The 57,671-nt window shown below is 75.2% G+C and carries 45 protein-coding genes (2 of these 45 running past the window's edge); 30 read left to right on the plus strand and 15 right to left on the minus strand.

Annotation, left to right across the window (positions count from 1 at the left end; all coding sequences use genetic code 11):
* The 13 genes in view from ACVMYR_RS23965 to ACVMYR_RS24025 are tightly spaced (at most 46 nt apart) and all read left to right on the plus strand, a layout consistent with a single transcriptional unit that may run on beyond the window.
* Window positions 1-237: the 3' portion of an ABC transporter substrate-binding protein gene (locus ACVMYR_RS23965; protein WP_077939772.1), read on the plus strand. It extends 876 nt beyond the left edge of the window; 237 of the gene's 1,113 nt are visible here — the last part of the coding sequence; its start codon lies beyond the left edge, outside the window; it ends in the stop codon at window positions 235-237.
* A gap of 26 nt (window positions 238-263) precedes the next feature.
* Window positions 264-1,088 (plus strand): ABC transporter ATP-binding protein, encoded by an 825-nt coding sequence (locus ACVMYR_RS23970; RefSeq protein ID WP_176734254.1) that lies wholly within the window; start codon window positions 264-266, stop codon window positions 1,086-1,088.
* 12 nt (window positions 1,089-1,100) lie between these two features.
* Window positions 1,101-1,949: an ABC transporter permease gene (locus ACVMYR_RS23975; protein WP_077939773.1), complete on the plus strand. Its 849-nt coding sequence runs from the start codon at window positions 1,101-1,103 to the stop codon at window positions 1,947-1,949.
* Window positions 1,946-2,686, plus strand: coding sequence for an SDR family NAD(P)-dependent oxidoreductase (locus ACVMYR_RS23980; protein ID WP_363631049.1), 741 nt, complete (start codon window positions 1,946-1,948; stop codon window positions 2,684-2,686). Before ACVMYR_RS23975 ends, ACVMYR_RS23980 begins: the two co-directional genes overlap by 4 nt.
* Window positions 2,687-2,703: 17 nt before the next feature.
* On the plus strand, window positions 2,704-4,068 hold the full coding sequence (locus ACVMYR_RS23985) for a M20/M25/M40 family metallo-hydrolase (RefSeq protein WP_077939775.1): 1,365 nt from the start codon (window positions 2,704-2,706) through the stop codon (window positions 4,066-4,068).
* On the plus strand, window positions 4,065-4,889 hold the full coding sequence (locus tag ACVMYR_RS23990; protein ID WP_043968498.1) for an alpha/beta fold hydrolase: 825 nt from the start codon (window positions 4,065-4,067) through the stop codon (window positions 4,887-4,889). Before ACVMYR_RS23985 ends, ACVMYR_RS23990 begins: the two co-directional genes overlap by 4 nt.
* 9 nt (window positions 4,890-4,898) lie before the next feature.
* Complete coding sequence (locus ACVMYR_RS23995) at window positions 4,899-5,879, plus strand: EamA family transporter (RefSeq protein WP_457122806.1); 981 nt, start codon at window positions 4,899-4,901, stop codon at window positions 5,877-5,879.
* A gap of 46 nt (window positions 5,880-5,925) precedes the next feature.
* Window positions 5,926-6,738 carry an IclR family transcriptional regulator gene (locus ACVMYR_RS24000; protein WP_077939778.1) on the plus strand — a complete coding sequence of 271 codons (813 nt, stop codon included), beginning with the start codon at window positions 5,926-5,928 and terminating at the stop codon, window positions 6,736-6,738.
* 5 nt (window positions 6,739-6,743) lie between these two features.
* Window positions 6,744-7,958 carry a CaiB/BaiF CoA transferase family protein gene (locus tag ACVMYR_RS24005; protein ID WP_091281574.1) on the plus strand — a complete coding sequence of 405 codons (1,215 nt, stop codon included), beginning with the start codon at window positions 6,744-6,746 and terminating at the stop codon, window positions 7,956-7,958.
* A gap of 33 nt (window positions 7,959-7,991) precedes the next feature.
* Window positions 7,992-8,831, plus strand: coding sequence for a cyclase family protein (locus ACVMYR_RS24010; RefSeq protein ID WP_077939782.1), 840 nt, complete (start codon window positions 7,992-7,994; stop codon window positions 8,829-8,831).
* The gene (locus ACVMYR_RS24015; RefSeq protein ID WP_457122807.1) at window positions 8,824-10,260 is read left to right on the plus strand and encodes an MmgE/PrpD family protein; all 1,437 of its coding nucleotides are present in this window, start codon (window positions 8,824-8,826) and stop codon (window positions 10,258-10,260) included. The genes ACVMYR_RS24010 and ACVMYR_RS24015 overlap by 8 nt, the downstream gene beginning before the upstream one ends.
* 4 nt (window positions 10,261-10,264) lie before the next feature.
* Entirely contained in the window at window positions 10,265-11,728 is a 1,464-nt protein-coding gene (locus ACVMYR_RS24020; RefSeq protein ID WP_077939783.1) for a dihydroorotase, read from the plus strand.
* Window positions 11,729-11,732: 4 nt separating this feature from the next.
* On the plus strand, window positions 11,733-12,587 hold the full coding sequence (locus ACVMYR_RS24025; RefSeq protein ID WP_457122808.1) for an HpcH/HpaI aldolase/citrate lyase family protein: 855 nt from the start codon (window positions 11,733-11,735) through the stop codon (window positions 12,585-12,587).
* A gap of 13 nt (window positions 12,588-12,600) precedes the next feature.
* Here ACVMYR_RS24025 and ACVMYR_RS24030 read toward each other — a convergent pair whose 3' ends face one another.
* The gene (locus ACVMYR_RS24030) at window positions 12,601-14,925 is read right to left on the minus strand and encodes an exo-beta-d-1,3/1,6-glucosidase (protein WP_228986570.1); all 2,325 of its coding nucleotides are present in this window, start codon (window positions 14,923-14,925) and stop codon (window positions 12,601-12,603) included.
* Window positions 14,926-15,067: 142 nt separating this feature from the next.
* Here ACVMYR_RS24030 and ACVMYR_RS24035 point away from each other — a divergent pair, with 142 nt between their 5' ends.
* From ACVMYR_RS24035 to ACVMYR_RS24045, 3 genes are all read left to right on the plus strand, one after another.
* The gene (locus ACVMYR_RS24035) at window positions 15,068-15,667 is read left to right on the plus strand and encodes a DUF5134 domain-containing protein (protein ID WP_457122809.1); all 600 of its coding nucleotides are present in this window, start codon (window positions 15,068-15,070) and stop codon (window positions 15,665-15,667) included.
* Between the two features lie 129 nt (window positions 15,668-15,796).
* Complete coding sequence (locus ACVMYR_RS24040) at window positions 15,797-16,630, plus strand: alpha/beta fold hydrolase (protein WP_457122810.1); 834 nt, start codon at window positions 15,797-15,799, stop codon at window positions 16,628-16,630.
* A 75-nt stretch (window positions 16,631-16,705) separates the two neighbouring features.
* Window positions 16,706-17,173, plus strand: a complete 468-nt coding sequence (locus ACVMYR_RS24045; protein ID WP_396788574.1) for a Dps family protein — start codon at window positions 16,706-16,708, stop codon at window positions 17,171-17,173.
* Window positions 17,174-17,325: 152 nt separating this feature from the next.
* Here the strand turns inward: ACVMYR_RS24045 and ACVMYR_RS24050 are convergent, their stop codons facing one another.
* Window positions 17,326-18,048: a hypothetical protein gene (locus ACVMYR_RS24050; RefSeq protein ID WP_396788573.1), complete on the minus strand. Its 723-nt coding sequence runs from the start codon at window positions 18,046-18,048 to the stop codon at window positions 17,326-17,328.
* 345 nt (window positions 18,049-18,393) lie between these two features.
* Here ACVMYR_RS24050 and ACVMYR_RS24055 point away from each other — a divergent pair, with 345 nt between their 5' ends.
* From ACVMYR_RS24055 to ACVMYR_RS24075, 5 genes are all read left to right on the plus strand, one after another.
* On the plus strand, window positions 18,394-19,248 hold the full coding sequence (locus ACVMYR_RS24055) for an ABC transporter permease (protein WP_198956743.1): 855 nt from the start codon (window positions 18,394-18,396) through the stop codon (window positions 19,246-19,248).
* Window positions 19,245-19,967 carry an ABC transporter ATP-binding protein gene (locus ACVMYR_RS24060; protein ID WP_457122811.1) on the plus strand — a complete coding sequence of 241 codons (723 nt, stop codon included), beginning with the start codon at window positions 19,245-19,247 and terminating at the stop codon, window positions 19,965-19,967. Before ACVMYR_RS24055 ends, ACVMYR_RS24060 begins: the two co-directional genes overlap by 4 nt.
* Window positions 19,968-20,055: 88 nt before the next feature.
* Window positions 20,056-21,078: an ABC transporter substrate-binding protein gene (locus ACVMYR_RS24065; RefSeq protein ID WP_158229494.1), complete on the plus strand. Its 1,023-nt coding sequence runs from the start codon at window positions 20,056-20,058 to the stop codon at window positions 21,076-21,078.
* A gap of 7 nt (window positions 21,079-21,085) precedes the next feature.
* Window positions 21,086-22,573: an MFS transporter gene (locus ACVMYR_RS24070; protein ID WP_077939791.1), complete on the plus strand. Its 1,488-nt coding sequence runs from the start codon at window positions 21,086-21,088 to the stop codon at window positions 22,571-22,573.
* Window positions 22,574-22,609: 36 nt separating this feature from the next.
* On the plus strand, window positions 22,610-23,512 hold the full coding sequence (locus ACVMYR_RS24075; RefSeq protein ID WP_457122812.1) for an ABC transporter substrate-binding protein: 903 nt from the start codon (window positions 22,610-22,612) through the stop codon (window positions 23,510-23,512).
* A gap of 91 nt (window positions 23,513-23,603) precedes the next feature.
* Here the strand turns inward: ACVMYR_RS24075 and ACVMYR_RS24080 are convergent, their stop codons facing one another.
* From ACVMYR_RS24080 to ACVMYR_RS24135, 12 genes are all read right to left on the minus strand, one after another.
* Window positions 23,604-25,661 (minus strand): hypothetical protein, encoded by a 2,058-nt coding sequence (locus ACVMYR_RS24080; RefSeq protein WP_457122813.1) that lies wholly within the window; start codon window positions 25,659-25,661, stop codon window positions 23,604-23,606.
* A 35-nt stretch (window positions 25,662-25,696) separates the two neighbouring features.
* Window positions 25,697-26,767: a glycoside hydrolase family 130 protein gene (locus tag ACVMYR_RS24085; protein ID WP_457122814.1), complete on the minus strand. Its 1,071-nt coding sequence runs from the start codon at window positions 26,765-26,767 to the stop codon at window positions 25,697-25,699.
* Window positions 26,768-26,769: 2 nt separating this feature from the next.
* Complete coding sequence (locus ACVMYR_RS24090; protein WP_218107011.1) at window positions 26,770-27,630, minus strand: carbohydrate ABC transporter permease; 861 nt, start codon at window positions 27,628-27,630, stop codon at window positions 26,770-26,772.
* Between the two features lies 1 nt (window position 27,631).
* The gene (locus ACVMYR_RS24095; RefSeq protein ID WP_077939795.1) at window positions 27,632-28,594 is read right to left on the minus strand and encodes a carbohydrate ABC transporter permease; all 963 of its coding nucleotides are present in this window, start codon (window positions 28,592-28,594) and stop codon (window positions 27,632-27,634) included.
* Complete coding sequence (locus ACVMYR_RS24100; protein ID WP_457122815.1) at window positions 28,594-29,877, minus strand: extracellular solute-binding protein; 1,284 nt, start codon at window positions 29,875-29,877, stop codon at window positions 28,594-28,596. Before ACVMYR_RS24100 ends, ACVMYR_RS24095 begins: the two co-directional genes overlap by 1 nt.
* Before the next feature lie 104 nt (window positions 29,878-29,981).
* Window positions 29,982-31,013: a LacI family DNA-binding transcriptional regulator gene (locus ACVMYR_RS24105; protein ID WP_228986571.1), complete on the minus strand. Its 1,032-nt coding sequence runs from the start codon at window positions 31,011-31,013 to the stop codon at window positions 29,982-29,984.
* A 281-nt stretch (window positions 31,014-31,294) separates the two neighbouring features.
* Window positions 31,295-31,618, minus strand: a complete 324-nt coding sequence (locus tag ACVMYR_RS24110; RefSeq protein WP_077939801.1) for a CU044_2847 family protein — start codon at window positions 31,616-31,618, stop codon at window positions 31,295-31,297.
* A gap of 20 nt (window positions 31,619-31,638) precedes the next feature.
* Window positions 31,639-33,009: an ABC transporter substrate-binding protein gene (locus ACVMYR_RS24115; protein ID WP_457122816.1), complete on the minus strand. Its 1,371-nt coding sequence runs from the start codon at window positions 33,007-33,009 to the stop codon at window positions 31,639-31,641.
* Entirely contained in the window at window positions 33,006-34,121 is a 1,116-nt protein-coding gene (locus ACVMYR_RS24120) for a hypothetical protein (protein WP_077939803.1), read from the minus strand. The genes ACVMYR_RS24115 and ACVMYR_RS24120 overlap by 4 nt, the downstream gene beginning before the upstream one ends.
* Window positions 34,118-35,551: a vWA domain-containing protein gene (locus tag ACVMYR_RS24125; protein ID WP_077939804.1), complete on the minus strand. Its 1,434-nt coding sequence runs from the start codon at window positions 35,549-35,551 to the stop codon at window positions 34,118-34,120. Before ACVMYR_RS24125 ends, ACVMYR_RS24120 begins: the two co-directional genes overlap by 4 nt.
* A gap of 11 nt (window positions 35,552-35,562) precedes the next feature.
* Window positions 35,563-37,779: a tetratricopeptide repeat protein gene (locus tag ACVMYR_RS24130; RefSeq protein WP_457122817.1), complete on the minus strand. Its 2,217-nt coding sequence runs from the start codon at window positions 37,777-37,779 to the stop codon at window positions 35,563-35,565.
* On the minus strand, window positions 37,779-39,440 hold the full coding sequence (locus ACVMYR_RS24135; RefSeq protein WP_457122818.1) for a trypsin-like peptidase domain-containing protein: 1,662 nt from the start codon (window positions 39,438-39,440) through the stop codon (window positions 37,779-37,781). The genes ACVMYR_RS24130 and ACVMYR_RS24135 overlap by 1 nt, the downstream gene beginning before the upstream one ends.
* A 174-nt stretch (window positions 39,441-39,614) precedes the next feature.
* Between ACVMYR_RS24135 and ACVMYR_RS24140 the strand changes: the two genes are divergently transcribed.
* The 6 genes from ACVMYR_RS24140 (at window position 39,615) to ACVMYR_RS24165 (ending at window position 48,693) form a co-directional block, all read left to right on the plus strand.
* Window positions 39,615-40,856: an MFS transporter gene (locus ACVMYR_RS24140; RefSeq protein WP_396788563.1), complete on the plus strand. Its 1,242-nt coding sequence runs from the start codon at window positions 39,615-39,617 to the stop codon at window positions 40,854-40,856.
* Window positions 40,857-40,961: 105 nt separating this feature from the next.
* Window positions 40,962-44,927 carry a non-ribosomal peptide synthetase gene (locus ACVMYR_RS24145; RefSeq protein ID WP_457122819.1) on the plus strand — a complete coding sequence of 1,322 codons (3,966 nt, stop codon included), beginning with the start codon at window positions 40,962-40,964 and terminating at the stop codon, window positions 44,925-44,927.
* A gap of 2 nt (window positions 44,928-44,929) precedes the next feature.
* Window positions 44,930-46,309: a serine hydroxymethyltransferase gene (locus ACVMYR_RS24150; RefSeq protein WP_082106724.1), complete on the plus strand. Its 1,380-nt coding sequence runs from the start codon at window positions 44,930-44,932 to the stop codon at window positions 46,307-46,309.
* 84 nt (window positions 46,310-46,393) lie between these two features.
* On the plus strand, window positions 46,394-47,077 hold the full coding sequence (locus ACVMYR_RS24155; protein WP_396788560.1) for a flavodoxin family protein: 684 nt from the start codon (window positions 46,394-46,396) through the stop codon (window positions 47,075-47,077).
* Between the two features lie 5 nt (window positions 47,078-47,082).
* A complete protein-coding gene (locus ACVMYR_RS24160; protein ID WP_457122859.1) occupies window positions 47,083-47,847 on the plus strand; it encodes a thioesterase II family protein in 765 nt (254 codons plus the stop codon).
* 300 nt (window positions 47,848-48,147) lie between these two features.
* Window positions 48,148-48,693, plus strand: a complete 546-nt coding sequence (locus tag ACVMYR_RS24165) for a peptidase inhibitor family I36 protein (protein WP_457122820.1) — start codon at window positions 48,148-48,150, stop codon at window positions 48,691-48,693.
* Window positions 48,694-48,804: 111 nt separating this feature from the next.
* Here the strand turns inward: ACVMYR_RS24165 and ACVMYR_RS24170 are convergent, their stop codons facing one another.
* Window positions 48,805-49,650 (minus strand): alpha/beta fold hydrolase, encoded by an 846-nt coding sequence (locus ACVMYR_RS24170; protein ID WP_431897111.1) that lies wholly within the window; start codon window positions 49,648-49,650, stop codon window positions 48,805-48,807.
* Window positions 49,651-49,966: 316 nt separating this feature from the next.
* Here ACVMYR_RS24170 and ACVMYR_RS24175 point away from each other — a divergent pair, with 316 nt between their 5' ends.
* From ACVMYR_RS24175 to ACVMYR_RS24185, 3 genes are all read left to right on the plus strand, one after another.
* Window positions 49,967-55,834, plus strand: coding sequence for an amino acid adenylation domain-containing protein (locus tag ACVMYR_RS24175; protein ID WP_457122821.1), 5,868 nt, complete (start codon window positions 49,967-49,969; stop codon window positions 55,832-55,834).
* A gap of 100 nt (window positions 55,835-55,934) precedes the next feature.
* Window positions 55,935-56,861: a VOC family protein gene (locus ACVMYR_RS24180; protein WP_457122822.1), complete on the plus strand. Its 927-nt coding sequence runs from the start codon at window positions 55,935-55,937 to the stop codon at window positions 56,859-56,861.
* Window positions 56,858-57,671: the 5' end (the start) of a prolyl oligopeptidase family serine peptidase gene (locus tag ACVMYR_RS24185; protein WP_457122823.1), read on the plus strand. Its footprint extends 1,253 nt past the window's final position; 814 of the gene's 2,067 nt are visible here — the first part of the coding sequence; it begins with the start codon at window positions 56,858-56,860; its stop codon lies off the right edge, out of view. The genes ACVMYR_RS24180 and ACVMYR_RS24185 overlap by 4 nt, the downstream gene beginning before the upstream one ends.

Below are 57,671 nucleotides of genomic sequence, written 5' to 3' on the forward strand. Positions count from 1 at the left end.
CTCACCGCCTGGCTGAAGACCGCCACCCCGGCGTCGGGCACGCCCGACCAGTTCGGCGACTGGGGCGCGATCAGCGACCAGGAGTGGACCAAGACCCAGGCGTACACCAAGGAGGCCGGCCAGATCACCGGGGACGTGCAGCTCGGCGACGTGTGGGAGCCGGGCCTGCTCGCCGGGGCCAACGACTTCGACAAGGCCGCGGTGCTCGACAAGGCCGCCAACTACCCCGCCAAGTAGCGGCAGCGGACGCGGAAGGGAATTCGATGGCCATCAAGGCGATGGGTCGCCGGACGCAGCAGCCGGCAACGGTGTCGGAGGACTCCTGGATCGAGGTCGCCGGGCTGGACAAGCAGTACCGGCCGCGCCGGTCGGCACCGACCCAGGCCCTGCACGACATCAACCTGACCGTACGCCGCGGCGAGTTCATCTCGGTCGTTGGCCCGTCGGGTTGCGGCAAGACCACCCTGCTCAAGATCCTCGCCGGGTTGAGCCCGAAGACGGCCGGCACGGTGCGGATCGCCGGCACCGAGGTGGTCCGCCCCCTCCGCGAGGTCGGGATGGTGTTCCAGGCCCCCACGCTGCTGCCCTGGCGCACCATCTTCGACAACGTCATGGTGCCGGCGGAGATCCAGAAGCTGGATCCCGCCCGGCACCGGGCCCGCGCCCAGGAACTGCTGGACATGGTGGGCCTGACCGGCTTCGAGCGGAAGTACCCGCACGAGCTCAGCGGCGGCATGCAGCAGCGCGCCGGCATCTGCCGGGCGCTGGTGCACGACCCCGCCGTCCTGCTGATGGACGAGCCGTTCGGCGCGCTCGACGCGATGACCCGCGAGTACATGAACGTCGAGCTGCTGCGCATCTGGCGGGAGAGCGGACAGACCGCGGTGCTGGTCACCCACTCCATCCCGGAGGCGGTCTTCCTCTCCGACCGGGTGGTGGTGCTCAGCCCTCGCCCCGGCCGGATCGCCGAGATCCTCACCATCGACCTGGACCGGCCCCGCGACCTGGGCGTCATGTCCTCCGACCGGGCCGGCGTCTACGTCGACCGCATCCGCCGCCACTTCAACGCCGCCGGCGTCATCGACTGAGGAGGTGCCGCCATGACAGACACCGAGGTAGTGGACACCACCGCCCCGGCCCCCGGGCCGACGGCCACCCGGCGACGCCGGGTCGACCTGCGCGAACGCCCCCAGCTCTGGCTCGTCCCCACGGTCTTCGTCGTGGTCGTGCTCGCCTGGGAGTACGGCACCCGGCTGCTGGACGTCGACGAGTACGTGCTGCCCCGCCCCTCCCAGATCGTCGAGGCGCTGCACCGGCAGCTCACCGACGAGCAGTTCTGGGGCCACTTCTGGGTCACCACCCAGGAGGCGCTGCTCGGGTTCGCCATCGGCGTCGGCGCGGCCGTGCTGCTGGGCACCTTCATCTCCCAGATCAAGGTGGTCGAGGCCACCCTGATGCCGTACATCGTGGCGTTCCAGACCGTGCCGAAGGTCGCCCTCGCGCCGCTGTTCGTGCTCTGGTTCGGCTTCGGGCTCACCAGCAAGGTGGTCATGGCCGCCGTCATCTCGTTCTTCCCGATGCTGGTCAACGTCATCGAGGGGCTGCGGGCCGCCGACGCCGACCGGATCCAGATGCTCACCGTCTTCGGGGCCAGCCGGGCGCAGATCTTCCGGATGGTGCGGCTGCCCAGCGCGCTGCCGTTCATCTTCGCCGGCCTGGACATCGGCATCGTCTTCGCCATCCTCGGCGCGGTCGTCGGCGAGTTCATCGGCGCGAAGGAGGGCCTGGGCTACCTGCTGCTGCAGACCAACTACAACTTCGACATCGCCGGCATGTTCGCCGTGCTGGTGGTGCTGTCGGTGATGGGGCTGGTCGCGCACTTCGTCATCCGGCTGTTGCAGCGTCGGCTCGCCTTCTGGGCCGAGGACACCAAGGTGATCGGCGCATGAGCGGCACCGGCGACGTCAACCGCTTCGACGGCCGGGTCGCCCTGGTCACCGGCGCGGCGCGGGGCATCGGCGCGCGGATCGCCGCCACCCTCGCGGCCCGGGGCGCGGTCGTCGCCCACGCCGATCTGGCCGACGTCGACGATCCCGGCGGGCCGCACAGCCGCCACCGGGTCGACATCCGCTCGGCGCGCTCCTGCGCGGGCCTGGTCGCCGGGGTCCTCGACCGGCACGGCCGGCTCGACCTGCTGGTCAACAACGCCGGCGTGGTCCGCCGGGGGCCGGCGGCCACGATGACCGAGGAGGACTTCACCACGGTCCTGGACGTCAACCTCACCGGCACGTTCCGGATGTGCCAGGCGGCGTACCCGGCGCTGCGCGCCGCCCGGGGCGCCGTGGTGAACCTCGGCTCCACCAACGGGCACATCGCCGTGCTGAACACCGTCGGCTACTGCGTCAGCAAGGCCGGCGTGCTGCACCTGACCCGGGTGCTGGCCCTGGAGTGGGCGCGCGACGCCATCCGGGTCAACGCGGTCGGCCCGACCATCGTCCCCACCGACATGACCACCGACGTGCGCGGCGACGCCGCGTACCTCGCCGAGAAGCTGGCCACCATCCCGCTCGGACGGATGGCGCACGCCGACGACGTCGCCAACGCCGTCGCCTACCTGCTCAGCGACGCCGCCGCGATGGTCACCGGCCAGACCGTCTTCGTCGACGGCGGCGTCACGATCCACTGAGCCCCGCGGAGGAACCCATGCCCCACCCGGACACCGCCGCCGCGCTCGCCGCGGTGGACACCCACTTCGACGAGTTCGTCGCCGAACTCCAGCAGCTCTGCCGCATCCGCAGCCGCCGGCAGGAGCCCGACCAGATGGCGGCCACCGCCCGGTTCATCGCCGACTCCGTGCACCGCTGGGGCGGCCAGGCCGAGATCATCGAGTGGGAGCAGTCCCACCCGTACGTGCTGGCCGAGATCCCCGGCGCGGGGCAGCGCCGGCTGCTGCACTTCACCCACTACGACGTCGAGGTCGAACCGGCCGGCGACGACGCCGACTGGATCAGCCCGCCGTACGCGGCCGAGATCCACGACGGCCGCCTCTACGCCCGGGGCGTCGCCGACGACAAGGGCGCGCTGATGTCGCGCATCCACGCGGTGGCCGCCTGGCGGCTGGCGGGCCTGACCCCGCCGGTGACCAGCCGGTTCATCTTCGAGGGCAAGCAGTGGCTGCACAGCCCCGGCCTCGGCTCGTTCTGCGCGGCGTACGCCGACCGGCTGGCCAGCGACGCGGCGCTGTGGGAGAACTCGTGGCGCGACGGGCAGGACCGGCCGCTGCTCAAGCTCGCCGAGAAGGGCGTGCTCTACCTGCGGCTCACCGTCCGTACCCTGCCCCGCGACCTGACCAGCCAGAACACCGCGCTGCTGCCGGCTGCGACGGCCCGGCTCGCCGCCGCCCTGGCGCAGTTGCAGCGCCCCGACGGCACGGTCACCGTGCCCGGCTTCGCCGACGACGTCCGCCCGCTCACCGACGCCGAGCGTGACCTGCTCGCCGAGGTGGAGTTCGACGGCGACTTCCTGCGCGAGCGGGCCGGCGTGCGCGGCTTCACCGGCGGTCTCGACGACCGGCAGGCCGCCGTGGCGATCCGCACCGTGCCGACGCTGACCGTCGCCGGCATCGCCGGCGGCGACATGCGCGACGACGTCACCCTCGGCATCCCCGCCACCGCCGCCGCGAAGGTCGAGATCCGGCTGGTGCCCGGCCAGGACCCGCAGCGGGTGCTCGCCGCCGTCCGCGACCACCTCGCCGCCACCGGCTTCGGCGACGTCGACATCGAGGTGATGGCGACGAGCCGGCCGAACATGACCGACCACCGCGACCCGTTCGTCGCCCTGGTCGCCGACGCCGCCCGCCGCGCGTACGGCACCGAACCCGTGATCGAGCCGTACACCCAGTGGATCGGCAACCAGGGGGCCCTCGCCGCCCGGCCCATCGTCGGCGTCGGCGTGTCCCGCGCCGACTCCGGGGTGGACGGGCCCAACGAGAACATCCGCCTCGACGACTACCGCGACGGCATCAGGCACGTCATCGAGGTCATGGCCGCCCTGGCGGTGACCGAGTGACCCGGGTGCGGGGCCACGCCGCGCGCGGCTACGTCGACCTGCCCTGGGGCCAGGTCCACTACCGCCACGCCGGGACGCCGGGACACCCGACTCTGCTCGTCGTGCACCAGTCGCCGCTGTCGTCGGCGACCTACGACGTAGCGCTGGCCCCGCTGGCCCGGCGCGGGCTGCGCGTCGTCGCCGTGGACACCCCCGGCTTCGGGATGTCCGACGCCCCGCCGCAGCCGTGGACGATCCCGCAGTACGCCGCCGCGCTCTGGCAGACCGCCGACGCCCTCGGCCTGGACCGGGTGCACCTGCTCGGCCAGCACACCGGCGCGGTGATCGCCGCGGAGGCGGCCCTGCGGGCCCCGCACCGGGTCCGCCGGCTCATCCTGCAGGGGCTGCCGCTCTACGACGACGCCGAACGCGCCCAGAAGAAGGCGACGTACGCCCCCGGCTACACGCCGGAGCGCGACGGGTCGCACCTGCGGGTGATCTGGGACCGCGTCTGGGGGCTCTACCCCCGGCTCAGCCCCGACGAGGCGGACCGGCAGGTCGCCGAATACCTGCTGACCGGGCCGGACTACGCCACCGCGTACCGGGCCGTCTTCGACCATCGGCTGGACACGGCCGCCCTGGCGGCGGTGCCGACCGTGCTGCTGCACGGCGCCGACGACCTGGTCGACCGGATGACGCCGCAGGTGCGGGCCGCTCTGCCGCACGCCCCGCTGGTCACCATCCCCGGCGGCACCGACTTCGTGGCGGACGAGCAGCCCGAGGCGTTCGCCGACGCCGTGGCCGCCCAGTGCGACCTCGACGCCCCGGCGGTGACCCCGTGACCCGGTCCCATGTCCGGCGCTGAACCCGCCGCCGCGGCGGCGCCACCGGCGGTGGGCCCACCACCGGTGGAACCGGCCGCGCTCGCCGCCGGGCTGGGCGCGGTCTACCTGCTGTGGGGCTCCACCTACCTGGGCAACCGGGTGGCCCTGGAGAGCCTGCCGCCGATGGTCTCCACCGCCGGCCGGTTCCTCGCCGCCGGGGCCCTGGTGCTCGCGGTGGTCGCGGCTCGCAACGGAGCGGACCGGCTGCGCCTGCCCCGCGACCGGTGGCCCGGCGTGCTGGCCGGCGGCCTCCTCATGGTCGGGGCGGGCAGTGCCCTGCTCGCCGTCGGCCAGCAGTACGTGTCGTCCGGCCTGGCCTCCCTGCTCGTCGCCGCGATGCCGCTGTGGGTGCTGGCGATCCGCCTCGGCGGCGGGCAGCGCCCCCGGCCGGCGGCCGTCGTGGGGGTCCTCGGCGGACTCGCCGGGCTGGCCCTGCTGGTGCTCGCCGGTGACCAGCGCCTGCACCTGGCCGGGATCGCCACCATCGTGGCGTCCACCATGGTCTGGGCGGCCGGCTCGACGCTGACCCAACGGCTGCCCGCCCCGGCCGACCACCTGGTCGGCACCGGCTGGCAGATGCTCGCCGGCGGCGCGGCCGTGGCGGTGGCCGCCCTGCCCGCCGGCGAGTGGCATCGCCTGCGCCTGGCCGAGGTCACCGGCCGCTCCTGGGTCGCCTGGACCTACCTGATGCTGGTCTGCACCGTCGTCGGGTTCAGCGTCTACACCTGGCTGCTGCGCCGCGCGCCCCTGCAACTCGTGGCCACGTACGCCTACGTGAACCCGGTGATCGCGGTGCTGCTGGGCATGGTGGTGCTCGACGAGCGGCTCACCGGCCGGCAGGTGCTCGCCGGTGCCGTCGTACTCGCCTCGGTGGCGCTCGTCGTCGCCGTGGAACGGCAGCGGCAGTTGCGAGGATTGCCGCCGGGCACCCCCGCGACACCACCGTGACCGGCGGTGACCCTTCCGCCCGCGTCCGCCCACAGTGAGGACAGACATGACCACCACCCCCCTCGCCGCACCCGATGACCGGCGGGTCCGCTCCGGCCTCGGCCGGGCCCTCGACGTCATCAACATCATCGCCACCCGGGCACCGGAGACCCTCGGGGTGTCCACCATCGCCCGCGAGCTGGGGCTGCCGAAGGCGGTCGCGTACCGGATCCTGAAGGAGCTGGCCGCCGACGAGTTCCTCGACTTCGACGAGGACACCAAGCGCTACCGGCTCGGCGCCGGGGCGCTCGCGGTGGGCCTGGCCGCCCTGCGCGCGCTGGACGTCCCGGAGATCGCCCGCCGGTACCTGGTCCGGCTGGTCCGTCGCACCGGCGAGACCGCCACCCTGTCGGTGCGGCAGGGCTCGATCCGGGTCTACATCGACCAGGTGCTCTCCCCGCACGAGGTCCGCATGTCGGTGTCCCTGGGCACCAGCCACCCGCTGCACTCCGGCTCGTCGTCCAAGGCCATCCTCGCGGCGCTGCCCGCCGTGGAGCTCGACGAGTACCTGGCCCAGCCGCTGGAGCGGGTCACCCCCTCGACCATCACCGACCCGGCCGTGCTGCGCGACGAACTGGCCCACATCCGCCGGCAGGGCTACGCGGTGAGCATCGGGGAGCGGCAGAACGGCGCGGGCAGCGTCGCCGCCGCCATCCGGTACGGCACCGGCCAGGTCTTCGGCTCCATCTCCCTGTGCGGGCCGCAGGACCGGTTCACCCGGCAGGTCTGCGCCGACCACGGGGCGCTGGTGGCCGCCGCAGCCGCCGACATCTCCGCCGAGCTGGGCTACCACCCGCCGGCCGACCGGGCAGAGGGGTGACCGCCGTGACCACACCGACCACGCCCGCCGACGGCCCGCTCGCCGGGCTGCGCGTGCTGGACGCCTCCACGATCCTCGCCGGGCCGCTGTGCTGCCAGATCCTCGGCGACTTCGGCGCCGACGTCGTGAAGATCGAGCACCCGACCGCCGGGGACAGCATGCGCGGGCACGGCAAGGCCAAGGACGGCCACCCGCTGTGGTGGAAGGAGATCTCCCGCAACAAGCGCACCATCGGGCTGAGCCTGTCCGCCCCGGAGGGCGCGGCGCTGCTGCTGCGCCTGGCCGCCCGGGCCGACGTGCTGGTGGAGAACTTCCGCCCCGGCACCCTGGAGCGCTGGGGGATCGGCCCGGCGCAACTGCACGCGGTCAACCCCGGCCTGGTCATCGCCCGGATCACCGGCTTCGGCCAGACCGGCCCGTACGCCTCCCGCGCCGGCTTCGGCACCCTCGCCGAGGCGATGAGCGGCTTCGCCCACCTCACCGGCGCCGCCGACGGCCCGCCCACCCTGCCCGCGTTCGGCCTGGCCGACAGCATCTGCGGCATCGCCGCCTCCTCGGCGGTGCTGATGGCGCTGCGCCACCGCGACCGCACCGGCGAGGGTCAGGTCGTCGACCTGAGCCTGCTGGAGCCGATCATGACGGCGGTCGGTCCCGGCCCGACCGTCTACGACCAGCTCGGCGTCGTCGAGCAGCGCAACGGCAACCGGTCGGTCAACAACGCGCCCCGCAACACCTACCGCACCAGCGACGGGGCGTGGGTCGCCGTCTCCACCAGCGCCCAGGCCATCGCCGAACGGGTGCTGCGCCTGGTGGGCCACCCCGAGGTCATCGACGAGCCCTGGTTCCGCACCGGCGCCGGCCGCGCCGGGCACGCCGACGAACTCGACGGGTACGTCGGCGGGTGGATCGCCCAGCGCACCCGCGACGAGGTCAGCCGCGCGTTCACCGAGGCCGGGGCGGCCGTCGCCCCCGTCTACAGCGCCCGCGACATCGCCGAGGACCCGCACGTGCGGGCCACGGAGATGCTCACCACCGTCGACGACGCCGACCTCGGGCCGGTGCGGATGCACAACGTGATGTGGCGGATGTCCGCGACCCCCGGACGGATCCGCTTCACCGGGCGCGCCCTCGGGGCCGACACCGAATCCCTGCTGATCGACGAACTCGGCTGCGACCCGGCCGAGATCGCCGATCTCCGAGCCCGCCACATCGTCGCCTGACGGCGTGGCCGAACCGCTGAAACGTGAGGAACCGTGACGACCACCGCCCGCCACGCCGACCGGCTGCTCGACGCCGTCCGCGCCGGAGTCGAGATCTACGACCTCGGCCGGCTGCTCTCGATCGGCATGCCCCAGTCGCCGAACCACCCGCCGTTCTGGCTGACCATGCCGCGCCGGCACGGTGACATGGTCCGCGCCGACGGCGGCTCGGCGGCCAACGACCTGCTGGTGATGGGCACCCACGTCGGCACGCACGTCGACGCCCTCGCCCACGTCTCCCACGACGGGCTGCTGCACGGCGGCGCGGACGCCGCCGCCGCCCAGTCCGGCGGGCGGTTCACCGAACTCGGCGTGCACACCGTCGCGCCGATGGTCCGCCGGGGCGTCCTGCTCGACGTCCCCGCCGCCCTCGGTCGGCCCGACTGCCCGGCCGGCTACGAGATCACCCCGGCCGACCTGGACGCCGCCGTCGACCGGCAGGGCACCCCCGTGGAGCCCGGCGACGTGGTGCTGATCCGCAGCGGCTGGGGCCGGCACTTCGACGACCCCGACCGCACCCGCTACGTCGGCCACGACTCCGGCGTGCCGGGCGTGGGTGCCGACGGGGCGCGGTGGCTCGCCGCGCACGGCGTGCACGCCGCCGGGGCCGACACCATCGCCTTCGAGTGCCTGCGCCCCGGCCAGGGCCACAGCAGCCTGCCCGCGCACCGGATCCTCCTGGTCGAGCACGGCGTCTACCTGATCGAGGCGATGGCGCTGGAGGAACTCGCCCGCGACGCGGTGCACGAGTTCACCTTCGTGCTGGCCCCGCTGCCCCTGTACGGGGCCACCGGCTCGCCGGTGCGCCCGCTGGCGGTGGTCGGCCGTGGCTGAGCCGACCCTCGGGCGGGCCCTGGCCGCGTTCGCCGCCGACACGCCCGCCGCCGCGCTGCCCGCCGCCGTCGTCGACAGCGTCCGCCAGCGGGTGCTCGACGTCGTCGGGCTCTGCGTGGCCGCCGTCGACCTGCCGAGCAGCCGGGCCGCCCTGGCGTACGTCCGCGACCAGGGCGGGCGGGGGCAGGCCCGGGCGATCGGGGTCGTCGACCCGGTGCCCGCCGCGCTGGCCGCGTTCGCCAACGGGGTGCTCGCGCACTCGCTGGACTACGACGACACCCACCTGCCGTCGGTGCTGCACCCGAGCGCGTCGGTGGTGCCGGCCGCGCTCGCCGCCGCCGAACTCACCGGCGCGTCCGGCCGGGAGACCGTCGCCGCCGTCGCGGTGGGCCTGGAGGTGTGCGTGCGGCTCGGCATGGCCGGCTACGACCGCGCCGCCGGCAACTCGGTCTTCTTCGAGCACGGCCAGCACGCCACCTCCATCTGCGGCACCCTCGGCGGGGCGGTCGCCGCCGCCCGGCTGTTCGGGCTGGACGCCGGGCGCACCCTCGACGCGCTGGGCGTGGCCGCCTCCATGGCGGCCGGGCTGATCGAGGCCAACCGCACCGGCGGCACCGTCAAGCGGATCCACTGCGGCTGGGCGGCGCACTCGGCGGTGAGCGCGGCGGCCCTGGCCCGGCACGGCATCACCGGCCCGCCCACCGTCCTGGAGGGCCGGTTCGGCTTCTTCGAGGCGTTCCTGCGCGGCGAGTACGACCCGGCGGAGATCACCGCGGGGCTGGGCGTCGACTGGGCGGTGCCGGACATCTTCTTCAAGCCCTACCCGGCCAACCACTTCACCCACGCGGCCATCGACGCGGCCCTGGCGCTGCGGCGACGCGGCGTACGCCCGCCCGACGTCGAGTCGGTCACCCTCGGCGTGCCCACCCCGGTCATCCGCACCATCGGGCAGCCCATCGACCGCAAGCGCCGCCCCACCACCGGCTACGAGGCCCAGTTCAGCGGCCCGTACGCGGTCGCCGCCGGCCTGCACGGCGGCGGGGTGCTCGGCGTCGGCCCGGACGACTTCACCGACGCCCTCGCCGTCGAGGAGTCCCGCCGGGCCGTGATGGCGCGCGTCGACGTGGTGCCCGACGAGCGCTGCGACGCGATCTTCCCGCACCAGTTCCCGGCCGTGCTGCGCGTGGTCACCCGCGACGGCCGGGAGTGGACCGAGGAGGTCCTGGCCAACCGGGGCGGGCCGGCCCGCCCGCTGACCACCGCCGAGCTGGCCCTGAAGTTCCGGCACAACGTCGCCGGCCGGCTGCCCGCCGACGTCGCCGGGGCCGTCGAGCGGGAGATCGCCGCCCTCGACACCGCCACCGACGTGCGACGACTGGCCGGCCTGCTCGCCGCCGCCGCCGCGGCACCCGACACCCGACAGGAGTGAGCGCATGACCACCTTCGACCTGCTGCTGCGCAACGTGCGCCTGGTCCGGCACGACCGGCCCGACACCGAGACGGTGGACATCGGCGTCACCGCCGGCACGGTCACCCGCGTCGCGCCGGGCCTCGACCCGGCCGACGCCGCGACCGTGCACGACGGGCAGGGGAAGCTCGCCTTCCCCGGCGTCGTCGACGCCCACCAGCACTGGGGCATCTACAACCCGCTCGCCGAGGACACCGCCTCGGAGAGCCGCGCCAGCGCCCAGGGCGGCGTCACCACCGCCCTGACCTACATGCGCACCGGGCAGTACTACCTCAACCGGGGCGGCCGGTACGAGGACTTCTTCCCCGACGTGCTCGCCGCCAGCGCCGGGCGCTCCCACATCGACTACGGCTTCCACCTGGCCCCGATGATGCGCGAGCACATCGACGAGCTGCCCGACCTGGTCGACCGGTTCGGGGTGACCTCCTTCAAGATCTTCATGTTCTACGGCGGGCACGGCCTGCACGGCCGCTCGGCCGACCAGAACTCGTTCCTGATGATCCCCGAGGGCGAACGCTACGACTACGCCCACTTCGAGTTCGTGATGCGCGGCGTGCAGGCGGCCCGGGAACGCTTCCCCGAGCTGGCCGACCAGATCTCCCTGTCGCTGCACTGCGAGACCGCCGAGATCATGAGCGCCTACACCCGACAGGTGGAGCAGGAGGGCCGGCTGCGCGGGCTGGAGGCGTACCACGCCTCCCGGCCGCCGCACTCCGAGGGGCTCGCCGTCTCCATCGCCTCGTACCTGGCCCACGAGACCGGCCTGCCCACCATCAACCTGCTGCACCTGTCCTCGGCCAAGGCGCTCGACGCGGCCCTGCGGATGGCCGAGGCGTTCCCGCACATCGACTTCCGCCGCGAGGTGACCATCGGGCACCTGCTGGCCGACATCACCACCGCGCACGGCCTCGGCGGCAAGGTGAACCCGCCGCTGCGCCCGCGCGCCGACGTCGAGGCGCTCTGGGCCCACCTCCTCGACGGGCACGTCGACTGGGTGGTCAGCGACCACGCCTGCTGCAAGGACGAGGTCAAGTTCGGCGAGCCCCGCGACGACGTCTTCGTCGCCAAGTCCGGCTTCGGCGGGGCCGAGTATCTGCTGCCCGGCCTGCTCACCGAGGGCCGCCGCCGGGGCCTTCCGCTGTCGCGGGTCGCGGAGCTGACCTCGTGGAACCCGGCCCGCCGCTTCGGCCTGGCCGGCAAGGGCGCCGTCGCCGAGGGCTACGACGCCGACCTCTGCCTGGTCGACACCGACCACACCTGGACGGTACGGGCCGCGGACTCCGAGTCCACCCAGGAGTACACGCCGTTCGAGGGCTTCGAGCTGACCGCCCGGGTCACCGACACCTTCGTCCGGGGCGAGCACGTCCTCGTCGACGGCAAGGTCACCGGCAGCCCCCAGGGTCGCTACGTGCCCCGGGCCGGGCGGTAGCGCCGTGGCAGCTGTCGCCCGCAGCTACCTCTACGTCCCCGGGGACCGGGAGGAACTGCTGCGCAAGGCCCCCGGCCGGGGTGCCGACGCGCTCGTGCTCGACCTGGAGGACGCCGTCACCCCGGCCCGCAAGGCCGAGGCTCGCCGCGCGGTCGCCGCCGCGCTGGCCGCCCCGGCCACCACCGAGACCTGGGTACGGATCAACAGCGACCAGGTCGACGCGGACGTCGCGGTGCTCTCCGCGGCGGCGGCCGGGGTGTGGGTGCCGAAGGCGGAACCGGAGCTGCTGGCCGAGGTCGACCGGGCGCTGGCCGGGGCGGAACGCCGGCTCGGGCTGACCGAGGCCACCTTCGCGGTCGTCGCCCTGATCGAGACCGCCCGGGGGATCCTCACCTGCCCGCAGGTCGCCGCCGCGCCGAGGGTGCTGCGGCTCGGGCTCGGCGAGGCGGACCTGGCGGGGGAACTGGGCCTGCAACCGGGGCCGGACCGGGCCGAACTCGCCCCGATCCGCTCGCAGGTCGTGGTCGCCTCCGCCGGGGCGCGGATCGTCGCGCCGGTCGGCCCCGTCGAGACGACGCTGCGCGACCCGGACCGGCTGGAGGCCGGCACGCGGACGCTGCTGCGCCAGGGCTTCCGGGCGCGCAGCGCCATCCACCCCGGCCAGCTCGCGACCATCAACGCCGTCTTCACGCCCGGCCCGGCGGAGGTGGCCGCCGCCCGGGAGGTGGTCGACGCGCTGGACCGGGCCGCCCGCGACGGCTCCGGCGTGGCGACCGACGCCCACGGCAGGCTGCTGGACCGGGCGGTGATCCGCGCCGCCACGGAGGTGCTGCGCCGCGCCGAGCGGCACGCCGGCTGAACCGCCCCCGGCCTCAGCCCGCCGGCCGCACGGTGAACGGGGCCCGCAGCAGCGTCTCGTCCCGCGACGACGGGCCGACGAGCAGCGTGAAGTCGCCGGGCTCGACCACCCGCACGCCCCGGCCGTCGACGATGGCGCAGTCGGCGACGGGGACGTCGATCCGCACCGTGGCGCTCCGCCCGGGCTCCAGCTCCACCTGCCGGAACGCCTTCAGCTCCTTGTCCGCCCAGCTCACGGAGGTGACGTCGTCGCTGACGTACGCCTGGACGGTCTCCAGGACCGGCCGGGTCCCGGTGTTGCGGACGGTGACCTCGGCGCGGACGGTGTCCGTCGGCGCGAGGTCGCCCGGGGCGACCCGCAGGTCGGCGTACTCGACGGTCGTGTACGACAGGCCGTCGCCGAAGGCGAAGGCGGGGCGCTGGGTCAGGTCGGCGTAGCGGGAGCCGTGCTGGCCACGGATCTGGTTGTAGTAGGTGGGCTGCTGCCCGACGTGCCGGGCGAACGAGATGGGCAGCCGCCCGGCGGGCTCGACGAGGCCGAGCAGCAGCTCGGCGATCGCCCGGCCGCCCCGCATGCCCGGGTTGGCCACCCAGAGCAGGGCGGCGGCGTCGAGCGCCGAGTCGGGCAGCACCAGCGGCTTGGACGCGAGCAGCACGACGACCATCGGCGTGCCGGTCGCGGCGAGGGCGTCCAGCAGGGCGATCTGCCCGCCGACCAGGTTGAGCGTCGCGGTGCTGCACCCCTCGCCGACCAGCTCGATGCGGTCGCCGACGACCGCGACGACGTAGTCGGCCCCCTCGGCGGCGGCGACCGCCTCGGCGATCAGCGCCGTGTCCGGCGGGCAGGGCAGGACGACCTGCGGGCGGGGCTGGCCGTCGGGGAACAGCGCCCCCTCGGGGTCGGGGGCCATGGTGAGGATGTCGGCGCCGCGCGCGTGGGTGACCGCCCAGCCGGCGGGCACGTGGGCGCGCAGCCCGTCGAGGACCGTGGTGATCATGTCGCGGGGCTGGCCGTCGCGCATCCAGTCGGCCTGCCCGGAGGAGCCGGCCCAGTCGCCGAGCTGGGTCTGCGCGTCGTCGGCGAGCGGGCCGACGACCGCGACCGTGCGCGGCGGGCCGCCGTCGCCCCGGGCGCGCCCGGCGTCGTCGGCCGCGAACCCGCCCGCGAGCGGGAGCACCCCGTCGTTGCGCAGCAGCACCAACGACCGGCGGGCGACCTCCAGGTTGAGCGCGGCGTGCGGCGCGCTGCCGATCACCGCGCGTTGCCGGGCGACGTCGGGCCGGCGGGGGTCCTCGAACAGGCCCAGCTCGAACTTCAGGGCCAGGATGCGGGAGACGGCGTCGTCGAGGTCCGACTCGACCAGCAGACCCCGCGCGACCGCGTCCTGGGCGCCCTGGAAGAACTGCGGGGTGGTCATGATCATGTTGTTGCCGGCGCGGACGGCCGCGGCGGCGGCGTGCGCGTGGTCGGGCTGCACCCGCTGCTCCCAGACCATCCGGCCCACGTTGTCCCAGTCGGTGACGAGCATGCCCGTCCAGCCCCACTCGCCGCGCAGCACGTCGGTCAGGAGCCAGTCGTTGACGGTGATCGGCACGCCGTCGGTGCTCTGGTAGCCGAGCATGAACGTGCGGCACCCCTCGCGCGCCACCCGCTCGAACGGCGGCAGGAACCACGCGCGCAGCTTGCGCCGCGACAGGTCCGCCTCGGTGGCGTCCCGGCCGCCCTGGGTCTCGGAGTAGCCGGCGAAGTGCTTGGCGGTGGCCAGGACGGCGGTCGGGTCGGCCAGGTCCTCGCCCTGGTAGCCGCGCACCATCGCGGCGGCAAGCTCACCGATCAGGAACGGGTCCTCGCCGAACGTCTCGTCGACCCGGCCCCAGCGCAGGTCCCGGGCGATGCACAGCACGGGGGAGAAGGTCCAGTGCACGCCGGTCGGGGCCACCTCGACGGCGGTGACGCGCCCGACCCGCTCGACGAGCTCCGGCGACCAGGTGGCGGCCATGCCGAGCTGGGTGGGGAAGATCGTCGCGCCGGGGAAGAACGAGTGCCCGTGGATGCAGTCCTCGCCGACCAGCAGCGGGATGCGCAGCCGGGTGCGCGCGGTCAGCTCGTGCGCCTCGACCACCCGCGCGGGGGAGGTGTGCAGGATGGACCCGACGTGCCTGCCCAGGATGTGGTCGGCCAGGTCGCCGTGGGAGTCGAGCTGCATCATCTGGCCGACCTTCTCCGCCAGGCTCATCCGCCCGAGCAGGTGGGCCACCCGCTGCGCGGTCGGCCGGGTCGGGTCCAGGTGGGGCAGGTCGTCGCTGATCGGGTCTGCGATGCTCCGGGACGCGGTCACCGCCCGACCGTACACACCTCGGCCGGTCCCGTGTGGACGCAGAGGGCAACTTCGCGCACAGACGCCGGCTCCCGCGCCGACTACCGTCGGCCCTGACCGCCTGCCCACGGGCTCGGACCGGTCGGACGAGGGGAGCAAGCCCATGGTGTTCCCGGCGCTGCAATGGCCGATGACGCTGGCCCTGATGGCCGTGACGTCCTACCACGGGTTCCGGTTCCTGGGCCCGGCGTCCGCGCGGGCGGGATCGGGTCGGGCCGCCCGGTGCCGGATCGCCGAGGGCGTGCACCTGCTCATGGGCGTGGCGATGACCGCGATGGTGTGGGCGCTCGGGGTGCCGCAGGCGGTGTGGCTCGTCCTGTTCGTGCCGGCCGGGGTCTGGTTCGCGGCGCTGACCGCACGCCGCCCGGCGGCACTCGGCTCGCGGGCGGCCACCGGATACTTCGCCCTCGCCTCGGCGGCGATGGTGTGGATGACCGGCCTGCCGGGCGGCCACGCCGGGCCGCACGGCCAGCACGGCGCGGCCACGTCGGCGGGCTGGTGGCCGCCGTTGGTCAGCGTGGCCTTGGGCGGGTACCTGCTGCTCGCCGCGGGCTGGTGGGCGGCCCGGGGCGTACGCCTGACCCCGGCCTGGCGCGACCACGTGCCTGCCGGCCGACCGGGGGTGGCCGGGGCGCGGGCCGAGGGCCTCTGCCACGCCACGATGGGCGTGGTGATGGGCCTCATGCTGCTGGCGACGGTGTAGGCGTGCAGTTCTGCGTGTCTTCTTCGTGGTGTGGGCCGCGCCGCGCCGGTTGACTCGACGGCAGGTCACGCACGGCGCGACGGGGGCGTCGACGGGCCCACGGTTCCCACTCAGCACCAGGAGCGGCACATGCCCTACGTCACGGTCGGCGAAGAGAACCGCGGCGACATCGACATCTACTACGAGGACCACGGCACCGGCGCGCCCGTCGTGCTCATCCACGGCTACCCGCTCGACGGGGCGTCCTGGGAGAAGCAGTCGCGGGAGCTGCTCGCGGCCGGCTACCGGGTGATCACGTACGACCGGCGCGGGTTCGGCAAGTCGAGCCAGCCGACCGTCGGCTACGACTACGACACTTTCACCGCCGACCTGCACACCCTGCTGGAGCACCTGGACCTGCGCGACGTCGTGCTGGTCGGCTTCTCGATGGGCACCGGCGAGGTGACCCGCTACCTCGGCACCTACGGCTCGGGCCGGGTGCGCAAGGCGGTGCTGATGGGCGCGGTGCCGCCGTTCCTGCTCAAGACCGACGACAACCCCGAGGGCGTCGACGCGCAGGTCTTCGCCGACATCAAGGCGGCGGTGGTGGCCGACCGGCCCGCGTACTTCAAGAGCTTTCTCGACAACTTCTACAACGTCGACGTGCTGGGCGGCACCCGGATCAGCGACGAGGCCTGGCAGAACAGCTTCATCACCGCGGTCGGCGCGTCGGCGTACGCCGCGTACGCCTGCGTCGACACCTGGTTGACCGACTTCCGCGCCGACCTCGGCAAGATCGACGTGCCGACGCTGCTGCTGCACGGCGACGCCGACCGGATCCTGCCGATCGACGCCACCGCCAACCGGCTGCCGGAGCTGATCGCCGACCTGCGCTACGAGGTGATCCCGGGCGGCCCGCACAACATCGCCTGGACGCACCCGGAGCTGGTCAACCGCTACCTGCTCGACTTCATCGCCGCGTGAGCGGTCCGGCCTCGCCCACGGTGGTGCCGGTGCACGGCGCGTGCGCCGCCCCACTCACCTGAACGGAGAACAACCATGGCCGTTGTCGACGGCATCCTCGACTCCACGGACCGCAAGACCACCGGCGAGGCGCTGCAGCAGGCGCTGGCGGACCTGATCAACCTGGGGATGCTGGCCAAGCAGGCGCACTGGAACCTGGTCGGTCCCCACTTCCGCAGCCTGCACCTGCAACTCGACGAACTCGCCGACCTCGCCCGCCGGTACGCCGACGAGGTGGCCGAGCGGGCCGCCGCCGTCGGGTTCAACCCCGACGGGCGGGCCGCGACGGTCGCCGCCCAGTCGACGCTGCCGGCCCTCGACCACGGCGACGTCGAGGAGGGCACCGCCGTCGAGGTCGTGGTCGACGCGCTGTTCGCCCTGATCCGCACGCTGCGTCAGGCGGTGGCCGACACCGCGACCAGCGACCCGATCTCGCAGGACCTGCTCATCGGGGCCACCGCCGCCGTGGAGCAGCAGCACTGGCTGTTCCGCGCCCAGCGCTGACCCCACCCGCCGCGCCCGCCTCCGCTCCCGGGGGCGGGCGCGGTCGTCGTCAGTCCTCGTCGGCTGGGCTGGGGCGGTTCTGCGCGCGCGGAAACCGGGGTGAATCTTGGAAGATTTCGGCCCCCAGAGGGGCCCATTGCTTCCAAGATCTCCTACCTCCGGCCCGCGCCAGCCCGCGTCGGCGTCGGCGTGGCGTCGGGCTGCGCGGTCCCGCCGGGGCGGGCGGCGCGAGCCTGTCGTCGCCGCAGCACCAGCCACGTGCCGAGGATGATCAGGGAGATCAGCGGCGCCGGGTGGCCGAGCAGCGCGGCGACGGTGAGGTCGGCGGCCACGCCGACGACGGTGGCCACGAAGACCCAGCGCGGCGCGGTCCCGGCGACCTGCCGCCGGTCCGCCGGCATCCAGCGGGTCGTCGACCAGGGCTTGGCCACGGACACCCAGGCCTGGAAGGCGATGGCGCCGGCCATCAGCGCCGAGCCGACGGCCAGCGGCACGGCGGGACCCCGCGCGCCGGTGGTGGCCGCCGCCGCCGAGTCGGCCAGTGCCGAGCCGAGGACGAAGATCCCGAGGTGGAGCTGGACCAGGGTGATCACGAACTTCACCAGCACCCAGCGGTAGCGGAAGAAACCCCAACCGGTGGCGGCGGCGAGCATGAACCCGGTGAACGCCGAGGCGTTGGCCAGCGGCGCGAGCAGGCGTCCGTCGAGCACCTGCGCCATGGACGTGGCGGCGACGGCCACGTCCCGGTCGGGCGTGGTGAGGCTGGTGGTGAGCAGCACGCAGAGGGCGAGGGCCTGCGCCATCCAGCCCACCGACGTCGTCACGTGCAGCCACAGCGCGAGCTGACGCCAGCGCCGTACGGAGAGTGAAGCCATGGGCCCACGCTCGCAGGGGGCCGCTCGCCCGGCCAGGGGAGAAAACCCGGGACCGGTGGGCCGGCCGCCCCGGACCCTCCTCAGGGGACCCCCTACGGAAGTCGGGTGGGGGCGCAGCTCCGGGCGGGGGCGAGCCGGCGCGGCGAGGGCGCGCGGTTGACGGACGGTCACGGCTCACACGCTGTCGGCTACCCGACACCCGCTGTCTCGATGGGTGAGATGCGTCTTGCTACCCTACTAATCCTACCGGCAGGATAGGGAATCGGAGATCGGTGCGTACGCACTGGTCAATGACCTGCCGCGGTCGAGGACGACGCGACCCGCGTACCGAAAGATGGGATGTCGATGACCGTCACGCACCCTGTCGTCGCCGAGGAGGTCGCGCTCGGCGGCGGGCGGTCGCCCGCCCCGCCGGGCCGCCCGCCCGCCGCCGACGTCGTGGGACGCCTCACCCGGCCGCTGCCCGCGCTGCTGCTCGTCGGCCTGCTCGCGGCCGGCTGGCAGCTCATGGCCGACGCCTCCGGCAGCGCGCTGATCCCCGGCCTCGGCGACGTCGCCCGGAACCTGGTCGACATCGCCGCCAGCGGCGCGCTGTGGGACAACGTCCGGGTCACCCTCACCCGCGTCGCGTTGGGCTTCGCGGCGGCGTTCGTCGTCTCCGTCGCCGCCGGCATCGCGATGGGCCGCAGCGAGTGGCTGCGCCGCTTCCTGGAGCCCGCCGTCCTCATCGGACTGGCCACCCCCGGCCTGGTCAAGGCCCTGCTGTGCGTGATCTGGTTCGGGGTGAGCCTGCTCAACCCGATCCTCACCGTGGCGCTCGCGGCGGCCCCCGCGCTGACCATCAACGTCGCGCAGGGCGTCCGCTCGGTCGACCCGGCGCTGGGCGAGATGGCGCACGTCTACCGCCTCGACGCGCTGACCCGGCTGCGGTACGTGTGGCTGCCCGCCATCGTCCCCGACCTGTTCACCGGGGCGCGGCTGGGCATCGCGATGGCCTGGAAGGTCATCGTGCTGGTGGAGATCTTCGGCCTCGCCGACGGCGTCGGCTACCAGCTCAACCTGGAGTTCTCCCAGCACAACGTGGCCGGCGTGCTCGCCTGGACCGTCGCCTTCGCGCTGGTCATGGCCGCCATCGAGTACGGGCTGCTGCAGACCCTGGAACGGCGCGCGGTGCGCTGGCGGCGGGTGGCGCTGCGATGAGCGTGCGGATCAGCCTCGACGGCGTCGACAAGGCGTTCACCAACCGGCGCACCGGCGAGCGGCAGCAGATCTTCCGCGACTTCTCCCTCACCCTCGCGCCCGACGAGCTGGTCGCCGTCGTCGGCGGCTCCGGCACCGGCAAGACGACCCTGATGCACCTGATCGCCGGCCTGGAACGCCCCGATGCGGGCACCGTCTCCACCGGCGGCGGGCGGCCCCGCCTCGGCATGGTGTTCCAGCAGCCCCGCCTGCTGGACTGGACCTCCGTCGAGACCAACGTGCGGCTCGCCGCGACCGCGGCCGGCATCGACGCCGCCGAGGTCGCCCCGATCCTCGCCGCCGTCGGCCTGACCGAGTACGCCCGGTCGTACCCGTCGGTGCTCTCCGGCGGGCAGCGCCAGCGCGTCGCCGTGGCCCGCGCGTTCGTCGTACGCCCGGAGGTGCTGCTGCTCGACGAGCCGTTCAGCGCGCTGGACGAGCTGACCGCCCGCCGCCTGCGGCTGCTGCTGCAACAGCTCTGGCTGCGCACCCCGCGCACCGGCCTGCTGGTCACCCACAACGCGCTGGAGGCGGCCTTCCTCGCCGACCGGGTGGTGGTCCTCGGCGGACGCCCCGCCGAGGTGGTGCGGGAATACCGCATCGACCGCCCGCGCCCCCGCAGCCCCGAGGACCCCGAACTGTTCGATGTGCACCGCCGCATCGTTGCCGCCCTCACCTGAGCCCGCCCCATCCCCGGCGCGGCCACCGGCCCGCCGCCCTCACCCCTCGGGCCGGGCACCCACCTGATTCACCCTGGAAGGAACCACCGTGTCCACGACACCCCTCACCCGACGATCCCTGCTGCGCGCCGCCGGGCTCCTCGCCGGCGGCGCCGGCGCGGCCACCCTGCTGACCGCGTGCGGCGCCGACGAGCCGGCCGCCGCCGGTGGCGGCGGCACCCGCAGCGCCAAGGTGCAGCCCCGCAGCCCCGGCACGGCGGGGGCGATCCGCGACTCCGTCGCCGAGCAGTTCGGCCTGGAGGCCAAGCACGGGCTCCGCCTCGACCGCAAGGCCGGCGGCGGCCCCGGCGCGGGGCAGGAGCAGCTGCTCACCGGCGTGCTCGACATCTACGCGTTCGGCCCGCTGGGCGCGACCGAGGTGAACACCAGCGGCCACGACGTGGTCATCGTCGGGCCGTCGCTGTGGAACCACGGCCGCTGGATCGTCCCGGCCGACAGCCCGTACCAGAGCATCGCCGACCTCAAGGGCAGGAAGGTCGGCGTGCAGCCGCCCAGCAGCGACACCTACCGGGCGGCGGCGCTGGCCTCGGCGGTCAACGGCATCCGCTTCGACCGGGAGTTCAAGCTGTTCACCGGGCAGCCCATCGCCAACCTCGCGCTCTACGAACGCGGCGACCTCGACGCGATCATCGCGATCGAGCCCAACGCCACCCGCCTCGTCGGCTCCGGCAACCGGCAGCTCGCCTCCGTCGGCGAGTTGTGGCAGAAGGGGACCGGCGACAGTAGCCCGCTGTTCCTCAACGGCACCGCCGTGCGCCGCGACTGGCTGGCCGCCAACCGGGAGACCGCGAAGGCGTACGTCGACTTCACCCTGGAGGCCTGGCGGCTGATCAAGCAGGACCCGGCCCTGATCGGGAAGTACCACGCCGACTACGGCGTCCCCGCCGAGGAGAAGAAGGCCATCGAGCTGCTGCCGGAGCGGCTCGCCCCCGTCTACGCCGACGTGTGGGACGACACCGTCTTCGCCAACCTGGAGAAGCAGATCGACCTGGCCATCGAGGTCGGCGTGCTGAAGAAGCGGGCCGACAAGCCGGTGTACGAGAAGCTCTGAGCCGACGATGACCCTCACCTGGCGCAGCCGCGCCGCCCTGCTGGTGTGCTGCGGGACGCTGTTCCTCGGCGTCCTCGACGGCGCGGCGCTGAACCTGGCCCTGCCGTCGGTGCAGCGCGACCTGCGGCTGAGCACGGTCGAGCTGCAGTGGGTGGCGACCAGCAACGCGCTGGTGCGGGCCAGCCTCACCCTGCTGTGCGGCGCGGTCGCCGACCGGTACGGGCGGCGGCGGATGTTCCGGGTCGGGCTGCTGGTGTTCGTCGCGGGGTCGCTGCTGTGCGGGGTGGCCCCGCACGCGCCCGCCCTGATCGCCGCCCGGGGCGTGCAGGGCGTCGGGGGCGCGCTGATGGCCCCGCCCGCCCTCGCCCTCATCGCCAACCTGTTCCCCGACGCGCTGCGGCGAGGCCGGGCGCTGGGCACCTGGAGCGCGACGGCCGGGGTCTCCGCCGCCTGCGGGCCCCTGGTCGGCGGGGTGCTGGTGCAGGCTGCCGGCTGGCGCAGCCTCTTCGCCGTCAGCGTGGCCGGCGCGGCGGTGCTCTACGCCGGCACCCTGCTGCTGCCGCCGGGCGTCGTCGACGGCCCGCCCCGCCGCCTCGACGGGCTGGGCAACACCCTGGCCGCCCTGGTGCTGGTCGGCTTCACGTTCGCGCTGATCGACGGCCCGAGCCGGGGCTGGCTGAGCGGGCCCGTCCTGGTCGCGGTGGCGGTGGCCGTGGCCGCCGCCGTCGGGTACGTGCCGGCCGCCCGCCGCCGCCCCGACCCCGTGCTCGACCCGCGCCACCTGGCGATCCCCGCGCTGCGCGGCGCGGTGCTCACCGCGGTCGTGGCATACCTGGCGCTGGGCGGGTTCACCTTCGTCAACACCTTCTATCTGCAGCAGGTGCGCGGGTTCAGCCCGCTGGCCACCGGCCTGCTCACCCTGCCCACCACCCTCGGCACGCTCGTGCTCGCCAACGTCTCCGGCCGGATCGTCGGCCGGCACGGCGGCCGGCTGCCCGCCACCGTCGGGCACCTGTCGTTCGTGGCGTCGATGACCCTGCTCGCCCTGACCGTCACCACCGACGCGGGCCTGGCCCCGCTGCTCGTCGGCTACCTCCTGCTCGGCGCCGGCATGGGCCTGGTCAACCCGCCGGCCACCAACACGGCCGTGAACAGCCTGCCCCGCGAGCGGGCCGGGGTGGCCAGCGCCATCACCAGCGCCTCCCGGCAGATCGGCACGAACCTCGGGGTCGCCGTCCTCGGCGCGGTGGTGGTGTCGGTGCTGGCCTTGACCGGCCAGCCGACCGACGACATCGCCCGGGTCGCCGCCGAGGCCGGCGACGACTTCACCACCGCCCTGCGCGTCGCGTACGCGCTGGTGGCGGCGACCGCCGCGTACTGCGCGTACGCGACGTGGCGGCTGTTCCGGCCGCCACCCGACCGGCCGGCCGGAGAGGAGGTGGTGGGGATCGAGGACGCGCCGACGGCACCACCGACCGCTACCCCCGCCAGATAACGCACAGCACCAACCAGCACAGAAGGGACCACCCCGGTGACACTCAAGAAGGTCAGGAGCGTCCGCAGCGGCGCCATCTTCACCCTGCCGTACCTCGTCGGCCTGGAACACGGCTACTTCGCCGAGGAGGGCATCGACCTGGAGCTGGTCGCCCCCGGCTCGTACGACGCGGTGCTCAAGCCGATCGAGGAGCACGAGCTGGTCAGCTCGTTCGGCGGCATCTCCACGCCGTTCGAGAGCGGCGACGTCTCCCTCTACCGGGCCTGCGAGTGGGGGCAGATCCGCCGCTCCCACGACAGCGAGCGCGGCGGGCAGATCATCGCCAAGCGCGCCTCCGTGGCCAGCCAGGCGATCTTCGTGCGGCCCGACTCCGACATCAAGCACCCGCAGGGGCTGGCCGGCAAGACCGTCGGCGTCAACTTCCACCACGGCTCGCACTACCTGGCCATCCAGTCCCTCGAAGGCTTCCTGGAGCAGGACGAGATCAAGGTGGTGCACGCCGGCGGGCCGGCCGAGCGGTTCCGCAAGCTGCGCGACGGCGAGATCGACGCCGTGGCCCTGATGGAGCCGTGGACCACCGCCGCCGAGAAGCTCGGCTACGTGCTGGTCACCGAGGCGTTCTACGTCGGCTCGGAGATCGCCAGCGCCGACGTCGACCCGGAGACCTTCGCCGCCGTCGACCGGGCCGTCCGCCGGGCCGTCAAGAAGATCAACGAGGACATCCGGCCGTACCTGCACCACTTCGTCGCCGAGGTCCCCGAGGACCTGGTCAAGCTGGAGCCGGCGGACTTCCGGCTCGGCCGACTGCGCTACATCGACCCCGAGCCCTACCCGGAGGCCGAGTTCGAGCGCACCTACCGGTGGATGGTGAAGTGGGGCCTCATCGCGCCCGAGTCGACGTTCAGCTCCATCGTGGACAACCGCGTCGTCGCGGTCTGACCCGCGTGCGGGGGCCGGCCCGGCCAACGACGTCCGGGCCGGCCCCGCGCCACGATCAACAGCGCCGCACGACGGTCAGCGGCTCCGACGGTCAGCGCCGCACGACGGTGAAGCCGCCGGGCAGCACCGACGCCGGCACGGCCGCGCCGGACGCCACCGTCCGCGACCGGCGCACCCCCGCCGAGTCGTACGCCTCGACGACGGCCCGCCCCGCGCCGGGCAGGGTGAGCGTGGCCGTGCGGGGCGTGCGGGCGGCGCTGCGCAGCACCGCCGTGGCGTGGCCGTCCCCGGCGACGACGAACCGGGACAGCAGCGGCTCCAGCATGACCGCGTCGACCACCGCGCCGTCCCCGGCGGCCGTGGCCACCAGCGCCGTCGCCCCCGCCGGCAGCTCGCCCGGCCCGGACGGGGTCACCGGCAGCAGCACCCCCGGCGCGGGGGAGGTGCCCTGCGCGCCGGCCTGCCCGTGCCGTACCTGGCCCAGCGGCAGCTCCCGGCCGTCGCCGGACACGCCCGCCCAGCGGGTGACCGCCGACGCGCCCGGGGTCAGGTCGACCACCGGCAGCACCAGCTCCGGCTGGGCCGACGGCGGCAGCTCCCAGCGCACGGTCGACCCGGCGGGCATCCGCACGAGGCTGCCGCCGCTGATCGACGACTCCCCGGTCCACGACGAGGCCGGGGTCACCACGGCGGCCCCGCCGTCGCGCGCGCCCTGCTCCGCCTCGACCACGCGGGTGCCGACCCGCTCCACGATCCGGCCCTGCCGGGCCGCCTGCGCCACCTGCGGCCGGGCGTCCAGGGCGAGCATGCTGAGCAGGCCGTGGATGGTCGACTCGGCCCCGGAGTTGCGGTTGACGGCCCCGTCGCCGGAGATGCCGTCGATCGTGCGCCCCGTCGCCGGGTCGTACGCCGGCACGCCGGCCGCGTTCGCGCCGAAGTACCAGGCCGCGACCACCCCGGCGAGCTGGTCGAAGCCGTCGCGCCCGGTGGCATCGGCGACGGCGAGCAGCGACTGCAGGCGGGAGTCCACGCCGTAGGCGATCTGGCTGCGGTCCACCGGCGTGGGGATCCGCCCGTTGTCCGGGCCGCCGGAGGTGAGCAGCCACGGGGTGAACGTGGCGGAGTCGGCGACCGCCGGGTCGAGCAGCCGCCGGTCGCCGAGCGCCCTGCCGGCGGCGGCCAGCGCCGCCGGCATCTGCGAGCCCCAGCCGTGCCACATCGACCGCGACAGCGCCCACGGGCGCACCGCCCCGAACGGCCAGTGCCGGGCGTCGCCACCGGAGAGGGCGGCGATGCCCTCGGCGAAGCGGCGCAGCGCCCGGCGGGCCGCCGGCCCGCCGCCGGCCCGCACGTACGCGGCCAGCCCGAGGACCGCCTCGGCGGTGGCGTCGGCCCCGTCGGCGATCAGCCACGCGGGGGTGCGCTCGCCGTCGACGGTCTGGTAGGTGCCGTACCGGGACAGGACCTGCCGCTCCAGCGCCCCGACGGCCAGGTCGAGCCGCTCGTGCAGGAAACCGGCGAACCCGGCGTCGGCGGTGCGCCAGGCCGCGTACCCCTCGCCGAGCGCCCACACGGTGCGGGCCAGCCAGTACGACGGGCCGCTGTCGGACGGGTCCGGCAGCTCCACCGGCTCGGCGCTCGGGTTGAGCGTGCCGTCGGGCTGTGCCCACAGCACCACGTTGCCGGCGTGCGGCCCGGTCGTCGTCTGCAGGTAGGTCAGGCCGCGCAGCAGCTCCCGGGAGGCGTCCCGGCTGCCCGCCGCCCCGGTCTGCACCCAGTGCCGCAGGTAGACCACGGCGGCCCGGGACACGTCGTCGGCGTTGTACGCGCCCTGCCCCCAGGTGTCGGTGGCCGCGTCGTACGCGCCGCCGCCGACGCGGCGCAGGTCGCCGTCCGGCCCCGGCTCCGCGTACGTCCACAGCATGCCGACCTCGGGGGACTCGGCGAGCCGGTAGGTGGTGTGCCCGTCCTGGGCGGGCGGGGCGACGGCCTGGCGCAGGAAGTCCAGGTGCGCCAGGTTCGTCAGCGGCCCGCCGGCCGGGCCCGTGGCGGTGGACGGCGCGGCGGCGGGGGCGGCCCCGGCGGGGGAGCCGGCGAGCAGGGGAGTGGTCAGGGCGAGCCCGCCCAGCATCAGGGTGCGGCGCTTCACGGTGGCTCCTCGGTGCGGTCGGGACAGGGGTGTCGTCACGGGAGCCGGTCCAGCCGGGCCACGCCGATGCGGGAGTCGGCCATGCCGTAGAAGACGTAGTGGACGCCGTCGACCTCCTCGATGGCGGTCGGGAAGACCACGTTCGGCACGGTGCCGCTGCGCTCCTCGGCCAGCTCCGGCACGAGGATCGGCTCGGCGGTGCGGGCCAGCACCCGCGACGGGTCGGCCGGGTCGAGCAGCATCGCCCCGGCGGCGTACTCGACGCGCTGGGTGGTGGGGTCGAAGCCCTCGGGGATCTCGCCGGTGACCCCGTGGTGGATCAGCAGCCAGCCCTCGGGCACCCGCAGCGGCGGCGGGCCCGCGCCGATCTTCAGCTCCTCGTACGGGAATTCCGACAGCGCCACGCAGCGGTGCCCGCGCAGCCGCACGAGCGCCCCGACGTCGGCGCGCACCTCGTCGACCGGCACGTAGGAGATCCAGATGCCGGGCCGCTCGTCGGTGACGCCAGCGGGCAGGTGCACCCCCTCGCCGGGGCGGAACCAGCCCAGGTCCCACATCGGCCGGTGCAGCATCGCGAAGCAGTCCCGCCCGTCCGGGCCGGGCACCGGCTCGGGGAAGAACACGGCGTCCTTGTTGGGGAACATGTTCAGGTCGGTGTCCAGGTCGGGCTGGTAGCCGAACTGCACCGGCCCGAGCCGCCGCCAGTGCCGCAGGTCCTCCGACACCGCCAGGGCCAGGCGCGGGCCCAGCGGCCCGTACGCGACGTACGTCATCAGGTGCTTGCCGAGGTCCGGCACCCAGGTCGTGCGGGGGTCCTCGACCCCGGCGTTGTTCTTGCCCCGCTCCCAGCCCTCGTCGGGGGCCAGGACGACGCCCTCGCGGCGGACCCCGGCCGGCACGCCGTCGCGCAGCTCGACCTCGGCGAGGCCGACGCGGGACACGTTGCCCTCGGCCACGAGGCGGGGCAGCAGGTGCAGCCGCCCGTCGGGGGTGCGGCCGCTGGCCGGGTTCAACACCCCCTCGGCCTCCAGAAGCTGGCCGGGCTCGGGCGTCATCACGACGCCGACCCTGGTCAGGGTGTAGGGGACGGTGGTGGAGACAGTCATCGTCAACCTTTCACGCCGGAACCGATGTCGGTGGAGACGAAGTGCTTCTGGAAGGCCAGGAACAGGCCGACCGCCGGGGCGGCCAGGACGCACGCCCCGGCCAGCACCGCCCCGTACGGGTTGGCGGCGCGGGCCGCCACGTTGCTGATGTAGTTGGCCAGCGAGACCGCCAGCGGCTGCATGTCCGCCTGCTTGGTCACCAGGAACGGCCACAGGAACTCGTTCCACGGGCCGATGAACGTCAGCAGGACGACGGTCAGCAGCGCCGGGCGCACCAGCGGCAGCGCCACCGACCAGAGCACCCGCAGCTCGCCCGCGCCGTCGACGCGGGCGGCGGCGAACAGCTCGTCGGGCAGCTGCAGGAAGAACTGCCGGAACACGAACACGGCCGTGGTGTTGATCGCGAACGGCAGGATCATCCCGAGGTACGAGTCGGCCAGCCCGTAGCCGCGCACGATCAGCACGTACAGCGGGATCAGCAGGAGCTGGAACGGGATCACCTGCACCAGCAGCACGAGCGCGAACAGCGTGCCCCGGCCGCGGAAGCGCAGCCGGGCCAGCGCGTAGCCGGCGAGGATGCCGAAGACGACCGTGCAGGCGATCACCCCGCCGGTGAAGATCCCCGAGTTGACCAGGGAGCCGAGCAGGTCGACCCGGGCGTTGATGTCCCGGTAGTTGTCCAGGGTCAGCCCCGAGGTGGGGAACGCCCCGGCCGGGGAGGTGTCCGGTTCGGCCTGCAACGAGCCGACGAACATGTAGTAGAAGGGGAACAGGAAGACCAGCGCGCCGCCGAACAGCGCGACGGCGCGCAGCGCCGTGGCCAGCCGGCCGCCGGTGGTGGGCTTCGCGGGGGTGCGTGGCATGTCAGTCCCTCTCCAGCAGCCGCCGGTTGATCGCCGAGACCACCAGCACGCCGATCACCAGCAGCACGCCGATGGCGGCGGCCACGTCGGGCTGGCCCTGCTGGATGCCGCGCTGGTACATGACCAGCACCGGCGACGCCGACGACCCGTTCGGCCCCCCGCCGCCGGTGAGCAGGTACGGCTCGGTGAACAGGTTCGCGCCGGTGATGGTGGCCAGGATGACCACCAGGGCGGTCGCCGGGCGCACCGCCGGCACGGTCACCGACCGGAACCGGGCCCACGCCGACGCCCCGTCCACGGCCGCCGACTCGTACAGCTCCTTCGGCACGTTCTGCAGCGCGGCGAGGTAGAGCAGGATGAAGAAGCCGAGCTGCTTCCAGGCCACGAACACGGCGATCACCGGCATCGCGAGGCCCTCGTTGACCAGCCAGGACGGGTCGGGCGCCAGCGGACCGAGCACCCGGTTGACCAGCCCGTCGGAGTTGAACAGGAACAGCCACACCCCGACGACGGCGACGCTCGCGGTGACGTACGGGACGTAGAAGGCGACCCGCAGGAACGTCCGCGCCCGCACCACCTTGTTCAGCGCCACCGCCAGCAGCAGCGCCAGCCCGGCGGTGAGCGGCACGTTGATGACGAGGAAGACGCCGATGTTGCCGAACGCCTGGCGCACCTGCGGGTCGGTCAGCACCGCGCGGTAGTTGTCGAGCCCGACGAAGGGCCGGTCCACCACCGCGCCGGGGGCGGCGAAAAAGTAGTCGTGGAAGCTCATCCAGACCGCGAACCCGAGCGGGTAGGCGAAGACCGCGGCGACGAACACGGCGTACGGCGCGGCCAGGAGCAGGCCCACCGGGTGGCGGCCGAGCACCGCCGCCACCCGGCCGCGCGGGGCGCGGCGTCCGGCGCCGTCGCCGCCGGCCACCGGCCCGGCCTTGGCGGCGGCTGCGGCGTGGGCGGCGGCCATCAGGAGGCGGCGAGCTGCTCGGCCTTCTCCGCGGCGGCGGAGAGGGCGTCGGGCACCGGCTTCTTACCGAAGATCACCGACTCGGTGTACGCGTCGCGGAACGCCTGCCAGATCGCCACCGAGTTCGGCACGTTGGGCACCTCGACGGTGCGCGCGGCCTGCTGGGCGAAGCCCTGGTAGGCCGGGTTCTTCGCGAAGTAGTCGGGGTAGGCGGCCGGCAGGTCGGCCCGCAGCGGCATCTGGCCGGTGGCGGTGAGCAGCGCGCCGTCCTGCTCCTTGCTGGTGGCGAACGTCAGCACGTCCCAGGCGGTGGCGCGGTTCTGGCAGGCCGAGTACATGGCGACGTTCTTGGCGTCGCTGAACGTCCGCACCTGGTCGGCGGGGATGCCGGTGGAGGTGGGCACCGGCACGGCGCCCCAGGAGACCTTGTCCCGGTAGACCGAGATGGCCCACGGGCCGACGATGGCCATGGCGGCCTTGCCGTCGGCGAAGGAGTCGCCGTTGTACTTCTCCCTGGGGGCGAGGCCCTCGGCGTAGAGGGTCTTCCAGAACTCCGCGACCCGCTGCCCCTCCGGGGAGTTGAACTGTGGCTTGCCGCCGTCGAGGAGTTGCCTGCCGCCGGTCTCGGCGGCGAACAGCGGGTAGAAGTCGAACCAGGACTGGAAGAACTCGCTGGTCGGCGCGGGGTAGATGGCGGCCGGGGCGGCGCCGGACGACTTGATCTTGCGGGCGGCGGCGAGGAACTGGTCGTACGTGGCCAGCTGCGGCTTCTCCGGGTCGAGGCCCGCCTTGGCGAAGACCTTCTTGTTGTAGAAGATCATCACCGGGTTCGACTTCCACGGCAGCTGGTAGAACTTGCCGTCCGGCGACTTGTACTGCCCGGCCGTCTCGCCCGTGCGTTCGGTGATGTAGTCGGTGGCGCCGGCGAAGGAGTCGAGCGCGACGAGGCCGCCCTGCTTCTGGAACTGCGGCACGGCGGCGGGGGCGGTGTTGAAGATCAGGCACGGGGCGTTGCCGGCGGTGATGGCCGCCCCGATGACCTCCTCGGAGCTGGTGCCGGCCGGGATCTCCTGGGCGGTGATCGTCTGGTCGGCGTGCTGGGCGTTCCACGCCTGCATCATCGCCTTGCCCCAGGCGACCTCCTCGGCGTTGTTGGACAGCCAGATGGTGATCGGGCCGCGGGCGGCGTTGGCCTTGCCGGCGTCGCCGCCGCCGGAGTCGCCGCAGCCGGCGGTGGCGGCCAGGGCGACGGTCAGCAGGGCGGCGGGAAGGGTCCGTCTCATGTCTTCTCCGATCCGGGACGGGGTCAGGTTCGTCCGCCCGCCGGGCCGGTGGCCGTCGGCGGTGCGGGTGAGGCGGTGCTGGGTCGGGGTGTGGTGGGCTCTGTTCAGGGGTGTCGGGTGGGCGGTGGTGCCGTCGATCCGCGCACGACCAGCGGCGCGGGTGGGGTGGGGATGTCCGCGCCGGGCCGGCCGTCGATGAGGTCGAGCAGGGCGTCCGCGGCGGCCCGGCCCCAGCCGAAGGGGTCGGTGCGGACGGTGGTGAGGGTGGGGGTGACGTAGCCGGCGAGCTCCGTGTCGTCGAAGCCGGTGATCGACAGCTCGTCGGGCACCCTGATGCCGAGCTGGACGGCGACCGAGAGGCCGGCGATCGCCATCAGGTCGTTGCCGTAGACGATCGCGGTGGGCGGGTCGTCGGTGTCCAGCAGCGCGCGGGTGGCCTGCGCGCCGCCGGCCGCCGAGAAGTCCGACTCGACGCACGGGCCGGCGGTCAGGCCGGCGTCGGCGAGGGCCTGCTCCCACGCCTGGCGGCGCACGGAGCCGTGCAGGAAGTGCAGCGGCCCCGAGACGTGGGCGATGCGGCGGTGCCCGAGCCCCGCCAGGTGGGTCACGGCCGCCGTGACCCCGGGCCGGTCGTCGACCAGCAGCGCGGGATGGTTGCTGGGCACGTCCGGCCGGCCGATGGTGACCGCCGGCAGCCCCAGCTCGGCCAGCAGGGCGATCCGCGGGTCGCCGAGCCGCAGGTCGAGCACGAACACCCCGTCGACCCGCTCGGCCGTGGCGAGCCGGCGGTAGCTGGCCTCCTCCACCGACAGGTCCGGCACCACCTGGAGCACCAGCGACTGCCCCCGGTCGGACAGGGTCCGCTCCACGCCGGCGATGAACGACGGGTAGAACGGGTCGGCCCCGAGCAGCTCGGGCGGCCGCGCGATCACCATGCCGACGCTGAACGCCCGCGACGCGGACAGGGCCCGGGCCCGGTGGCTCGGGGTCCAGCCCAGCGACGCGGCCACGGCCAGGATGCGGGCGCGGGTCTCCTCGGCCACCCCGGGACGCCCGTTGAGGGCGAAGGACACCGCGCCCTTGGACACTCCGGCGGCCTTCGCGACGTCGGTGATGGTCGGTCGGCTCGGTCCCACGCGCGGCATCCTCTCGGCCATAGTCCGGCAATGCTCGGTTCACACCGCTGCAACAAACGCCCCCCGTTGGAGAGGGACGCTAGACCGGTTTAGTAGCCCGCGCAAGCCCAGCGCCGATCCCGTTCGCCCGGTCCCGACGCGCTCACGCAGCGTCGCCGGGATGGACTCCGGGCACGCGAAGGGCCGCCCGGCGGATCGCCGGGCGGCCCGATGTCGCCGCGTACGCGCAGGTCAGGACGGGGTGTGAGCGCCGGCGGACGACGTCACCCCGACGGCGCCGCTCAGGCGCTCGGCTCCCGGTGCCAGCGCACGGTCACCTGGAGCTGCCCCTGCACGCCGGTGCGGGCGATCAGCGCGCCCGCGTCGGCCGTCAGCTGGATCCCGAAGCTGATCTCCACCTCGTCCGGCCGGTCCACCATGGAGCGGAACTCGGTCAGCGCGGCCGACGCGGCGTCCCGCGCCTGGCCGATCGCCTTGTTGAAGCTCACCCCGGCCCGGCGGAGCACGTCGTCGGCGACGGACGCCGGGGCGATCCCCGGCGTCTCGTCCACGGCCACGAGCACGGTCCCCCCGCCGTCGAGGGCGAACTCGACCACCTCGCTCATCCACTGTCCCTTCTCGATGGCTACCCCGGTGGGCTGAGGCACGGCAGCCCCAGCCACTCCTGCGGCGGTGTCCGCTTCCGCACGCTATCCAACTCCCTCAACAGGCTGCCGAGCAGCGTGGGATCCGCCAGGTACTGCAGGACGGCCGAGTGGAACGCGGCGGTCATCGCCGCCGGCATCATGTCCGAGGCGTCCCGGCACAGCGTGCCGGTGGCGAGGGTCCGCGCGATGCGGCGCGGCAGACCGTCCGGGTACGCCGCCGCGTCGGTGGCCGCGTTCAGGGTGAACGCCAGGTGGCCGCTCGCCTCCCGCCACACCCGGCGGGCCGGCTCGCCGGCCAGGAAACGGATCAGCGCCCGGGCCTGCGGCGAGTCGGCGAACATGCCCACCACGTCCTCGGAGACCTCCCGCACCGGCGCGTCCGTCGCGCCGAACGCCGGTGAGGGGAAGAAGTCGAACTCCGGCGACGGGCCCGGCTCGGACCTCTCGGGGTGCTCGGCCAGGAACTTCCGGTAGGACCCGACGATGAACGAGGCCTGATGGTCGAGGAAGCACCTCGGGGGCGAGACGAGCATCCCCGGCCCCGCCACGTCGAAGTTGGTCAGCAACGGGTTGGGGGTGCCCCGCCCGGCGCCCACCAGCGCACCCCACTCCTGCCAGGCGCCCCGCACCTCCGGCGACGTCCACGCCTGCTGCCCGGCAGCCCACCGCTGGTAGACGGTCTGCCCGGAGCGGTGCAGCAGGATGTCCTCGATCCAGTCGGTGCCCGGCCACCCGGACTGCGGCTGCGACCCCATCCCGAGGCACCACGGCGCGCCCTCACGGGTGTCGAGGGCGCGGGTCAGCGCCACCAGCTCCGCCCACGTCGCCGGCGGTGACGTCACGGTGGGACCGCCCGGTGCGTTCGTGCGGTACCAGATCAGGCTCTTGGCGTGCACGGCGACGGACAACCCGTACACCCGGGCATCCGTGGCCCCCGGGGGCGGCAGCCGGAGCAGCTGCGGGTCGAGACCCGCCTCGTCGGCCGGGACGACGTCGTCGAGCGGGAACAGGTCGCCGCTGCGCACGTACGCCTTCAGGTCGTTGAGCCGGGGCAGCACCGCCACGTCGGGCGGCCGGCCCCGGTCGACCCCGGACCGCAGCACCTGGCTGACGTCCCGGGTGCCCTGGTAGCTGACCTCGATCCCGGTCTCCGCCGTGAAGGCGTCCAGCACCGCCAGGAAGGGCCAGGCCTCGCTGCGCCGCCTGCGCTCCTGCGCGGTGCCGCCGACGCCGTCCTCCGACCAGGACGCGACGACGCTCAGGGCGCGCGGCCGTGGAGGATCGGCGCAGGCGGTCGGGCCGGCGCCGACGAGCAGGACCGGGATCAGGGCGAGCGCGCCGCGTCTCATCGCTGCCGATACCTGTATTCCTCTAGTCGGGGCAGGAAACCGACGACCACCAGCGCGGCGGCGAGCAGGGCCGCCGCCGGCAGGACGACCTCGCCGCCGCGACTGTTCGCGGCCCGCGCCGCGAGCCCGGTGGCGTCCTGGCCGTGCCGCCACGCCGTGCGACCGGCGGCCCCGACCTGGTCCGCCGCCTCGGCCGGCCCCCGATCGCCGTCGCGCTGGGCGAGGACCTGCTCGATCGTGTCCGTGCACGGCGTCGGGGTGCAGGCGGTGGTGAGCAGGCCGGCCAACTGCGTGGCGTTGCGGTCGGCCAGCGCCGCCAGTTGGAGCCCCCGGGCGTCGGCCGCCCGGTCCGTCGCGGCCCGGGCGTCGCCGAGCTGGCCCGTCGAGTGCAGGCTCGTCGCCGTCGTGCCGCCCAGCGCCAGCACCGCGAGCGTCGCCAGCAGCAACGGCGCGTTCAGCGCCCGCCGGAACCGGCGACGCAGGAACAGCTGGGCGGCGACCAGCAGCGCGCCGAGGACGAGCACCGGCAGCAGCCAGAGCAGGATCGTCGCCCGGCCCGTCCAGGCCCCGTCGACCTGCCGGTCCAGCGCCGCGTCCTGCTTCCCCACCAGCCCGTCGAGGCGCACCAGGATCTCCTCCAGCAGGCCCGACGCGTCGCGCAGCGCGGCGGCGCCCAGCGCCCCGCCGCCGGGCTGGGCGAAGTGCGCGTGGGCCCGCTCGATCAGACCGGTGTAGGTGACCAGCGACGCCTCGACGACCTGGATGTCGCGACTGCCCTCGTCGCCGGCGGCGTTGTCCTCCGCGACCTCGGCCAGGTGCTGGCCCGCGCGGGCGATCTGGTTCTGGTAGTCCTCGCCCGGGCCGGCGAGCAGCCGGGTGCCGGCGGCGAAGCTGGCCACCGCCGCGCCGTGGGCCTCCCGCAGGGCGACCTGGGTGTCGTACACGGCCAGGATCGCCGGCACGGAACGGTCGTACGCGGCCTCCGTGGTGCGTTGCACCCCGAGGAAGACCGCGAGGCAGCCGGCCAGCGCTACCGCGTTCGCGGCGAGCAGCGCCCACAGCAGCCGCAGCAGCGTCCGCCGGGTGGTGCTGGTCAGCGCCGTGCCGCTCACGTCGGCACCGGGCCGGCGTCGGCGGGGTCGGTGAACTCGTGGCGGCACCGCTGGCAGAACCGGGCGTCCGGCGGCGAGCGGTGGCCGGCCGGGCAGACCCGGGGCGGGGCGTCGGCGGCCGGCACGGGCCCCGACGCCGCCCGCGGCCCCTGGTCGCGCACCGTGACCGACGACCGCACGGCCACGCTGATCACGTCGAGCCGGGGCAGGTCGTCGCGCAGGCGTACCGAGGTGGCGTCGACGTCCTCGACGAGCAGCCGAAGCTGCTCCAGGTGGAACGCGTCACCGGCGGCGGTGGCCAGCTCCACCGCGCGGCCGAGCAGCTGCGCGGCGGTCGCCCGGTCGCCCGTGTCGTACGCGTCGCAGCCGTCGGCGATGAGCCGGCTCAGCTCCTCCTGCCCCGTGTAGTGGGCCACCCGCGGGTCGATCCGGCTGGACAGGGCCAGGTCCTCCGTCCAGTGCGCCAGGACGTTCACCGGCCGGGCGGCCGGGGCGTCGTCCACCAGCAGGTCGACGCGGGCGACCCGCAGGTCCTCGCCCGTCGGCCGGCCCGCCGGGTCCACCTCGAGGCACAGGTGGTATTCCCGGCTCTCCGCCCCCCAGGAGCCGGTCGCGCAGGCCACGGACCGGTCGTCGACCGGCGTCACGGGCAGCTCCATGATCGTGGGATGCACCTGCCGGCAGGACAGCACCCGCGCCGGCGGCACCACGGCGATCCGCAGGCCCGCCCGGGCCACCCGCTTGGCCATCGTGGCCCGCATGGTCGCCCGGAAGTCGGCCTCCAACTCCTCGGGCCGACGGACCGCGTCGGCGGTGCCGTGCAGCGCCTCGGCGACGCGCGTCAGCTCGCGGGGCTCCCAGGCGTCGCCGACGCCCCGGGCGTCGCAGACGAACTGCCCCGCGCAGGCCGCCAGCACCTCCGCCAGCCGCTGCGGCGTCTCGTGCTCGTTGCGGCCGTCGGTGAGCAGCAGGGCGTGCCGGATCGCCTCGGGGTGCTCCGCCAGCAGCTCCCGGGCCAGCTCCAGCCAGCTGCCGATCGCCGTGCCGCCGGCCGCGGCGAGCCGGCCCAGCTCGCGCCGGGCCGCGTCCCGGGTGGCCGGTGCGGCGGCGGCCAGGCCCCGGTGGGCGGGGTAGACCATCCGGGCCTCGTGGGTGCCCTCCACCACGGCGAAGCGGACCCCGTCCGGGAGCATCTCGACGGCCGCGGCGGTGGCCCGCCGGGCCGCGCCGAGCTTCGTCGGCGGGTGCGCCATGGACCCGGAGCAGTCGACGACGATCACCTCCGCGTAGCGGGCCCCGTCGACCTCCGCCGGGGCGTCGCCCGCCCCGGCGGACGCGGTGACGGTGAGGATCGCGTGCAACTGGCGGTCTCCCGTGGACAGGAAGCGGTCGTGGTCGATCCGCAGGTCGAAGTCGAGCGCGCTGGACACCGGGTCGCTCCTCACCGTGATCGCAGGAAGGTCAGTGGCCGGACCGCGTTCGCCCGGTCGACGAGGACACCGTGGTCGTTGGCCGTGCGCGCCTGCCGGGCCAGGTCCCGCAGGGAGCTCTCCAGCAGCCGCCGCAGGGACCGCTCCGACGGCGCGTCGCCCAGCGTCTCGCCGCCGGCCAGGCCGGCGGTGCCGTGCACGAGGACCCGGCCCAGGGCGGCCTGCCGGAGCACCGCCGTCATCCGGTCGCGGGCCTCCCCGTGCCGGGCGCCCCCGTCCAGCCGCAGCCGGCCGAGGCGGCGCACCGCCTCGTTGAGGTGCTCCGCGCCGGGCGGGTCGTCGCCGAGCCGGGCGGCCAGCACCCGCACGGCCGCGACCTGGGCGGCGTCGTAGTGCCGGGACACGCGGGGGACGCCGTCGAGGAACCGCACCGCCGCCGCCCGGTCGCCGTCGGCCAGCCGCAGCCGGGCCAGACCGAACGCGGCGCTGGCGGCCGACCGGTCCCGACGCCACACCGCCCGGTAGTAGCGGGTCGCCTCGCCGGCGTCGCCCCGCTGCTCCGCGCAGTAGCCGAGCGCCAGCTTCGGCGCCACCTCGCCCGGCAGCTCCGCGTACGCCCGGTCGAACCGCTCGGTGGCCTCGGCCACGGCGGACCGGGCGAGCGCCAGCAGGCCGTGGTGCCAGACCAGCCGCCAGTCGGCCACCGCGTCCTCGGCCAGCAGCCCGGCCGCGACGGCCAGGGCCTCCTCGGCCGGGCCCGCCCCGGCCAGCTCCAGGTGCGCCCGGCAGCGCGACAGCTGGACCTCGACCGAGGCCGTCTCGAACGCCGCGAGCCGGGCCAGCAGGCTGCGGGGGTCGAGCGCGCCGATCAGGTGCAGGGCGGGGGTGGCGGGGTCGCCGGCCGCGGGGCGGGGCACCGGCAGGCCGGTGGCCACCGAGGGCGGCGCCGGGCGGCCGTGGTGCGGCAGGTCGGCGGCGGCCGGGTCCGTCCAGGCGGCCAGCCCCGGCACCGCGCCGAGCCCGGCGTCGAGCAGCGCCGCCGTGGGGGCGAACACGGTCGACGGTTCCTGGCCACGGTCGGCCGGGGGAGCCGGCAACAGCTCCCGCAGCACACCCTTGAGCTGCTCGGACATCTCGGAGGCGGACGCGAAGCGGCGACGCCACTCGGGATGGGCGGCCCGGGTGACCAGCCGCCCGAAGGACTCCGCCCCGAGGTCGGGCTCGCGGCCGGGGGAGTCGAGCGGGGGGCGGCTCAGCTCCCGCAGCATGACCCCGACCGCGTAGAGGTCCGAGCGCACCGTGAACCCGTGCGCGGCCAGCTCCGTGGGGCTGACCCCGTAGGTCTCGGTGCGCACTCTCGGGCTGTGCCGGTCGTCGGCCCGGCGCACCCCGCCGAGGTCGATCAGCTTGACCCGGTCGGCGGTGCGGATGACGTTGCCCGGGTGCAGGTCGGTGTAGAGCAGCCCCTTGCCGTGCAGGTGGTCCAGCGCGGTCAGGATCTCGTGGCCGTACGCCAGCACCTCCACCAGGGGCAGCGTGACCGCCGGCCGGGCCGGGTCGACCGCCGCCTGCCACAGCTCGTGCAGCGGCATCCCCTCCAGGTATTCCATCACGATGTAGCTGGTCCGCCCGCCGAAGAGGCGGTCCTCCGCGCTGACGAAGTTGAAGATCCGGACGATGTTCGGGTGGTCCAGGGTGGTCAGGAACTGCCGTTCGGAGACCTCGATCGCCAGGGCGTCGGGCTCGGTCTTGTTGATCAGCCGCTTCAGGGCCATGGGCTTGCGGTCGAGGTGGACGTCCTCGGCGAGGTAGACCTGCCCCAGGCCGCCCCGGGCCAGGTAGCCGACCACTTCGTACTGGCCGGCCACCACGTCGCCGGGCGCGAGGGCGGAGACGAACGCGAAGGGCGTGCCGCAGTGCGGGCAGTAGCCGTGGTCGAGCCGCTCGGCCCCGCCCCGGCCGACCTCCCGCCGGCAGGCGGGGTTGGCGCAGAACCGCTCGTGCTCGGGCACCGTCAGGCCGGCCGTCGTGCGCCGGTGGCCGGTGAAGTCGCGCACCGGCAGGGACACCAGGCCCGCCACCGGCCAGGTTTCGTGCCCGACCGGCGCACCGGCCGTCGGCGTCGCGGCGCGCGCCGGCCGCGTCGGCCAGGGCGCGAGGCCGCAGACCTCGCAGAAGCCGTCGGCGTCGACGACGCCCGGACAGTCCGGGGTACGCGCACAGCGCATCAGGACGGCGCCCCTTCCCGCCGGTCGTCGAGGGCACGGCGGACCGCCTCGGCGTAGGCGTGCACGGCGTCGGCGGCGTCGGCGAGGTCGCAGGGGCCGGCCCAGAGCAGGTCGTGGGCCCGCCGGTAGAACCGCCCGATACCCCGGTGCTCGGTCAACCCGCCGGCGACGGCGCGGGCCCGGTGCGCGTCCAGCAGCCCCCGCAGCTGCTGGTGCTCGGTGGCCCGCGCGGTCAGCTCGTGTCGCAGCGCGGTCACCTCGTGCAGGGCCCGGTCGGTGCCCTGCTCCATGGCGGCCAGGTGCTCCAGCAACGGGCCGGGGTCGGGCTCCCGGGCCGCGGCCAGCAGCGCGGTGAGCCGGATCCGCAGCTGGCTGGCCCGCGGCTTCGCCGGTGGCAGCCCGCGCACGCGTGCCTCGATCCGGCGGCGGTGCTCGCGGGCCAGGTGTTCGGCCTCGCGCAGCCCGGCGATCCGGCGGGCCAGCAGCGCGAGCCGCAGGCCGACCGCCGGGCTGCGGAAGCCCACCAGGATCCGCAGGTCGCGTTCGGCGGCACGGTCGACGATCGGGCCGACGACGTCGTCGACCAGCGCCTTGGGGTCGCTCGACTCGTCCACGCCGTCGATCAGCAGCGACCGGGGCGACGCGTCGCCGAGCAGGTCGCCCGCCGCGGCCTCCGCCGGGGGCCCGGTGGAGCCGACGAAGCCCAGGATCCGCGCGGCCAGCTCCCGTGGTGGCTTGCCGGCGGCGTCCAGCGCCAGGTCGATGCTGCCCAGCGGCGGTAGCGACGGGTCCCGTTCGGCGGCGGCCGGATCGACCGACGACGGCCGGAGCTGCCGGTTGGACAGCACCACGGCCCGGCGCACGGTGGCCGAGGCCGTCGACGTGGGCGGACCGGTGACGACCACCAGGACGTTCTGCGGTGAGCGGCGGGCGAAGAACGCGGCCGTGCGCCGGGCGACCTCGCCGTCCTCCCGGCCGCCGCCCACCGACGTCAACTCACGGTCGACGGAGGAGTCGCCGACCACCCACGCCTGGAGCAGGGGCAGATGGTTGAGCAGTGTCTCCACGGGGATCATGAACGAACGGCCGGAGGCGGGGCCGCTGTAGTAGGAGACCACCATGCCCACCACGTAGCCGGTCTCGTTGTCGACCGCCGCCGCGCCGCTGAACCCGCTGCGCACCCGGAGCCCGGGGGTCGCCGGGCTCGGATCCATCTGCATCCACTCGTTGGCCGGGCCCGTGCCCCCGTGCAGGACGGCGTGGACGGTCTCGCCGTCGCGGAACTCCTTGGGAAAGCCGAAGGCGTAGACGTGCTTCTCCCACAGCGGCAGCCGCCGCAGCTCGGCGCCCGGGCGGCCGGGGACCGGATCGGAGAGTTCGAGCAGGGCGATGTCGCCCTGGCCCTCCTTGCCCGCCGGCACCCAGCCGCCGGCCACGACCCCGGCGGACCGGGCGGGCAGCCGGGGCAGGCGGACCAGCTCGACCTGGACCCGGTCGGCGGGCGGGTCAGCCCCGGCCGCCGCGCGGCCGACCGCACGGTCGACGACGTGGGCGCAGGTGAGGACGTGCCGGTCGCCCAGCAGCGTCCCGCTGCCGAAAATCACGCCGCGGGCGCCACGGATGCGCACCACCCATGGCTGACGGCCGTGATTCTCCTTCACCTGTGCATGGTATTCGCAGATCCTTTCGGGGGTGGGGCACGGAATTGACCATTGTAAGAAAGACGACTCGGTCGCGAAACGTGAAGGCGACGGCGGTCGACACCATTCGGGAATTGCCGCCACCGCGATTCCCAGGGCCCGCGCGGCCCCTCCCGGTGGGCTACCCTCGGCCCGGTGACGGCGACCACGGGGACGTCGGTCGCGCCCGCGCCGCCGGGGCGCAGCCGGGGCTTCCGCGCGCTCTGGGCGGCGCAGGTCCTCTCCGTGCTCGGCGACTCGTTCTCCCAGCTCGCGGTGCCGTTGCTGGTGCTCGACGCGACCGGGTCGATCGCCACGGCCGGCCTGCTCACCGGCGCGTCCGGCGCGGCCGCGGTGGTCGCCGGCCTGTTCGCCGGCGTCGTCGCGGACCGCTTCGACCGGCGGGCGCTGCTGGTCGGCGCGGACGCGGCGCGGATGCTGCTGTTCGCGGTGGTCCCGCTGGTGTGGTGGCTGGCCCCGACCCCACCGGTCTGGCCGCTGTTCGTGCTGCTGCCGCTGGCCGCGGCGATCGGGATGGTGTTCCAGGTCGCCGCCGTCACGGCGGTGCGCGGCCTGGTCGACGGCCCGGAGCTGACCCGGGCGAACGGCCGGCTGCACGCCGGCACCGCCCTCGCGGCGGTCGCGGGGCCCGCGCTGGCCGGCGCCGTGTCCGGCTGGTGGGGCCCGGCCGGCGCGCTCGCCGTCGACGCCGCCAGCTTCGGCGTCTCCGGGGCGCTGCTGACGCTGGTACGCCTTCCCGCCCGTCGCGCCGCGACCGCCGACGCGGCGGGCCGCCCCGGGCCGTGGGCGGAGTTCCTCGCCGGGGCGCGGTTCCTGTGGCGTCACCGCGTGCTGCGCCCGCTGACCGCGCTGCTGACCGTCTTCCTCCTGCTCACCTACGGCATGGACGACGTGGTCGTCTACCACCTCAAGCACGGCCTGCACCAGCCCGACGGCACGGTCGGCCTGGTGCTCGCCGCCGGCGCCGCGGGCACGGTCACCGGATCGCTGGTCGTCGCGCGGCTGCGCCGGCGGTTCGGGTTCGGGGCGTGCTGGATCGGCGCGACCGCGGCCACCGGCGGCGCGGTCGCGGCCCTCGCGTCGACCCGCCGGCCCGCCGAGGTCGGCGCGCTCGTGGCCGTCTACTTCGGCTGCCTCAGCGTCGGCGGCATCTGCTCGCTGTCGCTGCGCCAGGAGGTGACGCCGGAGCACCTGCTCGGCCGGGTCACCGCCGCGTTCTGGACGATCCACTTCTCCCTCGGCGGCGTCGGCGCGGCGGCGTTCACCTGGCTGGCCCAGCGCCACGGCGCGCCGGTGACCTTCGTCGTGGCCGGGGCCGGCGGGGTCGCGGTGGCGGTCGCCGCCCTGTGCACCGCCGTGCGCCGGGCCGGCGCGTAACCCGACGCGAACCGGCGCTTCCTACCGTCGCCCCACTCACATCCGACCGGTCCGATGGTGCCCAACCGCCGTGCGGAGATCCAGGGAGTGGAGGTCGCGACAGACATGACTGAGGTGTACGAACCGACGCGTCAGCCGGCCCGGTCCGGCCCCGACCCGGACGGGTCCCGCCGGGCCCCCACCTCGTTCGCCCAGGGGCGGCTGTGGCTGCTCAGCCAGCTGGAGGGGGAGCGCAGCGCGTACAACGTGCTGGTGCCGCTGCGGTTCCGGGGTGACCTCGACGCGGCGGCACTGACCGACGCGGTCACCGCGCTGGTCGCCCGGCACGAGGTGCTGCGCACGGTCTACCGGGCCGAGGCCGGCGAGCCGGTGCAGGTGGTCCGTCCCGCCGAGCCGGTGCCGGTGCCGCTGACCGACCTGTCCGCGCTGACCGACGACGACCGCGAGGAGGCCCTCGACGCCGCCTTCGAGGACGCCGAGACCCGCCCCTTCGACCTGGCCGAGGGCCCGGTGCTGCGCGCCCGGCTGCTGCGCGTCGCCGCCGACGAGCACGTCCTGCTGCTGAGCGTGCACCACATCGCCATCGACGCCCCGTCCACCCCGGTGCTCTACCGCGACCTGGCGGCCCTCTACCGGGCCGCCGCGACCGGTGCGCCGGCCGACCTGCCGCCGCTGGCCGTCCAGTACGCCGACCACGCCGCGCGGGAACGGGCGGCGCTGGCCGGCCCGCTGCGCGAACGGCAGCTCGCGTACTGGCGGGAGCGGCTGCGCGACCTGCCGGCCCTGGACCTGCCGACGGACCGGCCCGCCGCCGGCGCCTCCGCCACCGACGGCGGCTTCCGGCGCGCCGCCGTCGACCCGGCCCTGCTGCGCCGGGTCCGCGCCCTCGCCGACGCGTGCGGCGCGACCCTCCTCGACGCCGTGGTGGCCGGGGCGGGGCTGCTCATGCAGCGCTACGGCGGCCAGGACGACATCGCCCTCGGCACCGTGCACTCGCCCCGCGACCGCGCCGAGCTGGCCGACCTGATCGGCTTCTTCCCCAACACGGTGGTCCTGCGCGCCGACCTGTCCGGCGCGCCCTCGTTCACCGACCTGCTGCGCCGGGCCGCCGCGACCACCCGCGACGCGTTCGCCCACGCCGACCTGCCGTTCGACGTGCTCGTCCAGGAACTGGCCCCGGCCCGCGAGGCCGGCCAGGCGCCGTTCTTCCGGGTGTACGTCAACGTCGACGACGCCACCGAGGGGCTGCCGGAGTTCGCCGGCCTGACCGCCGAGGCGATCCAGCCGGAGTTCACCACCGCCCGGTTCGACCTCGGCTTCGTGCTGCGCAGCGGCGGCGCCGAACCCGAGGTCGACAGCGTCTACCGCAGCGACCTGTTCGACGACGACACGATCGCCCGGATGCTCGACCACCTGGTGCGGCTCTGGGCGGCGGCGGTCGCCGAGCCCGACCGGCCGGTGACCGAGCTGACCATGCTCACCGACGCCGAGATCGACGACGCCGTGTGGCGGTGGAACGACACCGCCACCGACCTGCCCACCGACCGCTGCCTGCACCACCTGTTCGAGGAGCGCGCCGGCCGGCAGCCCGACCACCCCGCCGTCGTCTGCGGCGACACCACCCTCAGCTACGCCGAGCTGGAGCGGCGGGCCAACCGGCTCGCCCACCGGCTCGTCGCCGCCGGCGTGGGACCCGACACCCTGGTCGGCATCTGCCTGCGTCGCAGCCCGGCCCAGCCGGTGGCGGTGCTCGCCGTGCTCAAGGCCGGCGCGGCGTTCGTGCCGTTGGACCCGGACTACCCGGCGCGGCGGCTGGAGTTCATGTGCCGCGACGCCGGCCTGTGGGGCGTCGTCACCGAGCCCGACCTCACCGACCGGCTCGCCGCCGCCGAACTCGACGCGGCCCGCCTCGTCGACGTGCACGACGACTCCGGCGACTGGCCGGCGACCCGCCCCGACACCCGCGTCACCCCGGACAACCTCGCGTACGTCATCTACACCTCCGGCTCCACCGGCGACCCGAAGGGCATCGCCCTGCGGCACCGGGGCGCGGTCAACAACTTCACCGACTTCAACACCCGCTTCGCCGTCGGCACCGGCGACGCCCTGCTCGCCGTCTCCTCGCCCAGCTTCGACATGTCCGTCTACGACCTGCTCGGCACCGTCGGCGCGGGCGGCACCACCGTGCTGCCCACCCCCGACGAGATCCGCCAGCCGGCGGCCTGGGCGCGGCTGGTCCGCGACCACCGGGTCACCGTGTGGCACTCCGCCCCGGCCCTGCTCGACCTGCTGCTGGAGCACCTGGAACGGCACGGCGAGGCGGTGCCGACGGTGCGGCTGGCCCTGCTCGGCGGCGACTGGATCCCCGTCGGCCAGCCGGCCCGGCTGCGCGCCGTCGCCCCCGACGTGCGGTTCGTCGCCCTCGGTGGGGCCACCGAGGCGTCCATGGACTCGATCATCTTCGAGGTCGACGAGGTCGACCCGGCGTGGGCCAGCATCCCGTACGGCCGGCCCATGGCCAACCAGCGGGCGTACGTGCTGGACCGGTTCGGCCACCCGCAGCCCGTCGGCGTCCCCGGCGAGCTGCACCTGGCCGGGGCGGGCCTGGCCCGCGGCTACCTGGACCGGCCGGAGCTGACCGCCGAGCGGTTCGTCGTCCGCGACCTGCCCGGCGGCCGCCGCGAGCGGCTCTACCGCACCGGCGACCTGGCCCGGTACCGCCGCGACGGGGTGATCGAGCTGCTCGGCCGGATGGACTTCCAGGTGAAGATCCACGGGCTGCGGATCGAGGCCGGCGAGATCGAGTCGGCGCTGCGCCGCTGCCCGGAGGTCACCGAGGCGGTCGTGGTGGCCCGGGGCACCCCCGGCCACACCACCCTCGCCGCGTACCTCACCGCCGCCGGGCCGGTGGACACCGAGGCCCTGCGCGCGGCGCTCGGCGAGCGGCTGCCCGCCCACATGGTGCCCGCCGCCATCGTCGTGCTCGACGCGTTCCCCACCACCCCCAACGGCAAGGTCGACCGCCGGGCCCTCGCCACCCGGGACGTCGCCGGCCCGGCCACCGGGGGCGGCGAGGCGCCGCGCGACGACTGCGAGCGGCGCATCGCCGCCGTGTGGCGCGACGTCCTCGGCGTCGACGACGTCACCATCGACGACAGCTTCTTCGCCCTCGGCGGGGACTCCTTCGCCGCCGTGCGCACCATGGTCGCCCTGGACAACCCGGTGCCCGTGGTGGAGCTGTTCAAGCACCCGACGATCCGGGGTCTCGCCGAGCGGATCCGCACCGGCACCGGCGGCGGCGCCGGCGAGCTGCTGCACGAGCTGACCCCGCCCGGCCGCCCCGCCACCACCACCGTGGTCTGCCTGCCCTACGGCGGGGGCAACGCGATCGCGTACCGGCCGCTGGCGCAGGCGCTGCCCGAGCGGTTCCGGCTGCTCGCCCTCAACCAGCCCGGCTACGACACCGGCGGCGACCCGGCCGACTTCCTCGACTTCGACGAGGTGGTGCGGCGGTGCGTCGACGAGGTCACCCGCCGCGTCGACGGTCCCGTCGTCGTCTACGGCCACTGCGCCGGCACGGTCATGGCCACCGCCGTGGCCCGGGGCCTGGAGGCCGCCGGGGCGGACCTGCGCGGGCTGTACCTGGCCGCATCGCTGCCCGCCGAGGACCCCGACGCCGCCCTCGCCGCCGAGCGGGCCACCTCCGACGAGGAGTGGGCCGGCTACCTGACCCGCCTCGGCGGGTTCTCCGGCGCGCTGGACTGGGCGGCCGTGGAACACATGATGACCGCCGGCCGGCACGACCACGTCGGCGCGATGAACCACCTGCGCCGCTGCCGGGCCGAGCCCCCCGCCCCCGTACGGGCCCCCACCGTCGCCATCTTCGGCGACGCCGACCCCGCCACCGAGGGCTTCACCGAGCGCCACCGCGACTGGTGCCGCCTCGTGCGCGACGTCTCCGTGGCGGTCGTCCCCGGCGGGGAGCACTACTTCGTCCGGGACCGGGCCCCGGAGATCGCCGCGCTCATCGACCGCGACCACCCGGCCACCGGCCGGACCGAGGAGGTCTGAGAATGTCCACCACCGACCCGATGGGCGAGCTGCTCGACGCCGGGCTGCACCAGCTCGCCACCACCGACCCCCGGCTGCACGAGGTGCTCGTCGGCGAGCAGCTGCGCCAGGCCGGCACCCTGTCCCTCGTCGCGTCCTGCTCCCCGGTCGACCCGTCGGTGCTGGCCAGCCAGGCGTCCGCCGCCGTCAACGTCACCGCCGAGGGCTACCCGGGCCGCCGCTACCACGCCGGCTGCGAGGTGATCGACGGCATCGAGCAGCTCGCCATCGACCGGGCCCGGCGGGCCTTCGGCGCGCGCTACGCCAACGTGCAGCCGCACTCGGCGACGACCGCCAACTACGCGGTGCTGTCCAGCCTCCTGGAGCCCGGCGACACCCTGCTCGGCATGGCCCTCGACAAGGGCGGCCATCTCACCCACGGCAGCCCCGCCGCGTACGCGGGCCGGTACTTCCGGGCCGTCGGGTACGGCCTCGACGACGCCGGCCTCATCGACTACGCCGAGGTGGAACGCCTCGCCCGGGAGCACCGGCCGAAGGTGATCGTGTGCGGGGCGACCGCGTACCCCCGGCAGATCGACTTCGCCCGGTTCCGTCGCATCGCCGACCGGGTCGGCGCGTACCTGCTGGCCGACATCTCGCACACCGCCGGGCTGGTCGTCGCCGGGCTGCACCCCAGCCCGATCGACCACGCCCATCTGACCACCACCTGCACCCACAAGCAGCTGTACGGCCCGCGCGGGGGGCTGATCCTCGCCGGCCGGGACGCCGACGCCCCCGCCCCCCGGGGCAAGGGGACCCTCGCCCAGTTCGTCCAGCGCACCGTGTTCCCGTACTTCCAGGGGGCCCCGGTGCTCAACGCCATCGCGGCGAAGGCCCGCGCCCTGGACATCGCCACCGGCCCCGAGTTCCGGGCCACCGCCCGGCGGATCGTCGCCGACGCCCGGGCGATGGCGGCGGCCCTGGCCGACCTCGGCTACGCGGTGGTCTCCGGCGGCACCGACAACCACATCGTCCTGATCGACCTGTCCGCCCGCCGGATGACCGGCCTGGTGGCCGAGCTGGCGCTGGAGGAGTGCCACATCGTCGTCAACAAGAACCGGGTGCCCCGGGACACCACCCCGGCGCTGGTCACCGCCGGCCTGCGGCTGGGCACCAACAGCATCGCCGCCCGGGGCATGGGCACCGACGCGGCCGTCGCCTGCGCCGAGCTGATCGACCTGGTGCTGTCGGCCGTCGAGCCGTACTCCGACCGCGAGTATCACCTGCCGGCGGCCGTGCGGGAGTTGGCCCGGCAGCGGGTGGCGCGGCTCTGCGCCGCCCACCCCATCCCCGGCTACCCGATCCCGGCCCCGCAGCGGGAGCTGACCGTCGCCGGCCGCTGAGCGGCCCCCGGGCGGCGGGCCGGCCCGTACGTCGAACCCCGGCCGGCCCGCCGCCACCCCACGCCCCACGGAAGGAGAGTCGAGATGCACAAGCGGATGAGGTTCGTGGCCGTCAACGGCTCGGAGCGCACCGACGGCAACACCCGCGAGGTGCTGGGCCACGCCGCCGAGCTGCTGGCCGGCCACGGCGTCGACCTGGAGGTGATCAACCTCGGCGAGAAGAAGCTGACCGGCTGCGGCCCCTGCGGCGACTGCAACTCCCGCTGCGAGCCGTGCGTCGTCACCGGTGACGACGTGCCCGAGATCGTCGACCGGATGGCGCTGGCCGACGGGATCATCTGGGCCGCGCCCGTGCACGGCTTCGGCCCGGCCACCACCATGCAGGCGTTCATCGAGCGGGCCGGGGTCGGCTACCTGCGGTTCCAGCGCCCCCTGACCAACAAGGTCGGCGGGGTGGTGGTGATCGGCCGCCGGTACAGCCACACCGAGGTCTACAACCAGCTCGTCGCCAACGTGCTGCTCAACCGGATGATCATGGTGGGGAGCGGCTTCCCGGCCATCCTCTACGGCAACCACCGGGGCGAGGCGCTCGCCGACACCGAGGGCGTGGAGATGCTCGACCGGATGCTGCACCGGATGGTGGCGATGGCCCGGCTGCTCGCCGAGCACCGCGAGCTGACCGGCCGCGACGCGCTCGCCACCGACCACGCCAACGAGCGCGACGACCGCTGGTTCGCCCGCCGCTACGCCACCGCGGGGCAGGCGTGAGGACCATGGCGCCGCCCCGGGGCTGGGCCTCCTGCGCCCGGCGCCGGCCCACCGCGCGGGTCCGGCTCTACTGCTTCCCGTACGCCGGGGGCGGGTTGGCCGCGTACCAGCCGTGGGCGGCCCGGCTGCCCGACGCGGTCGAGGTGTGGACGGTCTGCCTGCCGGGGCGGGAACACCGCCTCGACGAGGCCGCCCGCACCGACCTGACCGGCCTCGTCGACGAGCTGCGCGCGGCGCTCGCCCCGCAGCTCGCCGGGCCGCCCGCCCCGGTGGCGTTCTTCGGGCACAGCCTCGGGGCGCTGCTGGCGTACGAGCTGGCCCGCGCCCTGCGCGCGCACGGCGAGCGGGAACCGGCGGCACTGGTGCTCTCCGGCCGCGCCGCCGCCCACCATCCGCCCCGGCGGCGCATGCACACCCTCGACGACGACGCCTTCGTCGCCGCCGTCCGCTCGCTCGGCGGGGCGCCCTCGGCGGCCCTGGAGCACCCGGAGCTGCGCGAGTTGTGCCTGCCGACGCTGCGCGCGGACATCGCCGCCGCCGAGACGTACCGGCACCGGCCCGGCCCGCCGCTGGACTGCGCGATCACGAGCTGGGCCGGGGACGCCGACGAGGGGGTGCCGCCGGACGCGGTCGCCGAGTGGGCCCGGCATACCCGGGGGCCGACCCGGCACCGGCTGTTCCCCGGCGGCCACTTCTTCCCCTGGTCCGCCCCCGGGGTCCTGGCCGCGCTCGCCGAGGACATCGGCCTGCAAGGAGGGGCCCCCTGTTAACGCCTACGGTAGAGAAGGGTCCCCTTCTCACGCGAGTTCTCACGCGAGCTGGACGTCATGGTGTCGCTGAGCACCCGACACGCCAGAGCGCGCCGGCTGACAGTTGGCCGACAGTTGCCTCAACACCTCGTGATCTATAGATAGTCTTCCATTTCCTGCTACGTGTTGCGGGGTGTGGGGCGAGATACGACACAGCCTGCCCTCGTGCGGGGATCTCCAGGGGGAATGACTCTGCCGCGAACGTGTGAGGAAGGAAGTGGGCGGATGCACCTCGGACGGGTCGTGCGTACCGTCGTGGCCATGGGGGTGGCGCTCACCGCCGCATCGGCCATCGCCGCGACGCCTGCATCGGCGGCTCCTTCTCCTGCCCGGGCAGCAACATCGGCGTCGACCAACTCAACGGACAGGCCGTCCCTGCTGAGCCGGCAGGCCCGCTCGGATGCGGAGTTGCGTGAACAGATCGCACTTCAGATGACGATCGCCCCGGGGGGCAAGCGGGTGAGCCGCAACGAGGTCTCCTATGACAACGGCAGGTTCGTGGTGACCTACGCGCTGCCTGGGCAGGTCGCCCTCGGCGTCGCCGACTGTCCGTCCGGGTGGTTCTGCTTCTACGAGAACATCAATTTCGGCTACCCGCGAGGCAGGCTCTCGGACTGCGGCCAGCAGTATCTCGGGGACTATGGCTGGAACAGCCGCGTGTCCTCGGCTGACAACAGCACCACCACCCCGATCAGCTACCACGACATCTCCCACTTCTACCTTTTCACCAACTACAACCCTGGGGCGATCGCTTATGTCGGGGACGCCGCGAACGACAAGGCGGCGTTCGTGTACCGATACTGCTGACCTCGCTGCGGGCTCCCATCCTGTGCAGGTCAGGCCGACAAGCGGTCACCACCACGCCCGGGCGTGGGCTCCCCCGAGGGGTTCGGCAGCCTCCCCGCGGGGACGGCTGATTCACGTGGTCTGCGTGCGAACGGACAGGAACTCCTCGACGAGGGCGTGAAAGCAGGCCGGACGGTCGATCTCGACGTGGTGTCCGGCGCCGGGCAGCACCGCCACCCGCGCCGACGGCAGGCCCGCGCCGAACGCCGCCATCCGGTCGCCGGCCAGCAGCGTGCCCGCGACGTCCGGGTCGCCGGCCACGGCGAGGGTGGGGGTGGCGATCCGCCGCAGCAGGCCGACCCAGTCGACCTCGCCCTGCTCGGCGTCCACCATCGCCCGGAACACCCCGTCGGCGGTGCCCGCGAGGGACTCGGCGATCATCCGTCGCCAGCCCGGGGTGCGGGTCGCGGTGGCCGGCAGCGCGGCGACGATCTCGTCCAGCGGCCGGCGGGCCAGCCGCCAGGACCGGGCCATGTCGGCGCGCACGGGCGGCCAGTCGTCGGGCAGCAGCACCGGCGGCTCCACGGCCACCAGCCGCCGGATCCGGGCCGGCCGGCCCGCGTCGCCCCCGCCGGTCGTCCCGGCGGCGACGTGCAGCGCCACCGCCGCGCCGAGGGAGTGCCCCAGCAGGTCCACCTCCGGCCCGATCGCGGCCAGCGCCACCCGTACGTCCGCCGCGTAGTCGACGAACCGGTACCCGGTCGACGGGCGGTCGCTGTCGCCGTGTCCCCGCAGGTCGAGGCAGTAGACGGTGCGGTCGGCGGCCCAGCGGCGGGCGCAGTCGGCGAACGTGCGCCACGACTCCCAGATGCCGTGCAGCACCACCAGGGGTGGCCGGTGCTCCGGCCCCGGCCAGCGCGCGGCGTGCAGCCGTACGCCCGCGCCGGGCAGGCGCACGTGTCTCGTCCCGTCAGCCATCGGTTTCTCCTTCGCCTCGGTTCCGCCGGGCCGCCGCGCGGTCGCGCTCAGCCGCGCGGGGCGGTCGCGGTTCGCCGCGCGGGACACCTGCCCGCGCGGTGCGTCAGGGTGCCCCCGCCGGGTGCGCCGCCGGTTACGTGGCCGGCCCGGGGCCCGGCAGCCGGCCAGGTCAACCGGCCCCGGGGCGGCAGGCGGGCGCACACCGTGCGGGCGTAACCGGGGCCTAACTGCCCCTGCCTACCGTGGCCGGATCATCCGCACCGGTGCGTGCACCCACGCCTTCCGGCCCGGCCGGCGAGGCGAGAGAGGAGTTACGGTGACGACTTCGCTGCCCATCGGCGACACGTCCCCCGGTCGTCCGGGGACCGAGCGGCCCGGGACGGCGGCCGGGTCGGCCCGCGAGCTTTGGCGACAGCACCTGGCCGGCGCCACCGCCGCCGTGGAGCTGCCGCTGGACCGGCTACGCCCACCCGAGCGGGAGTACACCCCCGCCCGGGTGCCGGTGCCGGTCGCCCCGCGTACCCTCGCCGCGCTGGCCGACCTCGACGTCACACCGCCGGTCGGCTGGCTCGCGGCGCTCGTCGCGCTGCTGGTCCGCTACGGCGCCGAGACCGACATGGTCGTGGGGATGCCCGCCGGCGACACGGAGGCGACGGCCCGTCGGGTGCGCGTCCCGGTCGGCGCGAGCTACCGGGCCCTCATCCGGCAGGTCGAGTCCGCCGAGGCCAACGCCAACCGGCTGCCGCCCCTGCCGCTGGCCGAGGTGGGCCGGCTGGTCCGGCCCGACGACGTGCCCGGCGCCGCGGCCCCGTTCCCGGTCGGCTTCCACCCCGCCGCCGCGGGCGGTCCGGGCCGGATCTGGCCGGGCGCGGACCTGACCCTGGCGCTCGGCCCGGACGGCGCGCCGAGCCTGCACTACGACGCGACGCTGTTCACCGCCGCCACCGCCGGCCGGCTCGCCGACCACCTGGCGACCCTGCTCGGCTCCCTGGTGGCCGCCCCCGACCGCCCGGTGTCCCGGGCCACCCTGCTGCCCGCCGCCGAACGCCGCCGGATGCTCGTCGACTGGAACGACACCCGCGTCGACTTCACCGACGAGCGGCCCTGGGCCGACCGGGTCGCCGACCTGGCGGCCCGCCGACCGGACGCGCCGGCCGTGCGCGACCGGGGCGTACGCCTCAGCTTCGCCCAGCTCGACGCGGCGGCGAACCGGCTCGCCCGGCACCTGCGCGCCACCGGCCTGCCCGACGGCGGCCGGGTCGGGCTCTACCTGGAGCGCGGCACCGCCGCCGTGGTCGCCACCCTGGCCGCGCACCGCGCCGCCGCAGCGGTGGTGCTGCTCGACCCCGGGCAGCCGGGCAGCCGCATCGAGCTGATGCTCGCCGAGACCCGCCCCGACGTCGTGGTCACCCTCGACGGCCTCCTCGACGACCTGCCCGGCCAGGTGGCCCGGCGGGCCGTGTGCCTGGACCGCGACGCCGCCGACATCGACGCCCGGGAGGCGACCGCCCCGGAGGTGGCCGCCCCGGGGCCCGACGCGGTGTGCCAGATCGCCTACACCTCCGGCTCCACGGGCGCGCCGAAGGCCGTCCGGCAGCGCCACCGCACCCTGGTCAACCTGGCCAACTGGACGTGCCGGGCGTACGGGGTGGGACCCGAGGACCGGGCCAGCTGGGTCTCCGCGCCGGGCTTCGGCATCGGCCTGCTGGAGTGGATGCCGTTCCTCGCCTGCGGCGCGGAGATCACCATCGCCGACGCGCGCACCACGGCCAGCCCCACCCGGCTGCGGGACTGGCTGGTGGCCCGGGGCGTCACCCACGCCCTGGTGCTCAACCGGCTGGCCGAGCGCCTCGCCGGGCTGTTCTGGCCGGACCGGTCCGCGCTGCGGTTCCTCGTCGCGGTCGGCGAGCCGCTGCGCCACTGGCCGAGCCCGGCGCTGCCGTTCGAGGTGGTCGCCTGCTACGGGGCCACCGAGGTCGGCGCGGCCACCAGCTGCTACGACCGGGGCTCCGGGGTGCGGTGCACCTCCCGCGGCGTCGCCGAGGACGAGCGGGCCGTCCGGCTGCCCAGCGCCGGCCGCCCCATCGCCAACGTGCGGCTGTACGTGCTGGACCGGCACCGCGAGCCCGTGCCCGCCGGCGTGGCCGGCGAGCTGTACGTGGCCGGCGCCGGCCTGGCCGCCGGCTACCTGGCCCGCCCCGAGTGCGACGCCGAGGCGTTCGTGCGCAACCCGCTGCCGGAGGAGCCGGAGCCGGTGCTGTACCGCACCGGCGACCTGGCCCGCTACCGGCCCGACGGCACCGTGGAGATCCTCGGCCGGGCCGACGCCGTGGTCCGCGTCGCCGGCCGCCGGGTGACCCTCACCGAGGTGGAGGCCGCGCTGACCGCCGCCGGGACGGTCCGGGAGGCGGCCGTGCTGGCCCGCCCCGGCCGGGACGGGCGAGGCCAGCTCGTCGCGTACGTCGTGCCCGCCGACGAGGCCGCGTTCTCCACCCGGGAGCTGCGCGAGGGGCTGGCCAACCGGCTCCCGTCGCACCTGCTGCCGGGCGCGATCGTGCGGCTCGCCGGCCTGCCCTGCCTGCCCAACGGCAAGCTGGACCGGGCCGCCCTGCCGGCCCCGCCCGCCCCGGTCAGCGACGCCCCGTACGTGGCGCCGCGCAGCGAGCTGGAACGCGATCTCGCCGACCTGTGCGCGGAGGTGCTCGGCGTGGAGCGGATCGGTGTCGAGGACGACCTGACCGGCGCGGCCACGCCGCAGCGGCTCCGCCAGGCGGTGTCCGCCCTGGCCGCCAGCCGGTACGGGGTCGACCTCGCGCCCGACCGGGTCGCCTCGGTGGCCCGCGCGGCGGCGCTGATCGAGGCCGCCCGGGTCGACCAGCCGACCGACGACGGACACGACGGCGACGACGGATACGACGGCGAACCGTTCGGCGACCTGCCGCCGATGGCCCACCACCCCGACGACCGGTACGAGCCGTTCCCGCTCACCGACACGCAGCAGGCGTACTGGATCGGCCGCAGCGACGCCGTCGAGCTGGGCAGCGTCGGCTGCCACGGCTACTGGGAGTGGTGCAGCGGCGACCTGGACGTCGACCGGCTCCGGGCGGCGTGGGCGCGGGTGCTGCAACGGCACGACATGCTGCGCGCGGTGATCCGCCCCGACGGCACCCAGCGGGTGCTGGCCGACCCGCCGGCGTACGAGATCCCGGTGCTGGACCTGCGCGACCGTGACCCGGCCGACGCCGACCGGGCGGTGGCCGAGCTGCGCGAGCACCTGTCCCACCACGTCGCCCCGGCGGACACGTTCCCGCTGTGGGACGTGCGGCTCACCCTGCTGCCCGACGGGCGGGGGCTGATCCACCTCAGCCTGGACCTGCTCATCATCGACGCCTGGAGCTACTTCCAGATCCTGGTGCCCGACCTGGTCACGTGCTACGAGGACCCGGCGGCCGAGCTGCCCGAGCCGGGGTTGTCCTTCCGCGACTACGTGCTCGCCGCCGAGGTGGCGCTGGAGCGGTCCGAGGCGTACCAGCGGTCGAAGCGGTACTGGCTGGACCGGATCGAGCGGGGCCTGCCGGCCGCGCCGGAGCTGCCCCGCGCCGCCGGGGCGGCCGAGGTGACCGACGTGCGGTTCACCCGCCGGGAGCACCGGCTCGACCCGGCCGCCTGGGCGACGCTGAAGGAGCGGGCGCACGCCGTCGGGGCCACCCCGTCGGGCGTCGTCGTCGCCGCGTTCGCCGAGGTGCTGCGGGCGTGGAGCGGCAACGACCGGTTCACGATCAACTTCCCGCTGTTCAACCGGTTGCCGCTGCACCCCGACGTGGACAAGCTGATCGGCGACTTCACCACCACCAGCCTGCTGGCCGTGGAGAAGGTCGACGGCACGTTCGCCGACCGGGCCCGCTCCCTGCAGCAGCAGCTCTTCGAGGACCTGGAGCACCGCCACTTCGGCGGCGTACGGGTGATGCGGGAGCTGGCCCGACGCCAGCGCGGTCAGGTGCGGGCCGCGTTCCCGGTCGTGGTGACCAGCCTGCTGGGGCAGCCGCCCCGGCACTTCACCACCGCCCTCGGCGAGGCCAGCCACACCAGCACCCAGACCCCGCAGGTGACGCTGGACTTCCAGGTCTCCGAGGTGGCCGGGGCGCTGCACTTCAGCTGGGACACCATCGACGAGGTGTTCCCCGCCGGGATGCTCGCGGACATGTTCGGCGCGTACTGCCGGCTGCTGGACCGGCTCGTCGCCGAGCCGGGCAGCTGGCGCAGCGAGCGGTTCGCGCTGGTGCCCGAGCACCAGCTCGCCGTGCGGCGGGAGGTCAACCGCACCGACGCGCCGGTGCCGGACACGCTGCTGCACGCACCGGTCGCCGCGCACGCCGCCGCCCGCCCCGACGCCCCGGCGGTGATCTGCGGCGACACCGTGCTCACCTACCGGGAGCTGGACCGGCGGGTCAACCAGGTCGGGCGGCTGCTGCGCGACGGCGGGGCCCGGCCGAACGAGCTGGTCGCCGTCGTGATGGAGAAGGGCTGGGAGCAGATCGTCGCCGCGCACGGCGTGCTCGCCGCCGGGGCGGCGTACCTGCCGATCGACGCGCAGGTGCCCACCGAGCGGCTGCACCACCTGCTGCGCGACGGCGAGGTGTCCACCGTGCTCACCCAGGCCGCCGTCGACCCGGGCGTCGAGTGGCCCGACGGGGTGCGCCGGCTGCGCGTCGACGCCGACTTCGACGACATCGACCCCACCCCGCTCGCCCCCGTCCAGGCGGTCACCGACCTGGCGTACGTCATCTACACCTCCGGCTCCACGGGGAAGCCGAAGGGGGTGATGGTCGACCATCGGGGCGCGGCGAACACCATCTGCGACGTCAACCGCCGCTTCGGCGTCGGCCCGGACGACCGGTGCCTGGCCGTGTCCGGCCTGCACTTCGACCTGTCCGTCTACGACGTGTTCGGCATCGTGGCGGCCGGCGGCACGGTGGTCGTGCCCACGCCGACGCCGAACCCCGACCCGCAGCAGTGGGCCGAGCTGGTCCGCCGGCACGGGGTCACCTTCTGGAACTCGGTGCCGGCCCTGCTGGAGATCCTGGTCAGCCACGTCGAGGGCACCGGGGAGACCCTGGCCCCGCTGGCGCTGACCGTGCTGGCCGGCGACTGGATCCCGCTGACCCTGCCCGACCGGGTGCGCGCCGTCGCACCGGGCATCCGGGTGATCGGCTCCGGCGGGCCGACGGAGACCTGCGTGTGGTCGGTGATCAACCCGATCGGCGAGGTCGACCCGGCCTGGCCGAGCATCCCGTACGGGCGGCCGATGAGCAATCAGCGCTACCACGTGCTGGACGCCCGTGGCGACCACCGTCCCGTGTGGGTGCCCGGGGAGATCCACATCGCCAGCGAGGTCGGCCTGGCGCGCGGCTACTGGCGCGACCCGGAGCGCACCGACGCCCAGTTCCTCCGGGACCCGGCCACCGGGGAGCGCAGGTACGCCTCCGGGGACCTCGGCCGCTACCTGCCCGACGGCAGCATCGAGATCCTCGGCCGCACCGACTTCCAGGTGAAGATCCAGGGCCACCGGATCGAGCTGGGCGAGGTCGAGGCGGCGCTGGCCGAGCATCCGGCGGTGGACCGGGCGGTCGCCGTGGCCGCCGGGGCCACCCCGCAGACGCTGCGGCTGGTCGCGTACGTGACCCCGGCGCGGCCGGACGCGCCGCCGGAGCCGGCGGACGTGCTGGCCCACGTCGGCGCGAAGCTGCCCCGGTACATGGTGCCGGGCGCCCTGACCGTGCTGGAGCGGCTGCCGCTGACCGGCAACGGCAAGGTGGACCGGCGGGCGCTGACCGAGGCGACCGTCGGCCGCGACGACGAGCAGGACTTCACCGCCCCCGAGGGGCCGGTCGAGCAGCTGCTCGCCGAGGTGTGGGCCGAGCTGCTCGGCGTCGACCGGGTCGGCCGGCACGACCACTTCTTCGCCCTCGGCGGCAACTCCGTCATCGCCACCCAGCTGGTGTCCCGGATCCGGGAGCTGACCGGCGGCGAGCTGCCGCTGCGGGCCGTGTTCACCGGCCCGACGGTGGCCGAGGTGGCCGCCACCCTGCTCGACGACCCGGAGCAGGGCGAGGGGGTGGCCGCCGCCGCGCGGCTGCTCGCCGAGCTGGGCGAGGCCGACGACCTGACCGAGTTCCTGGAGTGACCGCCCGGGGCGGGCGCGCCGCGCCGGCGGCGCGGCCGCCCCGGGTCCGTCGTACCCACCCCTGCCGGCCCACGGCCGGCCGACCAGCCTGGAGCGACCCATGCCCATCACCGGCGTCGACCACGTCATGCTCGCCGTACCCGACCTCGACGCGGCCCGGGCCGCGTTCACCGCCTGCTTCGACCGGCCGTCGCGCCCCGGCAGCCGTCACCCCGGCTGGGGTACGACCAACGCGGTCCTCCGGTTCGCCGGCAGCTACCTCGAACTGATCACCGTCGTGGACCGCGCCGAGGCGGCGGGCCGGCCGGCGAGCCGGCGGATGACCGGGGTGAGCGACGCCGGCGGCGGCTGGGTGTCCGCCGTCCTGGCCGCCGAGGACCTGCCGACGACCTGCGCCGCCCTGGCCGGCCGGGGCGTGCCGGTCTCCCCGCCCCTGGACGGCGTGTCGGTGCGCCCCGACGGCCGGCGTCGCCGCTGGCGGGTCGGCGCGCACGGGGAGGAGTTCCGCACCGGCCGGCTGCCGTCGCTCATCGAGTACCTCGACCCGTGGCCCGAGGCGGACCCCGACCCGGCCGAGCTGCGCCGCGGCGGCGTGCACGGCGTGGCCGGGGTGGACATCGCCGTCACCGACCTGCCCGCCGCCGCGGCCGAGTACGCCGTCCTGTTCGGCGGCCCGCCCGCCCTCGGCGACCGGTCCGCGACGTGGACGCTGCCCGACGGGCGGGTGCTGCGGCTGCTCGCCCCCGCCGGTTCTGCCACCCCCGCCGGTTCTGTCGGACCCGTCTGCGCCGGCGACCCGGTCGCCGCCCACCTCGACCGGCTCGGCCCCGGCCTGTGCGCCGTCGCCCTCGCCGTCGACTCGCCCGCCGCCGTGGCCGCCGCCGTGGCCGGTCGCGGCGTCGCCGTGCGGGCCGGCGTCGACGGGGAGCCCGTGGTCGACCCGGCGGGGTGCGCCCCGATCCGGCTGGTCGCCGCCGGCCCCGCCCCGTCGCGGGGACCCGTCGTGACCGCCGGGGCGACCCGGTGACCGCCCCCACGGCGGCCGAGGCGTACTCCGCCGCCACCGGCGCCCCGGTCACCACCCCGCCCTCCATCTGCGCGCCCGCCGCCACCGGCACGCCGCCGCCCGGCGAGTGGCCCTCGCCGTTCCGCCCGCAGGACGCGGCGGCGGCCGGCGGGGAGCCCCGCTGGCTGATCGAGCAGTGGGTGGTCGCCCACGGCGACACCGTCTGGTTCACCGACCTGCGCCCCGCCGAGGGCGGCCGGGCCGTGCTGTGCCGGTGGACCGCCGCGACCGGCGTCGCCGACGCCGTCCCCGCCGGGTTCAGCGCCCGCAGCCGCTTCCAGGAGTACGGCGGCCGACCGTTCACCGTCGTCTCCGCCGACGCGGCCGTCGTCTCCCGCGACACCGACCAGCGGCTGTACCTGGCGACCGCCGGCCCCGCCGCGGCGCCGCCGCGCCCGCTCACCCCGCCGTCGGGCGGCCGTCACCGGTACGCCGAGGGCACCGTCGTCGGCGACGAGGTGTGGTGCGTGCGGGAGCGGCGCACCGGCCCCCGCACCACCGACGTGCTCCGCGACCTCGTCGCGGTGCCGCTGACCGGCCACGGCGACGCCGAGCCCCGGGTGCTGGGCGGCGGCGGCCACCGGTTCCTCGCCGGCCTGCGGGTCGCCCCGGACGGCCGGCACGCCGCCTGGCTCGGCTGGGACCACCCCGACATGCCGTGGGACGCGGCCCGGCTGCGGGTCGCCCCGATCGTCGACGGGCGGCTCGGCGAGCACCGGGTGCTGGCCGGCGGGGACGCCGAGGCGGTCTGCCAGGCCGAGTGGCTCGACG

Source organism: Micromonospora sp. PTRAS2 (genome assembly GCF_054052245.1).

Excerpts from the sequence above, each read along its gene's own strand:
- ACVMYR_RS24110 (WP_077939801.1), bottom strand. The coding sequence starts at position 31,618 with ATGAGCGAGGTGGTCGAGTTCGCCCTCGACGGCGGGGGGACCGTGCTC.
- ACVMYR_RS24165 (WP_457122820.1), top strand. The coding sequence starts at position 48,148 with ATGGGGGTGGCGCTCACCGCCGCATCGGCCATCGCCGCGACGCCTGCA.
- ACVMYR_RS24045 (WP_396788574.1), top strand. The coding sequence starts at position 16,706 with ATGGCCGTTGTCGACGGCATCCTCGACTCCACGGACCGCAAGACCACC.
- ACVMYR_RS23995 (WP_457122806.1), top strand. The coding sequence starts at position 4,899 with ATGTCCGGCGCTGAACCCGCCGCCGCGGCGGCGCCACCGGCGGTGGGC.
- ACVMYR_RS24155 (WP_396788560.1), top strand. The coding sequence starts at position 46,394 with ATGCACAAGCGGATGAGGTTCGTGGCCGTCAACGGCTCGGAGCGCACC.
- ACVMYR_RS24170 (WP_431897111.1), bottom strand. The coding sequence starts at position 49,650 with ATGGCTGACGGGACGAGACACGTGCGCCTGCCCGGCGCGGGCGTACGG.
- ACVMYR_RS24020 (WP_077939783.1), top strand. The coding sequence starts at position 10,265 with ATGACCACCTTCGACCTGCTGCTGCGCAACGTGCGCCTGGTCCGGCAC.
- ACVMYR_RS24060 (WP_457122811.1), top strand. The coding sequence starts at position 19,245 with ATGAGCGTGCGGATCAGCCTCGACGGCGTCGACAAGGCGTTCACCAAC.
- ACVMYR_RS24040 (WP_457122810.1), top strand. The coding sequence starts at position 15,797 with ATGCCCTACGTCACGGTCGGCGAAGAGAACCGCGGCGACATCGACATC.
- ACVMYR_RS23985 (WP_077939775.1), top strand. The coding sequence starts at position 2,704 with ATGCCCCACCCGGACACCGCCGCCGCGCTCGCCGCGGTGGACACCCAC.
- ACVMYR_RS24115 (WP_457122816.1), bottom strand. The coding sequence starts at position 33,009 with ATGAGACGCGGCGCGCTCGCCCTGATCCCGGTCCTGCTCGTCGGCGCC.
- ACVMYR_RS24085 (WP_457122814.1), bottom strand. The coding sequence starts at position 26,767 with ATGACTGTCTCCACCACCGTCCCCTACACCCTGACCAGGGTCGGCGTC.
- ACVMYR_RS24070 (WP_077939791.1), top strand. The coding sequence starts at position 21,086 with ATGACCCTCACCTGGCGCAGCCGCGCCGCCCTGCTGGTGTGCTGCGGG.
- ACVMYR_RS24100 (WP_457122815.1), bottom strand. The coding sequence starts at position 29,877 with ATGAGACGGACCCTTCCCGCCGCCCTGCTGACCGTCGCCCTGGCCGCC.
- ACVMYR_RS24160 (WP_457122859.1), top strand. The coding sequence starts at position 47,083 with ATGGCGCCGCCCCGGGGCTGGGCCTCCTGCGCCCGGCGCCGGCCCACC.
- ACVMYR_RS24050 (WP_396788573.1), bottom strand. The coding sequence starts at position 18,048 with ATGGCTTCACTCTCCGTACGGCGCTGGCGTCAGCTCGCGCTGTGGCTG.
- ACVMYR_RS24055 (WP_198956743.1), top strand. The coding sequence starts at position 18,394 with ATGACCGTCACGCACCCTGTCGTCGCCGAGGAGGTCGCGCTCGGCGGC.
- ACVMYR_RS24095 (WP_077939795.1), bottom strand. The coding sequence starts at position 28,594 with ATGGCCGCCGCCCACGCCGCAGCCGCCGCCAAGGCCGGGCCGGTGGCC.
- ACVMYR_RS24145 (WP_457122819.1), top strand. The coding sequence starts at position 40,962 with ATGACTGAGGTGTACGAACCGACGCGTCAGCCGGCCCGGTCCGGCCCC.
- ACVMYR_RS24180 (WP_457122822.1), top strand. The coding sequence starts at position 55,935 with ATGCCCATCACCGGCGTCGACCACGTCATGCTCGCCGTACCCGACCTC.
- ACVMYR_RS23980 (WP_363631049.1), top strand. The coding sequence starts at position 1,946 with ATGAGCGGCACCGGCGACGTCAACCGCTTCGACGGCCGGGTCGCCCTG.
- ACVMYR_RS24000 (WP_077939778.1), top strand. The coding sequence starts at position 5,926 with ATGACCACCACCCCCCTCGCCGCACCCGATGACCGGCGGGTCCGCTCC.
- ACVMYR_RS24130 (WP_457122817.1), bottom strand. The coding sequence starts at position 37,779 with ATGCGCTGTGCGCGTACCCCGGACTGTCCGGGCGTCGTCGACGCCGAC.
- ACVMYR_RS24090 (WP_218107011.1), bottom strand. The coding sequence starts at position 27,630 with ATGCCACGCACCCCCGCGAAGCCCACCACCGGCGGCCGGCTGGCCACG.
- ACVMYR_RS24150 (WP_082106724.1), top strand. The coding sequence starts at position 44,930 with ATGTCCACCACCGACCCGATGGGCGAGCTGCTCGACGCCGGGCTGCAC.
- ACVMYR_RS24035 (WP_457122809.1), top strand. The coding sequence starts at position 15,068 with ATGGTGTTCCCGGCGCTGCAATGGCCGATGACGCTGGCCCTGATGGCC.
- ACVMYR_RS23975 (WP_077939773.1), top strand. The coding sequence starts at position 1,101 with ATGACAGACACCGAGGTAGTGGACACCACCGCCCCGGCCCCCGGGCCG.
- ACVMYR_RS23970 (WP_176734254.1), top strand. The coding sequence starts at position 264 with ATGGCCATCAAGGCGATGGGTCGCCGGACGCAGCAGCCGGCAACGGTG.